This is a genomic window from Chromobacterium haemolyticum DSM 19808 (assembly GCF_000711885.1).
Lineage (GTDB): Bacteria > Pseudomonadota > Gammaproteobacteria > Burkholderiales > Chromobacteriaceae > Chromobacterium > Chromobacterium haemolyticum.
The window spans coordinates 54933-111843 of record NZ_JONK01000012.1 but is presented as its reverse complement, the minus strand read 5'-3'; the positions used below and the strand labels follow the sequence as shown (position 1 = coordinate 111843).

The following is a 56911-nucleotide window of genomic DNA, read 5'->3' as shown; positions in this document are numbered from 1 at the left end:
AAGGCCCGGGCCCGGGAAGGGGTGACGGTAGACCATGTCGTGCGGCAGGCCGAGCGCGACGCCCAACTGGCGAACTTCGTCCTTGAACAGCTCGCGCAGCGGCTCCAGCAGCTTGAGGTTCATGTCTTCCGGCAGGCCGCCCACATTGTGGTGGCTCTTGATGGTGTGGGCTTTCTTGGTCTTGGCGCCGGCGGATTCGATCACATCCGGGTAGATAGTGCCTTGAGCCAGCCATTTGGCGTTGGTCAGCTTGCCGGATTCGCGGTCGAACACCTCAATGAATTCCGCGCCGATGATCTTGCGCTTCTTCTCCGGATCGCTTTCGCCGGCGAGCTTGCTCATGAAGTCGGCTTCCGCCTGTACATGCACTACTTTCACGCCCAGGTTCTGCGCGAACATTTCCATCACCATCTTGCCTTCATTCAGGCGTAGCAGACCGTGATCCACGAAAACGCAGGTCAGCTGATTGCCGATGGCGCGGTGGATCAGCGCGGCGGCCACGGAGGAGTCCACGCCGCCGGACAGGCCGAGGATGACCTCTTCGTCGCCCACTTGTTCGCGGATTTTCTTCACCGCTTCGTCGATGTAGTTGGGCATGGTCCAACTGGGTTTGCAGCCCGCTACGTGCAGCACAAAGCGGTGGATCATCTCGGTGCCGCGTTTGGTATGTGTCACTTCCGGATGGAACTGCACGCCGTAGAAGCCGCGGGCTTCGTCCGCCATCGCCGCATACGGGCAGGACGGGGTTTCGGCGATCACCTGGAAGCCGGCCGGCAGCGCGGTCACCTTGTCGCCGTGGCTCATCCATACGTCGAGGAAGCCGTTGCCGGCGTCGTCGATCTGATCCTGCAGGCCTTCCAGCAGCTTGGAGTGGTGGCGCGCCTTGATCTGGGCGTAGCCGAACTCGCGTTTGTCGCCGCTTTCAACCTTGCCGCCCAGGGTCTGGGCCATGAACTGCATGCCGTAGCAGATGCCCAGCACGGGAACGCCGAGTTCGAATAGCGCCGGATCTGCCTGGTAGTCGGATTCGTACACCGAGTTCGGGCCGCCGGAGAGGATGATGGCTTTGGGCGCGAACGCGCGGATTTCTTCAAGCGGCATGTCAAACGAATGAAGCTCACAGTAAACGTGAGCTTCGCGTACGCGGCGGGCAATCAGCTGGGTGACCTGAGAGCCGAAATCGAGAATGAGGACTTTGTCCATGCCTATCCTTCAGGAAATGTTGTGGGCCGTGCGGCCATGATGATTGAGATTGTGTCGCAGGAGGTTGAGCGCGCGGCGGCGCGGGCCTGCTTTCATTGTTCGCCGTCCCTCGACGGCAGCCGGAATCTGCGGCTGCGTTCCGGTATATGCTCGCTGCGGGCCAGCAGCATCAGCAGGCCGGCGACGATCATGCCGAAGGACAGCAGATGGCTGGGGCGCAGGCCCAGGTTGTCGTAGAGATAGATCGCGCCGCCGGCGTAGACCAGCAGCGGGCTGGTGACCAGGGTGGATTTGTTGAAGCCGTCCACGATGAACAACAAGACTCCGGCGGCGGCCAGAAGCAAGGCGAGCAGGGTGGATGTGTTGGGCAGCAGCGAGGTGCTTTTCAGAAACCAGACCGATCCCAGGCAAATCAGCACGATGGGCAAGGCCGCGCTGCGGTTCATCAGGCGGCTCCACGCTGGTTTTTCATGAAGCGCTGCTTCTCGCGCTGCCATTCACGGTCTTTTTCAGTGTCGCGCTTGTCGTGCAGCTTTTTGCCTTTGGCCAGCCCCACTTCCGCCTTGATGTTGCCGCGGGTGTAGTGCAGGTCCAGCGCCATCATGGTGTAGCCGGCGCGTTCCACCTTGCCGATGAAGCGGTTGATCTGTTCTTGGGACAGTAACAGCTTGCGCGGACGAACCGGGTCGGCTTTGACGTGGGTGGACGCGGATTGCAGCGGCGTGATGTGGCAGCCGATCAGCCAGAACGCGCCGTTTTTCCAATCCACGTAGCTTTCCTTCAGTTGGACGCGGCCGGCGCGGATGGCCTTGACCTCCCAACCTTCCAGCACGAGCCCGGCTTCGAGCTTTTCCTCGATGAAGTAGTCGTGGAAGGCCTTGCGGTTCTGGATGATGCTCATGTCGCCTACGGGATGTTTTTTGAATGAATCCTCTATTGTATCAGAAGCAGCCGGCTTGCCAAAGCCATGAAAACACAGCGCTTTGACGCGAAGCCGGGATGAGGCTGGGTAGGGCGCGCCGGATTTTGTTAAACTTGCGGTTTTTACCGATGCTGACAATTTCCCGGCCAGGGATGGGGCAGCGGAGACGATAAGCGAGCGATGGATGCAGGTGGTTGAAAAAAGCGTGTTGGTGGCGCATACGCCGGCGCAGATGTTTGCGCTGGTGGATGATATCGAGCATTACAGCCGGTTCCTGCCCTGGTGCGGCAAGGCCGAGGTGTTGTCGCGCGAGGGCGATCAGGTGGTGGCCAGCTTGCACATCGATTATCTGAAAGTGAAGCAGCATTTCACCACTCGCAACACCAATCAAGCGGGCGAGGCCATTCTGATGGAGTTGGTGGATGGTCCGTTCGAGCATTTGGAGGGGCGCTGGCGTTTCCTGCCTTTGGGTGAGATCGGCTGCAAGGTGGAGTTCCGGCTCAGCTATCAGTTTTCCAGCAAGATACTGGAAATGATCATCGGCCCTGTGTTCGGACATATTTCCGGCACGCTGGTGGACGCCTTCATCAAGGAAGCGGACAAGGTGTACGGCGATGACTGAAGTTTTGCAGGTGGAAGTGGCGTTGGCGTTGCCCGAGCTTCAGGAGCTGGTGGTTTTGCGGGTGGCGCCGGGCACAACCGCGCGCCAGGCGGTGGAGCTGTCCGGCCTGCTGGCGCGCGTCCCTGAATGGGCGCCGGAGAGCTTGAAGCTGGGCGTATTCGGCAAGGCGGTCAAGGACGACGTGCCGCTGCGCGAGCATGACAGGGTGGAGATTTACCGCCCCTTGATCGCGGACCCCAAGACGGTGCGGCGTCAACGCGCCGAGGCTGGAAAACAGATGAAAAAAGGCGGCGGGAACTAGCCGCCGCCGAGAGGATGTCCGAGCGCTGTTTATAGCTGGGGCGACATCAGTGAGGGGGGCTGCTCCTCCGCCGAGTGCACGCGGTTCTTGCCGTTGAGTTTGGCTTGATACATTGCCTGGTCGGCGCGCTCCAGCACGTCGGCTTCTTGTTCGCCCAAATGCCATTTGGCGACGCCGGCGCTGAAGGTGATCAGCAGGCGGTCGTTGTTGGCCAAGAAAAACGTTTTGGTTAGTTCGCGCTGCAGCCGCTGCACGGTGGCGACGGCTTCTTCTTCCGGCGTGTCCGGCATCAGGATCACGAATTCCTCACCGCCGAAGCGGGCGACGATATCGGCCGGGCGCAGGCTGTGCTTGATCGTGTCCACCAGGTATTTCAAGGCATCGTCGCCGGCTAGGTGGCCGTATTTGTCGTTCAGTTGCTTGAAGTTGTCCACGTCGAGCAGGGCGACCGACAGTGGCGCGCCGGTGCGCTCCGCGCGGCTGATTTCGCGCTGGAAATGCTCTGCCAGGCCGCGGCGGTTGAAAGCGCCGGTCAATTGATCTTCGCGCACCTTGGCACTGGCAGCTTCCAGCGCGGTTTCCAGTTCGGCGATTCTTTGTTCGGCGGCTTCCACTTGCTCCTTGGCGGACAGCAGCTCATCGCGGGAGCGAGTCAGGTCCAGTTGCATCAGCGAGGTATCTTCCATCAAGGAGCCGATGATGCTGCCCAGCTCCTCGACGTTCTGCGACTGTTTGATGCGAGTGCTGTGGTCCTTGATCTTGTTCTGGAAGTCGTCGGTACTATCCGTCATCATCGCCAGCCGCGAGATGAAGCGGTCCAGCAAGGAGCGCAGCGAGCTTGCCGCCTCGTCCAGCGAGGTTTTCAGTTGGCCTTGCTTGCGGATTACGTCCTTGAGGCTGGACTCCATCTGGTAGACCTGCTGCATGGACAGCGGCTCATGGCTAAGGATGTCTTGCAGCGAATGAACCTGCCCCACCAGGTAGGTGTCCGTGTGGTTGAGCTCGGCGATGTTTTCCAGCAGCAGGCGCAGCAGATTGGTCATCGCGGACACCAAGCGGTCGTCTTGCTGCGATTGCAGCTCCAGCTTGATCATGAAGGCCCGCAGCTTGGGCATGTAGGCGTTGAGCGTGGCGTCGTCGGCCACCTGATTCAGTTCGCCCAGCAGCGCCTCCAGCGCATCCACCAATTCCGGGTAATTGATCAGGCGCGGCTCCAGGCCGTGCTTAAGGGCGAAGCTTAGCGTGCGCTGCCAGGCCAGCCAGCTGTTGCTGGGCGCGTCGGCCCCGTCTTCATCGAGGCCGGCTGCCGGAGCGGGGGTGTCGGAGCTTGCCGCGCCGTTGCCATTGGACGGGGGCATGGACTGGGTCCAGTTCTGAATCAGCGTGGCCAGTTTCTGGTTCAGTTCGTCCGGCTGGTTGCCGTAATTGATCAGCACCCGTTCCAGCGTGGACTGCTTGTGGTGCTGCGGCATATTGGGCAGCCGCAGGTCCCAGTTTCGGATCAGATTTTGGATCAGCATGCCCCAGCTGTGTTGTTGCTGGCTGGCGCTTAGAGAGGCGCGCAGAAAGTCGATGATCAGTTGCGGGGCTTGTTCCCAGCGATTTTCGTCGCAGACTTGCTTGAGGCGGGTAAGAGTGACTTTGGCCTGCACGCTTTCCTGGGGCAGGGTTTCCAGTGCGCGCAGCAGCAACACGGCAAGCTTGTTGTCGCGGTCGACCGGCGTTTGCGTCAACTCGTGATAGACCCGCTCAAAGTTTTCCGGCGTCGGCAACAGCTTGCGCACCGTCAGCTGTTTGAGCGTTTCTCGTGCGACTTCGATGGGGTTTTGTGTTGTCATTGCCCAAACCTTGGACTTTTTTAGACCGGACGTCATTCTTGTTGTCTGTTCAGCTCTACAGTGCGGTCCGGGCGGATATTTAGCGAGGCGTTGGCTTCACCGGATCCAGCAATTGGAAAAAAACTTCACCATTCCGAATCATGCCAAGTTCATTGCGGGCTCTCTCCTCAATGGCGTCCGTCCCCTGTTTTAAATCACGCACTTCCGCGTCCAGCGCGGCGTTGCGGGCCACCAGCTTTTGGGTGGTCGCCCGCTGTTCCTGTAGTTGCTTGTCCAGCTGCCAGACTCTGAGCCAGCTACCTTTTCCAAACCACAACGGCCATTGCAGGGCCAGTATTACTGTCACCAGAGTCAGGGTCAGCCAGCGCATACGATTACTTCAGGTGGTAAAAGGCAGCTTTGCCCGGGTAGTAGGCCGCATCGCCCAGTTCTTCTTCGATGCGCAGCAACTGATTGTATTTAGCCATGCGGTCGGAGCGGGACAGCGAGCCGGTTTTGATCTGCATGCAGTTGGTGGCAACGGCCAGATCCGCGATGGTGCTGTCTTCGGTTTCGCCGGAGCGATGGCTCATAACGCTGGTATAGCGGGAACGCTTCGCGAGATCAACCGCTTTCAGCGTTTCCGACAGCGTGCCGATCTGGTTGACCTTGACCAGCAGCGAGTTGGCGAGGCCGCCTTCGATGCCCTTGGCCAGAATCTTGGGGTTGGTGACGAACAAGTCGTCGCCGACGATCTGCACGCGGGAGCCCAGGCGCTCGGTCAGCAGCTTCCAGCCGTCCCAGTCGTGCTCGCTCATGCCGTCTTCGATCGACAGAATCGGGTAGTTGTTGACCAGGGTTTCCAGGTAGTCGGCGAACTGCTCGGAAGTGAGCTGCAGGCCTTCGGCGGTCAGGTGGTACTTGCCGTCCTTGTAGAACTCGGAGGAGGCGCAGTCCAGCGCCAGCATCACGTCCTGGCCGGCCACGTAGCCGGCGGCGTCGATGGCTTCCAGGATCAGTTTGATCGCGTCTTCATGGCTCTTCAGGTTGGGCGCGAAGCCGCCTTCGTCGCCCACGGTGGTGGCGTAGCCTTTTTGATCGCAAATCTTCTTCAGGCTGTGGAAGATTTCGGCGCCGCAGCGCAGCGCTTCGCGGAAGGTTTGCGCGCCCACCGGCATGATCATGAATTCCTGGATGTCCAGGGTGTTGTTGGCGTGAGCGCCGCCGTTGATGACGTTCATCATCGGAACCGGCAGGGCCATCGGACCGGCGCCGCCCAGGTAGCGGTACAGCGGCAGGCCTGCGTCTTCGGCTGCGGCGCGGGCCACCGCCATGGACACGGCCAGCAGCGCGTTGGCGCCGAGGCGGGATTTGGTTTCGGTGCCGTCCAGTTCGATCAGGGTCTTGTCGATGAAGGCCTGGTCGCTGGCGTCGAGGCCGATGATGGCTTCGCAGATTTCAGTGTTGATGTTTTCCACCGCCTTCAACACGCCCTTGCCCAGATAGCGGCTTTTATCGCCGTCGCGCAGTTCCAGCGCTTCTTTTTCGCCGGTGGAGGCGCCGCTGGGCACCGCCGCGCGGCCCATGACGCCGGACTCCAGCAATACGTCTGCTTCCACGGTCGGATTGCCGCGCGAATCCAGAATCTCACGAGCTACCACATCGATGATCGAACTCATTTACATTTCCTTCAAAGGCTGGTTGTGTTCGGGCGGAGGGCAAGCAACCGGCCGGAGCCGGTTGCGATCTGCGCCTGCCGGTTTACAGGGTGTGTTCCGGCCAGGGATTGTGCTTGACTAACTCGTCCAGCGCCTTGAGCGTAGTCAGTAGTTCCTTCATGCGCGGCAAGGGCCAGGCATTAGGGCCGTCGGACATTGCGCAGGCCGGGTCCGGATGGGTTTCCATGAAGATGCCGGCGATGCCGGACGCCACCGCGGCGCGCGCTAGCACCGGCACGAATTCGCGCTGGCCGCCGGAAGAAGTCCCTTGGCCGCCGGGCAGCTGCACCGAGTGGGTGGCGTCGTAAACCACCGGGCACTGGGTGTCGCGCATGATCATCAGCGAACGCATGTCGGATACGAGATTGTTGTAGCCGAAGGATACGCCGCGCTCGCAGGCCATGAAGCTGTCCGGTTCGAGGTTGGCCTCTTGCGCGGCGGCGCGGGCCTTGTCGATCACGTTCTTCATGTCGCCAGGAGCCAGGAACTGGCCCTTCTTGATGTTCACCGGCTTGCCGCACTGGGCGACGGCGCGGATGAAGTCGGTTTGGCGGCACAGGAAGGCGGGTGTTTGCAGCACATCGACCACGCTGGCGACTTGCACGATTTCATTTTCGCTGTGCACATCGGTCAGCACGGGCACGCCGATCTGACGTTTCACTTCCGAGAGGATGCGCAGGCCTTCATCGATGCCGAAGCCGCGGAAGGAAGAGCCGGAGGAACGGTTGGCCTTGTCGTAGCTCGATTTGTAGATGAAGTTGATGCCCAGCTCTGCGGTGATTTCCTTGAGCTGACCCGCGGTATCCAGCGCCATCTGTTCGCTCTCGATCACGCAGGGACCCGCGATCAGGAACAGCGGCTGGTTGAGGCCGACTTCGAATCCGCACAGTTTCATGCCTTGGGTCCTTGCTTGTCCGCTTGGTATTGCAGCGCCGCTTTCACGTAGGAGATGAACAGCGGGTGGCCGTCGCGCGGAGTCGAGGTGAATTCCGGGTGGAACTGGCAGGCGAAGAACCAGCGGTGGTTCGCCAGCTCGATGGTTTCGACCAGCTTCTCATGGCCGGCGGAGCGGCCGCTGATGGTCAGGCCGGCCTGTTCCAGGCGCGGAATATAGTAATTGTTGACTTCGTAGCGGTGGCGGTGACGCTCTACGATCTCACCGCAGCCGTAAATCTTGGCCGCCAGGGACTCCGGAAGCAGGTCGCATTGCTGGCCGCCCAGACGCATGGTGCCGCCCAGGTTGGAGTTTTCGTCGCGCTTTTCTACCTTGCCGTCGTGGTTGACCCATTCGTCGATCAGCGCCACCACGGGGAAGTTGGTGTCGAGGTCGAACTCCGTGGAGTTGGCGCCGGCCATGCCCGCCACGTCGCGGGCGTATTCGATCAGCGCGATCTGCATGCCCAGGCAGATGCCCATGTAGGGAATATCGTTTTCGCGGGCGAATTTCACCGCTTTGATCTTGCCTTCCACGCCGCGCTTGCCAAAGCCGCCCGGCACCAGAATGGCGTCCATGTCCTTCAGCGAATCGGCGCCGTCGCGCTCGATTTCCTCGGAGTCGACGTAGATGATGTTGACGTTGGTGCGGGTGTGGATGCCGGCGTGCTTCAGCGCTTCGGTCAGCGACTTGTAGGACTCGGTCAAGTCAACGTATTTGCCGACCATGGCGATGTTGATGCTGTGGTCCGGGTGCTCGATCGCGTCGATGATGCGGCCCCATACCGACAGATCCGCCTTGGGCAGGTCCAGCTGCAGCTGCTCGGCGATGATCTCGTCGATGCCCTGGTTGTGGAGCATGGCCGGCACTTTGTAGATGGAGTCGGAGTCGTAACAGCCGATAACGGCGTTTTCTTCCACGTTGCAGAACAGCGCGATCTTGCGCTTTTCGTCTTCCGGCAGTTCGCGGTCCATCCGGCAGAGCAGGATGTCCGGCTGAATGCCGATCTCGCGCAATTCTTTTACCGAGTGCTGGGTCGGTTTGGTCTTGATCTCGCCGGCGGTGGCGATGTAAGGCACATAGGACAGGTGCACGTACAGGGTGTTCTTGCGGCCCAAATTGGAGCGCATCTGGCGGATGGCCTCCAGGAACGGCAGCGATTCGATGTCGCCCACGGTGCCGCCGATCTCGACGATGGCGACGTCCGCGTCGGCCGCGCCTTCGTGCATCTTCAGCTTGATTTCGTCGGTGATGTGCGGGATCACTTGCACGGTGCCGCCCAGGTAGTCGCCGCGGCGCTCCTTGGTGATCACGGACTCGTATACCTGGCCGGTGGTGAAGTTGTTGCTTTTCTTCATCTTCGCGTGGATGAAGCGCTCGTAGTGGCCCAGATCAAGGTCGGTTTCCGCGCCGTCTTCGGTGACGAACACCTCGCCATGCTGGAAAGGGCTCATTGTGCCCGGATCGACGTTGATGTAGGGGTCGAGCTTCAGCATGGTGACTTTCAGCCCGCGAGACTCGAGGATGGCGGCGATGGACGCAGCGGCAATGCCCTTACCCAGGGAGGACACCACACCGCCGGTTACGAAGATGTACTTGGTCATGAGATTACGGCTCTATGGGAATCCGGGATTCTACCCTGAAATCGTTGCGATTTGAATCGCTTCGAACCATGTTGTTGCAAGTCGCGCCGACACCCCGAGCCGCCGCCGGTCGCGTCGCGCGGCTTGGCAAAGAAGTGCTCGCATCTCTGTGGCGAATACGGTACAATTGCCGCCGACTGTTTCATAACACGATCGCGCCCATGCAGTAACAAGGGTGCGTTTTCTGCTTGAGTGTCTGGCTTTATCTATGATATAAAGCCAGCTTTTACCGGTTTTGGGAGTGTTTAACATGGCGCGTGTTTGCAAAGTCACCGGCAAGCGTCCGATGACCGGGAACAATGTTTCCCACGCCAACAATAAGACTAAACGTCGTTTCCTGCCCAACCTGCAATATCGCAAGTTCTGGGTTGAGAGCGAAAACCGCTGGGTGCGTCTGCGCGTATCCAACGCGGCACTGCGTACCATCGACAAGGTTGGCATCGATGTAGTGCTGGCTGATCTGCGCGCTCGCGGCGAGATCTGATTGCGGTCAACCAGAAAGCTACTGAGGTAATAACATGCGCGATAAAATCAAGCTTGAGTCCACTGCTGGCACCGGCCATTTCTACACGACTACGAAGAACAAGCGTACGATGCCGGAAAAAATGGAGATCAAGAAATTTGATCCCGTTGCTCGCAAACACGTTCTGTACAAAGAAACCAAGCTGAAATAAGCCGGTTTCCGCGGGAACGCGAAAGTAAAGAGCCCTTCTCTGGTGCACGGAGAAGGGTTTTTTTCTTTATGGTTCGGGACTAAAAAACCCCGTCAAGCATGCTTGGCGGGGTTTTGCGTTTAATCGGCGCTTAGGCGGCTGAAAGTCTTTTTGGCGAATACCAAGTCTTGCCAGGCTTTTTGTTTGTCCGGCTGATTGCGCAACAGGTAGGCCGGGTGATAGCTGACGATCAAAGGGATGTCCTGGTAGCTGTGCAGCTTGCCGCGCAATTGACCAATGCCTTTTTCTGTTTGCAGCAGAGTTTGGGCGGCAAAACGGCCAAGCGCCAGAATCAATGTGGGCTGGATGTGCTGAATTTGCTGGATCAGATAGTTCTGACAGGAGGCAATTTCATCGCCGCTAGGATTGCGGTTGCCGGGCGGGCGGCATTTGAGCACGTTGGCGATATATACATCGCGGTCACGGTCCAGTCCGGTAGCGCTCAGCATATTGTCCAGCAACTGGCCGGCGCGGCCGACGAAGGGCTGGCCTTGTCTGTCCTCTTGTTCGCCCGGCGCTTCGCCGATCAACAGCCAGCGCGCCTGCTTGTTGCCGCGACCGAAAACGGTTTGAGTGCGCGTTTGGCAAAGGCGGCAGTCGCGGCAGTCGCGTACCGCGCGTTCGAGCGCGTCCCACTCTAGCAAAGGCGAGGTGTGGGCTTGAAGCGCGGGAGACGCGGCGGGCGGGACGATGTCGGCTGCAGGCGAGGGGGCAAGCAGTACGGCCGGCTGGGCCGGCGTGACGGCGTCCTCGCGCGGCGGTGCCAGGCACTCCTCCGGCACCATATCGGTTTCCAACAGTGTTTCCGGTGGACGGCTTAGCGCCGCAGGATGCTGCTCGAACCAACCGGGGCGAGCTTCCCAGGATGGGCCTAGTCCTATCACGCTTTGAATCAGCGCGGCGCGGTTCATAGCGTGGTCTCCATCAGGACCGCGTCTTCGCGGCCGTCGGCGCAGGGGTAGTAGTTCTTGCGTCTGCCGTTTTCAACGAAACCTTGGCTTGCGTACAGGCTGCGGGCAACGGCGTTGCCGGCCCGTACTTCCAGGAATAGGCGCCGTGCACCGCTTGCGGCCAGAGTGGCGCTTAGTTCTCGCAGTAGTTGTTTGCCCAAGCCCTGGCCTTGCCATTGTGGGTCTATCACGATGTTGAGCAGTTCCGCTTCGTCCAGCACGCTCTGGGTAACGGCGAAGCCTTGTAGCTGGTTCGAGGCGAACAGGCCGTGAAACTGGTGACCGCAGCGCACGGAGTCCTGGTATTGGGCGGCGGACCAGCCGTGCGCGCAGGCGCGGCTCTCTAGCTCGGCCAGCTGCCTCGCGTCGTCAGGCAGGAAGGTGCGGTAGTCCGGGGTCATTTCTGGCGCGCCTGCTGCTGTTCCTGTGCGGTCAGGGCGACTTTATTGCGCACGTACAGTAGTTCCGCTTCGCGCGGGTGAGTTTGGGGATAACGGCCGCTGCGCGCCATGGAGAAGTAGGCGACGGCGTTGGGCAGCAGATCCGCGCGGACAATAGCGGCGCCGGCATTGTCTTGCAGACCGGGATAGCGTTCAAAGCCGTCGCCTGCGGCAATATCGACTCGCTCCGGCCAAAGCACGGCTTCCGGCGCGCCGACGCTTATCGGGTCCAGCCGTTCCGGCGCGGCGCCTTCGGCGACTCGATAGCAGGCGCTGTAAACCTGCTGCATCCTGGCGTCGAGACAGACCAGCACCGTGCCAGCGCCGGCTTGTTGAGCGACGTTGTCCAGCGTGGGAATGCCGATGACGGGAATGCCGGCGGAGAAAGCCAGCCCTTGAGCCAGGCCGCAGGCGATGCGCAGGCCGGTGAAGGAGCCGGGGCCCTGGCCGAAGGCGATGGCGTCGAGTTGCTCCAGGCGCAGTTCCGCCTGTTCCAACAGGCGAGCCAATTCCGGCAGCGCGCGTTCCGCGTGCTTTTGCTCGACTTTCTCGTGGAAGGAGAAAATACGCGAGCCGTTGTCAATGGCTAGGGATAGAAACGAGGTGGAACAATCAATGGCAAGCAATTTCATCGGGGAATTCGGTCTCAAGCTTAAGCGCGTACTGCAAGACTGCGAATTATAAGCCGAGTTCTTCCACCCAGGCGAGCGCGGAGACATGGGCCTGGTTGAACTGTTCGCTGCTGAGGTTCAATTGGGCGCAGAGTTCTGGCACGCCGGTGAGTTGGCCGTCCTCGCAGGCTTTGACCAGTTTGAGGAAGCGGCTCATCGTGCCTTTTTCGTGCAACAGGGCTTCGGTGATGGTTTCCGGCAGTTGCAGGTGCTCGATGATGTTGGCCATCGGCATGTCGAACAGCACGTCCAACAGGCTGAACATGCCGATGATGAACAGATTGTCGCAGGTGTCGTGGCGCTCGCCGTGGGCTTTGCCCAGCAACTCCATGAAGCGGCCGCGTGTGACGGCGGTTTTTTGCAGCGCCGGGGGCGCGTGGCCCTCCTCGGAGGCGGTGACCAGCAGCAGAGTCAGCCAGCGGTAGAGCTTTTGGTATCCCAGTACGGTGACGGCGTGGGAGAAGGAGCTGATGCTGGTGTTCAGGCCGGCGGCGGCGGAGTTGACGTAGCGCAGCAGCTTGTAAGACAGGGCCAGGTCGCGTTTGAGAACCTGCTCGACGTCGCGGATGTCGGCGTCCAGCCGCAGCAGGTTGAGCAACTCCAGGGTGTTGCGAAAAGATGGGTGAATGACCTTGGCGGACAGCGTTTCCGGCTGGGCGAAGTAGAAGCCCTGAAAACCGTCCATGCCCAGTTCCTTGCATAGATGGAACTGAGCGTGGGTTTCCACGCGTTCGGCGATGCGGATCACCGGATAGCTGCGCAAGCGCGACGCCAGCATCTGGAAGCGGTTGGTGTCTTGGTGCTGGATGTCCAGCTTGACGTAGTTGGCCAGCTCCAGAAAGGCCGCAGCCGGCGATTCGAAGCTGAAGTCGTCCAGAGAAATGCCGAAACCCAGCGAGCGAAGGTGCCGCGCGCGCGACAGCAGTTCGTTGGAGGGCACGATGCGCGGCGAGATGTCGAGAATGACGCGGCGTGGCGGCAGCAGCTCAAGAAACTCGCTGCTGAGCATGGCTTCGCCGATGTTGATGAAGGCCAGCTTGCTGCCGATCAGCCAACTGGTGCCCATATTGTTGAGGGTGTTGACCAGCACCTGAGTGTCGGCTTGCAGTTCTGTATGCTTGCCTACGCCTGAGGCCTCGCCGCTGGGACGAAAAAGCAGCTCATAGCCAATGAGCTGCTGGTTGCGGTTGAGAACGGCCTGCCTGCCTATGAAGGCGCTCGTCGAGGTCATTGTCCCGGTATGCCTTCTCAGGTGGCGATCAGGTCCGTGGATCGGGTGACGCTGTTGTTGGCCTCGCTGGAGGAAAGCAGATCTTCCATGTCGAGAACCAGTACGACGGAGCCGTCGCCGGACAGGGTGGCGCCTGCCACGCCTTTCGGACGAATGTTCTGCAGCGGCTTGATCACTACGTCGTCGCGGCCGACGAAGGAGTCGATCGCCAGGATGAAGGACTTTTCCGCGGACTGCATCAATACGCCGAAGTAGGGCTTTTGCGTTGGCTCCCAGCCCAGCAGGCCGGCCAGGGTTTTCAGCGGAAGGATTTCGTCGCGCACCACGATGGTGGGTTTGCCGGACACTTCCTGGATCGCGTTCGGGTCGATGGTGATGATTTCGCGCACCATCGCCAGAGGCACGGCGAACGGTTGGTTGCAGGCGCGCACCACCAGTACCGGCAGGATGGCCAGCGTCAGCGGCAGCGAGATGCTGATGCGGGTGCCTTCGCCCGGCACCGAATTGATGTCGATGCGGCCGTTCAGCTTCTGGATGTTGGTGCGGACCACGTCCATGCCCACACCGCGGCCGGACACGCTGGAAATCTGGTCCTTGGTGGAGAAGCCAGGCAGGAAAATCAGCTGCAGGCACTGCTTCTCATCCAGGGAGTTGGCGCTTTCCTGGTCGATCAGGCCTTTTTCGATCGCCTTGCGGCGGAGGGCGTCGGCATTCATGCCTTTGCCGTCGTCGGTGATCTCGATCAGGATGTGATCGCCCACTTGCTCCGCGGTCAGTTGCACCAGAGCCTGCGGCTTCTTGCCGGCGGCGATACGGTCTTCAGGCTGTTCGATGCCGTGATCGACGGCGTTGCGCACCAAGTGGACCAGAGGATCGTTCAAGTCCTCGATCATGGTCTTGTCCAGCTCGGTTTCTTCGCCGGAAAGCACCAGTTCGACTTCCTTGCCCAACTGACGGGCGAGGTCGCGCGCCAAGCGCGGGTATTTCTGGAACAGGCGGCCAATCGGCTGCATGCGGGTTTTCATCACCGCGTTCTGCAGATCTCCCACCAGCAGGTCCAATTGGCTGATCGCTTCGTCCAGCGAGCGCAGCGTGTTGGTGTCGCGGTTGCCTTGCAGGATCTCGGTGCGCAGCGTGGTCAGGCGGTTCTTGGTCAGGCCGATTTCACCGGACAGGTTGAGCACCATGTCTAGACGCACGGTATCGATGCGGATGGTGTTTTCCTGGGGGCCGCTGCTGCTGGGCGCACTGGCGGCCGGTTTGTTCTGAGCCGGCTTGGCCGCGGGCTTAGCCGCCGGGGCGGCTGCTACCGGGGCGGCTGCTACCGGGGCCGGTGGCGCAGCGGGAGCCGCCGCCTGGGGGGCGGGCGCAGCCGTCGGGGCGGCGGGCGCGCCGCCGGGGGTGACGGCTTGATAGAGCTGATTCCAGTCCGGGCCTTGACCGTTGCCTGCGGGCTGCGGCGCGGCCGCAGCGGCCGGGGCTGGCGTTGCAACCGGGGCAGGGGCTGCCACTGGGGCGGGTTCGGCCGCCGCGGTATCTTCGGACAGCGCTTCGCCTGCCAGTGCCGCGTCCAAAGCCGCCAGGATGCGCGGATCGGCTTCGCTGGGCATCAGGCCCTGGCCCATGGTGCCGAACATGTCGCGCACGATGCCCGTGGCGTCAAGAATCACGTCCATGATGCCGGCGGTGATGTGCAGTTGGCCGTTGCGGAGTTTGTCGAACAAGTTTTCGGTGCGATGGCATAGGTTGATCATCGGGCCGACGTTGAGAAAGCCGGCGCCGCCCTTGATGGTGTGGAAGCCTCTGAAAATGTCGTTCAGCAGTGCCTTGTCTTCCGGACGCTTTTCCAGTTCGACCAGTTTATTGTCTACATCGGAAAGGAGATCCGTAGACTCCATCAAGAAGTCTTGCAGCAGCTCTTCCATGCCGGCGAATTCGCTCATTTTCCACTCCCGCCACGCCTTGCTCGCGTGCTCTGTTCTGCGTGTTGTTCGTTAGAAGCCCAGGCTTTCCAGCAGGTCGTCGACCTGTTGCTGGCTGCTGACCACATCGGTGCGCCCTTCCGGATTGATCACGGGGCCGTTCAGCAGATTGGTGCCCATGCCCAGCTCTTCTTTTTTCGCCTCTGGCGAGAACTCGATCAGGAAATTGACCAGCTCGCTTTCCAGCAGCTTGACCATGCCCATCATCTTTTTGATGACTTGGCCGGTCAGATCCTGAAAGTCCTGCGCCATGACGATTTCCAGCAACTGTGTGCTGGTGGCCTGGGTCTGGGCCGGCACTTCATTTAAGTAGGTGCGCGTGTCGGCTGCAAGTTGCTGGAACTCTTCCACGGTCAACAGGTTGGCGTACAGCCGTTCCCAGCGCGAGGACAATTCCAGCGCCTTGCTTTCCAGCTGGTCCTGATACGGTTTGGCCAGGTCAGTGGCGTTGAGCACGCGTTCGGCGGAATTTTCCGTCAGGGTGGCGATGTAAGTCAGCCTGTCCTTGGCATCCGGAATCGCGTCCGCCATTTTTTCCAGAGATTTGTCGTAGCCTAGATCGCGTAGCGCATCATGCATTTTGCGGGTTAACTGACCAATTTGTTCGTACATCGAGGTAGGACTGCCGGCAGTCCCGGCTGGCTGCGGAGAGGCCGCCGCGGCTTCCGACGCGGCGGGTTCCGGCTCCGGAGGGGCGCTCTGTTGCATCGAGATGCTGTCGAACAGGGCCTCAAGCTCCGGGTTATCCCCGCTTTCCATGATGTGATTGGACACGGTAAATCCTCCTCAATACTGACGCAGACCGTTTTTTTTCGGCACTCAGGCTGGTTTATTCATGTTCTGGAAGATCTTGCTCATTTTCTCTTCCATGGTGGCGGCAGTGAAAGGCTTCACGATGTAACCGCTGGCTCCGGCCATGGCCGCTTCAATGATGTTTTCGCGTTTGGCTTCCGCGGTAATCATCATGAAGGGCAGGTGTTTGAGCTGGGCGTCGGCACGAACCGCCTTGAGCAGTTCGATGCCGGTCATATTGGGCATGTTCCAGTCGGAAACGATGAAGTCGAAATGCTGAGTCTTCAACTTGTGCAGCGCAACCATGCCGTCTTCGGCTTCGTCGACATTGGTGAATCCTAGCTCTTTCAAAAGGTTGCGCACGATTCTCCGCATCGTGGAGAAGTCGTCTACGACTAGGAAGCGAATATTCTTGTCTGCCATTGAGGTGTGTCCTGATTTATCTGAAATTCATCGAGCCGCATATTGTAGCGACTACCTCTGCAGGAATGGAATCAAAGTTTCGGCCAGCACGCCGGGGTCGAACTTGGCGACATAGGCGTCCACGCCCACGCTGGAGCCCATCGCGCGGTTGGCGTTGGAGGACAGCGAGGAGTGCATCACGACCGGGATGCCGCGGAAGCGCTGATCGGATTTGATCAGCTTGGTCAGCACATAGCCGTCCATTTCCGGCATTTCGGCGTCCACGAGGATGATCTTCAGGTGGTCGTGCAGGCACTCGTCCTCGCCGAAGTTGCGGTTGGCCAGCGTTTGCAGCCGGTCCCATGCCTCGCGGCCGTTGGTGGCCTGCTGGAATTTGATGCCCATCTTTTCCAGCACGCCGGTGATTTCCTTGCGGGCCACGACAGAGTCGTCGACGAAGAAGATGTACTGATCGTTTTCCAGCTGGGCGGTGGGCACGTCGGGCAGGCGTGGCTCGCCGACCACGCTGGCCAGGATTTGCTCCACGTCCAGGATGGATACCAGCTTGCCGTTTTCCAGTTCGGTAATCGCGGTGATCAGATTCTGATTGGTGCCGCTGGCCGCCATCATGTTTTCCGGCGCGCGCACCTTGTCCCAGTCCACGCGGATGATGCGGTCCACCGAGTCAACCAGGAAGGCCTGGGTGCTCTTGTTGAATTCGGTGACGATCATGGTTTCGTAGCTGCGGGTCTGGTCGGCGCCGATGAATTTGCCAAGCGAAATGACCGGGATGATGTTGCCGCGCAGCGACAGCACGCCTTCCACGCCAAAAGGCATGTTCGGCGTTTTGGTGATGGCGGGCGTCTGCGACACCTCGCGCACTTTGAAAACGTTGATGCCGAAGGTTTCCCGCGTTCCAAGCGAAAACAGCAGGATTTCCATTTTGTTGGAACCCGCCAGTTTGGTCCTGGCGTCAACGCTTGCAAGCAAGGAGGCGTCTGTGGCTGCCATATCTGTCCCTCTCCCTTAATGCTTTTGCTTACTTGATCTTAGTCTTTGGGTTCCAGATTCAGCATCTGGCGCAGTTTCATCGACAGTTTCTGCGGTTCGAATTTGGCGACGTAGGAATCAACGCCTACTGATTCGCCCAGTTTCTGATTCGAGGAACCGGAAAGGGAGGAGTGCATCAACACCGGAATGCCGTTGAAACGCGGATCGCTCTTGATCATCTTGGTCAGCATATAGCCGTCCATTTCCGGCATTTCCACGTCGGTCAGCACCAGGTGCAGCGAATCCGACAGCTTCTTGCCGGCCAGGTCGGCCTGGTTGGCCATTTTCTGCAATTCTTCCCATCCGCGCATGCCGTTGATGGCGGAGGTGTACTGGATGTTCATCGCTTCCAGCGTGCGCTCGATCTGTTTGCGGGCCACGGCGGAGTCATCGGCGAAGAAGATCCGGCGCGGTTCCTTGACCGGCTCGATGCCGAGGAAGGTGTGGCCGTCGTCGATGATGGTGGTTTCCGCCAGCACTTTTTCCACGTCCATCATCATCACCAGCGTGCCGTTGTCCAGTTCGGTGACGGCGGTCACCAGGCCGGCCATGCGGTTGGTGATCATTTCCGGCGGCACGCGCATTGCGGACCAGTCCAGACGCAGGATGGTGTCCACCGCTTCCACCAGGAAGCCCTGGGTGTGGGCGTTGTACTCGGTGACGATCATGATTTCCGGCTTGTTGCTGGTCACGACGCCAGTGTATTTGGCCAAGTCGATGACCGGCACCAGCGCGCCGCGCAGGCTGACCATGCCTTCCACGGAGGAGGGCATTTCAGGGGCGGAGGTGATTTCCGGCGTGCGCATGACTTCGCGCACTTTGAACACGTTGATCCCGAAGATTTCCTTGCGCCCCGTGCGCTGATCCTGGCCCAACGAGAACAGCAGGATTTCCAGCTTGTTGGTGCCGGCCAGTTTCGTCCTGGCGTCGATTTTTTTGAGAAGCTCTGACACAGAAACCTCCGCTGCATTCTTTTGAAGTGGCGTACTACTACCCTTTATACGCCAGATATCGGTTTTGCCCGGTTTTTTTTGCTGAGCCTCATGCCAGATAACAGGTTGGCTCAGCGATACCCATTCATTATCATACTGTTTAAGTGGTTTTTACAAATAACTCGCAAGCGATTCGGCATATGGTTTCAAGCCTCAAAGATCAGCAGCAACTAGAAGCCGCGTTCGAGCAATTCAATGCGGTATCCGGCCAACTTATTGATGCATATAGACAACTTGAGAGCCAAGTGACAGTTCTCAATGCGCAATTGGACGAAGCCAATAATCAGCTGCGCAAACAGCGGGACGAGAACGCGATGCTGGCCGAGCGCTTGGGCTTGCTGCTGGAGGCGCTGCCCGCGGGCGTGGTCCAAGTCTCGGCCGAAGGCGTGGTCACGGCGGTGAATCCCGCGGCCAGCCGGATGCTAAACGGTTGTTCTGTAGGCGCTTTATGGCGGGACATGCTGGCGGGGCTGTCGCGTTCGGAACTGGACGACACCTATTGCCATCGGCATGGGGAGCCGGGTTTGGTGTTGACGATGCAATGCCAGGACCTGCCATCTGTCGGAGGGCAGATTGTGCTTATTCACGATGTATCTCGTTTGCATCAATTGACCGGAGAATTGGCCCGTCAGCAGAAGTTGGCGTCCATGGGGGGCATGGCGGCGGCATTGGCGCATCAGCTGCGCACGCCCTTGGCCACGGCGATGTTGTATACGGCGAATCTGAAGCAGGATATTCCGCGGGCCGAGGACCGCGCTCGTTTCGTCGACAAGAGCCTGGCGCGGATGCGGGCGCTGGAGAGTTTGATCCAGAACATGCTGAGTTTTGTCCGCGGTCAGGTAACGACGCTGGAGCCTTTGGATCTGGAAGGGCTGCTGGAGGATTTGCGCGCGGTCATGCAACCACAATGTCATGAAAAAGGCGTGCTTTTTGATTGCAATGTGGTGGTGTCATCTGCCATAAAGGTCTTGGTGGACCGCAAAGCCTTGCAGGGGGCCTTGGTGAATCTGTTGGAGAACGCCTGGCACTTCTCAGCAAGCGGGGATGTGGTGCGATTATCGGTGGAGGAAGGTGAGACCGCTTTACTGTTTCGGGTGGAGGACTCGGGCCCCGGGTTCAATCCGGAGGAGTTGGAGAAGATGTTCGAACCGTTCTTCACAACCCGCCCTGGCGGTACAGGCTTGGGCTTGGCCATCGTCAAGAAAGTGGTGGACGAGCTGGGCGGACAAGTGCGTTGTTTCAACAAGGGGGAGGGCGGAGCCTGTTTCGAGCTTAGCCTTCCGATGATGCAACCGTGATGGATGTGCCGTTTATTCAGAAGAAAGCCGAGGACGCCGGATGAGACCCATTGTCAAAGTAGAGGGCAGAGTTGGGAAGATGATCCTGATCGGACAGTTCGATTTCAACCTGCACCGGGAATTCCGTCAGGCCAGCCAGGAGCTGCTGGACAATCCGGAGGTGCAAGAGATTGAGATTGATTTCGATCAGGTGCCGTTTCTGGATAGTTCCGCGCTTGGAATGCTGCTGTTGCTGAAGGAGCGCGCGGCTGGGCAGAAAAAGAGCATGACCTTGATCAATTGTCGCGAGGCGGTGATGCAGGTGTTCGAAATCGCCTGCTTCAACAAGATGTTCACCATTAAGTAAGTTCAAGCATTGGAGCGTCTGTGCGCATCCGGGCCTGGTTGTCCGCTGATGCCGAGGCACGGGTTCGTGGCGATCCTTGGTTGTCAGCGCTGGATTGGTGGTTTTGCGGTGGCGCCGACTTTGCAGTGGGCGGCAGGCAGGACCTTTGGCTGACGAATCTGGCGGACGCTCCCGCCGAACTGTTCGAGCAGTGGGAGGGCGACAAGCCCTTGTGGGTGTTTTCGTCAGGGCGTCCTGCGCCCTGGCTGGCCACGCCCAATATTCACTTTCTGCGCGGGGACTTCGACGCGGACTTGCTGCGCAGCCGGCTGTTGGCCTGGCATTGGCAGCAACATGCGCTGTGCCCGTGTTTATTCGGAGCGGCGGCTTTCGACATCATCAACGGAGCCATGTCTCTGTATCGTCCGTCGAAACAGGCGACGGTCCGCTCGTTTCCCTTGGAGGTGTCCGTCAAGCCGGTAGAGGCGGTGGGCGGCGACGTTGTGCTGCGCGCGGATTTGCCGGAACGAACCTTGCTGATCCTTGGGGACGCGTCCGGTCACGGGCAAGGGTCGGCGCTGGACGCCGCGCTGCTGGCGCTGGGGGTGTCGCGGGTGCTGTTGGGGCAGCCTTTGTCCTTGTCGGCGTTGCGCGAACTCAATGCCTTCATGCATCGTCATGTGGCCGACGGGCGCTACGTTGGCAGCGCGTTGCTGGAGATTGACTGGGGCGCTCGAGAGGTGCGGCTGGTCAATGCCGGCATGCCGGATATCTTGCTGTTTCTATCCACCAGGCTTGAGCGTCGTTTTCCCTCCATGTGCAGCCCGCTGGGCTTGCGCGCCGACATCGAGTTGCAGCCGCCTCTGGCGCTGCCCTGGGCGGAGGGTCAGCACTTCCTGGCCCACAGCGATGGCATGGAGGAGTCGGATCTGCCATACCTGCTGTCGCGTCTGCTGCGCTTGTCCAGCGTTTCCCCGGCCGATGCGTACGGCTATGGCCCCTTGCCGTCAATTCCGCTAGGCTTCAGCAGCCCATACAATGACGACATGTCGTCACTGGCTTTCGCGGTGCCGTCGTCGGCGTCTCCGGGGCCGGTTTAACGACGTTTCTCGGCCGCATGCGTTGACGCCGTGCGGATTCAGGCTTGAATCGGCGGGCTTTTTAGTTGATCACTCATTCATATCTGCGCGAATTTCAGCGCTTGGGCGAATCGGTTGTCTCGCGGGTGCGGAACGAGACGGCGAGTGAGCAAGGTAAAGAATGGAAAATGGACCCGGCGCGGACGGTGTCGGACTGACGATGGGCGAAGAGCCGCGTCAGGCGAGCGAGCGCTGGGAGGTTTCCTGAAACGGGGATGTTATGCACAAAAAAATACTGACGGTTGACGATTCCGCTTCGATTCGACAGATGGTGTCGTTCACCTTGAAAAGCGCTGGTTACGAGGTGGTGGAGGCGGGGGACGGCAACGCTGGCCTGGCCAAGGCGCAGGGAGGCCAGTTCAATCTGGTGCTGACCGACCAAAACATGCCGGGCATGGATGGCCTGACCCTGATCCGCTCCTTGCGTAAACTGCCGGCGTATACGACGACGCCTATCCTGATGCTGACCACCGAATCCAGCGACCAAATGAAGGCGCTTGGCCGCGCGGCCGGGGCTACGGGCTGGCTGGTCAAGCCATTTGACCCGCAGAAGCTGCTGGATGTGGTCAAGCGCGTGATCGGCTGAATCTGCTGATCTTGGGCACGACGAGGAGCGAGCTTTTGGCCATCGATATGTCGCAGTTTCATCAGGTGTTTTTTGATGAAGCTGATGAGCATTTATCCAGCATGGAGAGCCTGCTGCTGGGCATGGATCAGTCCTGTCCGCAGCAGGAGGATTTGCATGCGGTGTTCCGCGCCGCGCATTCGATCAAGGGCGGTGCGGCCACATTCGGTTTCGCCGACATGGCGGATTTGACTCATGTGTTGGAAGGGTTGTTGGACGAGGTGAGGCGCGGCGCGCGCGTCTTGAGTTCGGATCTAGTGGACTTGGTGCTGCGAGCCAAAGATGTGTTGTACGGGATGCTGGCGGCGCACAAGGGCAAAGGCGATGTCGATACAGCGCAAGCCGATGAGCTAAAGGCGCAGTTGGAGGCGCTGGCGGCCGCTCCGGCGGAAACCGAGGCGCGCCGGGCGCCGGAGGAGGCGCGGCACTGGACGCTGTATCTGGAAATCGACGTGGTGGACGGCGTCAACATCGACGCCTTGTTGGAGTCGCTGGCCGAGCATGGCGACTTGAGCGTGGTGCAGCGCGGCGAGGAGCTTGACAAGCTGCCCTGGGTTGCCGTGTTCACCTCGCCGCTGGACGCGGCGGAGGTGGCGGAGTCGCTGGCGTTCGCCGTGCCGCAGGAGCATTTCCGCATCAACGTCGATCATGGCGTAGAGGAGGAGAGCAGTTTCGGCTTGTTCCTCGATGCGGCTCCGGAACCGGACGCCTCGGTATGGCTGGAAGGAGACGGATTCGGCCTGTTCGAGCCCCCGCCTGCCGAGGCGGCGGAGCGGGACGAAGTTCCGGCGCTGGCGCCGGAGTTCGACGCGGCCAAGCCTGCGGCGCGCGGAGGCGCGGCGAGCGAGAGTTCTATCCGGGTCAATATCGACAAGGTGGATTTGCTGCTCAACCTAGTGGGCGAGCTGGTGATCACCCAGTCCATGCTGACGCAATCCGGGGCGGGCCTGGATCCGGTGGCGCATGAGCGCCTGCTTGGCGGCATCGGCGCTTTGCAACGCAACGCGAGGGAGTTGCAGGAGGCGGTGATGTCGATCCGGATGACGCCCATCTCTTTTGTGTTCAACCGCTTTCCGCGAGTGGTGAGGGATTTGGCCGGTCGCTTGGGTAAAAGGGTGGAGCTCACGATGATGGGCGAAAGCACCGAGCTGGACAAAGGCTTCATCGAGAAATTGTCCGACCCGTTGACCCACCTGGTGCGCAACAGCCTGGATCATGGCATCGAATCCCCGGAAGCGAGGCAGGCGGGCGGGAAGGATCCGGTGGGGCGTCTTACGCTGCGGGCTTTCCACCAAGGCAGCAATATCGTCATCGAAGTCAGCGATGACGGCGCCGGGCTTAACCGGGAGCGGATACTGGCCAAGGCGAGACAGAACGGTTTGGCTGCGCCGGATTCGCTAAGCGACGTTGAGGTGTGGAACCTGATTTTCGAGGCCGGCTTCTCCACGGCGGCGGAGGTGACCGAGGTTTCCGGCCGCGGCGTGGGCATGGATGTGGTCAAGCGCAATATCCAGAGCATGGGCGGCCGTGTGGAGATAGACTCCATGGCCGAAATCGGCACCACCATCAGCATTCATTTGCCGTTGACGCTGGCGATCATGGACGGCATGTCGGTGCGCATCGGCGCGGAAACCTATGTGATGCCCTTGGGGGCGGTATTGGAGTCGCTACAGCCGGCGCCGAATGAAATCAAAACGGTGGCCGCGCGCGGCCAGGTGGTGGGCATTCGCGGCGAATACCTGCCGATTGTGCCGTTGGGACGGTTTTTTTCCATTCCCGAAGCGAAACAGACCCCGAGCGAGGCGATCCTGGTGATCGTGGAGGCCGGCAACAGCAGGCTGGCGCTGTTAGTGGACGATTTGATCGGCCAGCAGCAGTTTGTGGTGAAAAACCTTGAAACGAATTACCGCAAGGTGGATGGCATTTCCGGCGCCACTATTCTCGGAGACGGCCAGGTGGCCATGATCCTGGATATCGCCGCGATTGCGCGGCACAACCAGCGGATGGCGCTGGACGCATGAAACAACAAGGAAAAAAAATGGTGGCGGAACGGAACGACCCGGGGTTGGCGCACAGGCGTTCGGGCAATGAGCTGCTGGTGTTCACGCTGGGAGCGGAAGAGTACGGCATTGATATTCTGAAGGTGCAGGAAATCCGCGGCTACGACGCGGTGACCCGCATCGCCAACGCGCCGGACTTCATCAAGGGCGTGGTCAATTTGCGCGGCCATATCGTGCCTATCGTGGATTTGCGTTTGAAATTCGGCATCGGGGAGCCGGTGTACAACGAGTTCACCGTAGTGATCGTGTTGAATGTGTGCGGGCGCGTCATCGGCGCGGTAGTGGACGGGGTGTCGGATGTGATTCAACTGGAGCGGGAAGCGCTGCGAGCCGCGCCGGAGTTTGGCGCGGCGGTGGACACCGCCTATATCGAAGGACTGGGCACGCTGGACGAGCGCATGATCATCGTGATCGATATCGAGCGTTTGATGGGCAGCGAGGAAATGGCGTTGACTGACGCCGCTGGCCGCGTATAAACGCGGCCGCAAGCCTGTTTTGAGGGGGCGAAGCATGAATAATATGAAAGTGATCCATCGGCTGGTGTTGGGCTTTGGCCTGTTGATTCTGTTGCTGGCGGTGGCGATGACGCTGGCGGTCAGACAACTGCAGGGCCTGGCCGGCGATCTGGTCAATATCTCCAGCGTGCATATCCCGCAGGTTAGCGCCGCGCACAAGATTGCAGCCAATGTCGACCTGGCGTCGCGGGACGTGCGTAATCTGTTGTTGACCAAGGATGTCCAGCTTACCAAGGAGCTCAACCAGCAGATTGACGAGAGCCTGGTCAATCTGACGCAGCGAATGGCGGCCTTGGAGCCGAATGTCGGCAACGCCGGGCGGCCGCTGTTCGAGGCGATGCGCTCCGATGAAGCCAGTTTCCGCTCTGAACTGAATGTGTTCCGACGCATGCAAGCGCAGGGACGGGATGCGCAGGCTCGCGATTACTTGTTCGTCACCCTGCGCGATACCCAGCTTAAATACATGACCTCGATCGATCGCTACATCGCGTTTGAGGAGGGGCTGATGCGCAAGGCGGGACAGGATGCCAGCGACAATTCCCAACAGGCTTACAAGCTGCTGTTTGGCTTCACTTTGTTGGCGCTGGCGATCGGCATCGGCTTCGGCGTCTTCATTATCCGTTCGCTGATGCGCCAGTTGGGCGGCGAGCCTGCGGAGCTGGTCAAGGTGATGCGAGAGTTGACCGAGGGCCAGGTACGTTCCGAGATCAAGGTCAAGTCGGGCGACAAGCATAGTCTGTTCGCGTCGATGAGTTTGCTGGCCGAGAAAGCGGTTGAAAACATCCGAGTGCGCAATGCCCTGGACAACGCCTCCACCAATGTGATGATCGCCGACAATGATCGCAACATCATCTACACCAATCACAGCGTGCTGGAGATGATGCGCCGCGCCGAGGCCGATATGCGCAAAGCCTTGCCCAATTTCGACGCGCGCGCCTTGCTGGGCACCAATATGGATGTGTTCCACAGCAATCCGGCGCATCAGCGCGACCTGTTGGCCAATCTGCGCTCCACTTATCGCGCGCAGATCAATATTGGCGAGCGTATTTTCGGCTTGGTGGCCAATCCGGTGTTCGGCACCGACGGCTCGCGGTTGGGCACGGTGGTGGAGTGGAAGGATCGCACCGGCGAAGTTGAGATCGAGAAAGAGGTGGCCGGCATCATCTCCGCGGCCGCGGCCGGCAATTTCGACCGACGCATCAATCTGGAAGGCAAGGACGGCTTTTTCCGACAGTTGGGCGAAAGCGTCAATCAACTGCTGGCGGTGACCAGCCAGGGCCTGGGCGATATCGCCACGGTGCTGGCGGCCTTGGCCAAGGGCGATCTCACTCATGCGATCAAGGGCGACTACCAGGGCCTGTTCAGCCAGTTGCAGAACGACACCAACACCACGGTGGAGCGCTTGAAGGAAATTGTCTCCAACATCAAGGAGTCCACCGACGCGATCAACACTGCCGCGCGCGAGATCGCCTCCGGCAACGCCAACCTGTCCAGCCGCACCGAGCAACAAGCGGCCAGCCTGGAGGAAACGGCTTCCAGCATGGAGGAAATCACCAGCACAGTGCGGCAGAACGCGGAGAACGCCAAAAAGGCGAACACGCTGGCCACTGGCGCTTCCGACATCGCCGCGCGCGGCGGCAAAGTGGTGGGCGACGTGGTGGCCACCATGAACGAGATCAACGACAGTGCGCGCAAGATTGTCGACATCATCAGCGTGATCGACGGCATCGCCTTTCAGACCAATATCCTGGCGCTCAACGCCGCGGTGGAAGCCGCGCGGGCCGGCGAGCAGGGGAGAGGCTTCGCCGTGGTGGCCAGCGAGGTGCGCAACCTGGCGCAGCGTTCCGCCGCCGCCGCCAAGGAAATCAAGGGTTTGATTGGCAGCTCGGTGGCTAAAGTCGAGTCCGGTTCCAAGCTGGTGGACGAGGCCGGCAGCACCATGGATGAGATCGTGATTTCCATCCGCCGCGTCGCCGATATCATGAGCGATATCTCGGCCGCATCGATTGAGCAGAGCTCGGGCATCGAGCAGGTCAATCTGGCGGTGACGCAGATGGACGAAAACACGCAGAAGAACGCCGCGCTGGTGGAGCAGGCCGCCGCGGCTGCGGAGTCGCTGGAAGAGCAAGCGCGCTATTTGGACGACGCGGTGCAGGTATTCAAGCTGGGAGAGCCGGGACAGCGTTTGCGGCCTATGCAGGCGCACGTCGCGCAGACGGCGGAGCATGTCGTTGCACACGTTGCCGGAGCCAAGGCCGTGTCGCCCAAGTCCGCCGGCAAGATCGTGGTGCCTGAACGACTGCGCCCGCAAGTGGACCTGACGGACGGCGAGTGGGAGGAGTTTTGACGCTGGCTAGGCTGAGAGCGGAGCCGAGGGGATCGAGTTGATGGGGCTGGAACTGGACATCAAGTTCACGCCAGACGATTTTCGCCGCATCCGCGGCATGGTTTACCGGCGGGTGGGCATCGCTCTTAACGACAGCAAGACCCATATGGCCTACGCGCGGCTGGCCAAGCGAGTGCGGGCCTTGGGGCTGAAAAGCTTCGCCGAGTACTTGGACCGGCTGGACCAGGACGCTTTATCGGGGGAGTGGCAGAACTTTGTCAATGCGCTGACCACGAATCTGACTTCGTTTTTTCGGGAGCCGCATCATTTCAGCATGCTGCGCGCGCACGCCGAGCGCTGGCGGAAGCGCGGCCGGCCGTACCGGGTCTGGAGCGCGGCGTCTTCGACGGGCGAGGAGCCTTACTCCATCGCCATGACCATGGCGGAATTGGCGGAGTCTTTACGGCCATTCCCCTGCGAATTGCTGGCGTCCGATATTGATACTCATGTATTGGAGCAGGCGATGTACGGCGTCTATCTTCGCGAGCGCGTCAGCCAGTTGCCGGAGCCGCAATTGCGCCGTTTTTTCGATAAGGGCGTGGGCGCCAACGACGGCAAGGTGCGCTTGAAGAAACATCTGCGCGAAGCGGTGACCTTTTTCCAGATGAATCTGGTGGCGGAAGAGTGGCCTCCTCTGGGGGAGTTCGACGTCATTTTTTGCCGCAATGTGTTGATCTATTTTGATAAGCCGACACAGGCGGCCATACTCAATCATATGGCGCGGCATCTGGCCCCTGACGGTTTGCTATTGCTGGGGCATTCGGAAAACATCCTGCATCTGAGCGACGCCTTCCTGCCTTGCGGCAAAACCAGCTACCGGCTGGCCTAGCCGGCGTGTCCGCCCTTTTATCGATTCGGGAGCGTGGATGGGGTTCGACAAGAAAATTCGCGTGGTGGTGGTAGACGACTCCGCTTTGATCCGCAATCTGCTCACCTCCATCATTAACGAGGCGCAAGACATGGAGGTGGTGGCTACCGCCTCCGATCCATTCATCGCTCGCGAGCGCATCCGCGAGCTGGACCCCGACGTCATCACGCTGGATGTCGAAATGCCGCGCATGGACGGCTTGGAGTTTCTTCGGCGTTTGATGCGCTTGCGGCCGACGCCGGTGCTGATGATTTCCTCGCTGACGCAGCAAGGATCGGAGGCGACGCTGACGGCGCTGGAGCTGGGCGCGATCGACTTTATGTCCAAGCCGGCGCACGATATCGCCAGACGGATGGGCGATTACGCCCACGAGATCCGAGACAAAATCCGGACGGTGGCGGCAGCCAGGGTGCGTGCGCCGCACCGCTTTCATCGCGCGGCCGAGGCCTTGGCGCCGCAGACGCCTTTTCTGGGCGCCAGCGCCCAGCAAGCGATGATTTTTGTGGGCGCTTCCACCGGCGGCACGGAGGCGATCCGAACCCTATTGAGCGGCTTGCCGGCCGACGGGCCGCCCATCCTGATTGCTCAGCACATGCCAGAGTATTTTACCGGCAGTTTCGCCGCGCGGCTGAACAGTTACTGCCCGATGAGGGTGAAGGAAGCGGAAGCCGGCGAGCCGATCAAGACGGGCGTCGCCTATATCGCGCCAGGCAATTGGCATATGCGGGTGCAGGCCGCCGCAGGCGGTTTCCGCATTGAGTTGGACCAGAGCGAGAGGGTGAACCGGCACCGGCCGTCGGTGGATGTGCTGTTCGACTCCGCCGCGCGCGGCCTGGGCAAGCGTGCCATCGGCGTCATCCTGACAGGAATGGGGCGGGACGGAGCGGATGGCCTGCGCAAGATGCGCGACGCCGGCGCCGTCACATTCGGCCAGAACGAGGCCAGTTGCGTGGTGTACGGCATGCCGCGCGAGGCGATGAAGGCCGGCGGCGTGCAACAAGAGTGGCCACTGGAAGCGCTGGCCCCCAAAATCTTGGCCTGCCTGTACGGCAGGGCGGAAAAGGCGATGTTATGAACAGCGGCGCGGTGCATTTCAGCAGCCATTCCTATTTCGACAAGCATTTTCAAAGCCAGGCGGTGAAAGTGTTTCCCGGCGGCTTCTACGTCACCAGCCAGCCGCAGCTGTTGGTAACGCTGCTGGGGTCGTGCGTGGCGGTGTGCATGTTGGACCGTGCGGCCAATGTCGCGGGCATGAACCATTTCCTGCTGCCGGAAGGCAGCATCGAGGTGGGTGAGGGCGCATCCGCCGCGCGCTTCGGCGTTCACGCGATGGAGCTGATGATCACCGAGATGCAGAAGCTGGGCGCGATGCGACACCGCATGGAGGCCAAGGTGTTTGGCGGGGGCAACGTGCTGGACGGCATGTCGGTGATGAACGTGGGCGAGCGCAACCGCCGCTTCATCCACGCTTATCTGGATGCGGAAAGGATTCCCATCCTGGCCGAAGACCTGCTGGGCGACTGCGCGCGCAAAGTGTACTTCTTCACCGACAGCGGCAAGGTGCTGGTCAAGAAGCTCAAGCGCAGCCGCACCGTGATCACCGAGGAGAACCGCTATCGCCAGCAGGTGATGCAGCCGGAGGTGGCCGGCAAGTCCGGGGATATAGAACTGTTCATTTGAACCGGTTCTCAGACCCTGTTCAATGTCTGCTGCGCATCGGCGATACGGCGTTAAAAACCGCTTCGAAATGCTCATGTACCACGTGTACATTCCGCTTTCTCAGCGGTTTTCGCCTTGCCTCGCTCTTGCTCGCGAGACTTTGAACCGGTTCTCAGCGCTCCAGGTGTTGCAGCTTGCCTTCTACCGCCGCCCAGTCCTCGTGGTCCGGCAGCGGATCCTTCTTTTCGGTGATAGTGGGCCAGAGCTTGGAAAGCTCGGCGTTGAGCGCGACGAAGCCTTCTTGTCCGGGCGGCACGTCGTCCTCCGCGTAGATCGCGTTCACTGGGCATTCCGCCACGCATAGCGTGCAGTCTATGCATTCCTCCGGGTCAATCGCCAGGAAGTTGGGGCCTTCGTGAAAGCAGTCCACCGGGCAGACATCGACGCAATCGGTGTATTTGCATTTGATGCAGGCATCGGTTACAACGTAGGCCATATTGGCTCCTTGGTCGTCGAAAGCCGGCTGCGCCGTTTGGCGCGGCCTCTGGGCGATGATTTGAGCGTATCAGTCAACATTATTAGCCAGAAATTCCCTTCACAACGCATTGCCGCCGTAAATTTCCTATCCGTCATGAACGCTTCTCCCTATCGCGGGCGTTTTGCCCCCAGTCCCACCGGTTTGTTGCACGCCGGCTCCCTGTGCACCGCCGTCGGCAGTTATCTGGAGGCGCGCGCGCGCGGAGGCGAGTGGCTGCTGCGGATGGAGGACCTGGACCCGCCGCGCGAGGTGGCCGGCGCCGCGGACGCCATTCTGCGCACCTTGGAGGCCTATGGCTTCGAGTGGGATAGCGAAGTGGTGTACCAAAGCCGTCGCCACGACTTGTATCGGCAGGCGTTGGAGCAATTGGTCGCCTCCGGCCACGCTTATCCGTGCAATTGCACGCGCAAGAAGATCGCGGAGACCGCGAGGCGCGGGCTGGACGGTTACGTTTATCCCGGCCATTGCCGGCTGAGGCGTCCGGAGGAGGGGGGGCGAGCCTGGCGCCTGCGGGTGGAACCCGGCGAGACCGTGGTGGATGACCGCCTGCAAGGAGCGTACCGGCAGAACCTGGCGGCCGATATCGGCGATTTTGTCTTGCTGCGCGCGGACGGCTACTGGGCTTATCAATTGGCCGTGGTAGTGGACGATGCGGAGCAAGGGGTGAGCGATGTGGTGCGCGGCGCCGACCTGCTGGTGTCCACGCCGCGCCAGGTGGCGGTACAGCGCGCGCTGGGCGCGAATACGCCGGCTTATTGCCATTTGCCGGTGCTGGTTAACGCCGCGGGAGAGAAACTGTCCAAGCAGACGCTGGCGCCGGCGGTGGCGGCGGAGGACGCCGCCGCTTCACTGCGTTTGGCCTTGAGCCGTCTGGGGCATGCGCCGCCGGAGGAGTGCGGCGGTTTAGCCGAGTTGTGGCAGTGGGCGCGCGCTCACTGGTCGCTGGCGCGGGTGCCGGCAGGGCCTGTGGTGGTCGCCTGAATTGCGCCCTTTTATGCCAAAACTATGCATTTGACGTGTTTTTTTCCCTGCCTGCTGACCTATATTGGCATCTGCGCACGCGCTTGTTGCGCATCATTGGCCGCGACAAGCGGACTGCCATCGCCTTCTCGTTGACATACGGAAAATGCGACATGTTTTTATGTCGAATTTGTGTTCTAATGCCGCCTTTTTTTCATGCGCGCGCACTGGCGCAAAGTCCCGCTTCAGTTGACTCCGGTCAAGCGGCTTAAAGAAAGCATGCCTAGCTTGCGGGCGCGGCCCTCTATCATGGGCGCTTTTTCAGCCGTATCAGTCTGAATGCGAACGGAACGGGCAGAACCCGCTCCGCCGGCGCCATCGCATGATCGTAGAAACACGCGCGCGCGGCGCGCCCGTCAATCGGCAGGCCCGATGGAGACCAAGCCTTGAGCAATACCAATTTAGACAGCAAGACCAAGACCCGGGCGCTGGGGGTATGGATGTGCACCGCCCTGGTGGTGGGCAATATGATCGGTTCCGGCGTGTTCCTGTTGCCGGCGTCGCTGGCGCCGTTCGGCGGTGTGTCGATGATAGGCTGGCTGCTCACCGCCGCCGGCGCGATCTGCCTGGCCTTGGTGTTTGCGCGGCTGGCGGCCATTCTGCCCAAGGAAGGCGGGCCCTACGCGTATATTCATGAAGCCTTCGGCGGTTTTGCCGGCTTCTGGATCGCCTGGGGTTACTGGATTGCGCTGTGGGCCGGCAACGCGGCGCTGGCGGTGGCCGCCACCAGTTATATGCAGGTCTTCTTTCCGGTGTTGGGGCACGATAATCTGCTGGCCGGCGTATTCGCCATCAGCCTGATCTGGATTGTCACCTGGATCAACAGCCGCGGCGCGCGCAGTTCCGGTCTAGTGGCGGTGACGACCACCTTGCTCAAGCTGTTGCCGTTGGCCGCTGTCACTTTCTTCGGGTTTTTCCATTTGCAGCCGGACAACATCGTGTTCAACCCTCACGACAAGCCCCTGCTCAGTTCGGTGTCCGCCACCATGGCGCTGACCCTGTGGGCTTTTCTGGGGCTGGAGTCGGCGTCGGTGCCGGCGGGCGACGTGATCGCGCCGGAAAAAACCATTCCGCGCGCCACGGTGCTGGGCACTCTGATCGCTACGGTGCTCTACATCTTGTCCACGGTGGCCTTGATGGGCTTGATGCCGCCGGCGATGCTGGCGGCCTCGCAGGCGCCGTTCGCCGACGCAGCCAGGTTGATGTGGGGCGATTGGGGCTACTATCTGGTGGGTTTCGGTGCCATTGTCTCCTGCTTCGGCGCACTGAACGGCTGGAGCTTGATGCAGGCGCATGTGCCTGCCGCCGCCGCGCACGACGGCCTGTTTCCCCGCCGCTTTGCTCAGACGAACCCGCAAGGCGTGCCTATTTTCGGCCTGGTGTTGTCCAGCGGCTTGGTGACGGTGCTGATGGCGATGAAATACGCGGGGGGCGACGGCGGCGTCAAAATTTTCGAGTTCATTATTCTGCTGGCCACCGCCACCACCTTGCTGCCTTACGCGTTTTGCTCGATGGCGTTGCTGGCCATCATGCTGATGCGCCCCCAGCAGTTCCAGCGCAAAGACTACCTGGCGCCGCTGTGCTTCGCCGGCGTGGGCTTCGCCTATTCGGTGTGGGCTTTATACGGCTCCGGAGCCGACATCGTGATGTGGGGCATGATCCTGCTGCTGCTGGGCCTGCCGGTTTATGTCTGGCAAGTGAAGGAGCGTTACGCCGACCCTTCGTGAGTGAGGCGGCGCTGGATCCGACACGCGGCCTCGGCCGCGTTTTCTTTGTGATCAAGGCTATCGTCATGGCGAAATGGACTTGTCTATGCCGCTGGCTGGTGGCTTACTAGGGCGCTTTGGTTTCAGACTGGGAGTTGCCATGAGGATAGCCGCCGTCGATAGCCTGCTTGTCGCCATCGATTTCGCTTACCCGATGCCGGACGCGTTAACGCTGGCGCAGATGAGGGAGGAAAACGAGCCTTGCGCGCTGGAGCGCGCGGACGGTTTGTTTCCGGAAAACAGCTATTACCTCGCCGGCCGCAAAGGCTGCGCCGAGCGAATGTCGGCACGGGCCTTTGTTGCGCGCCGCTTGCGCGAGGCGGCGGCGCGGCTGGCCCCGGATTACGGCCTGTTGTTGTTCGACGCTTACCGCAGCCGCGAGACTCAGGCCGATCTATTTCATATGGTGTTGGACGAGGTGCGCGCCGCGCATCCGGATTGGGACGCGGCGGCGGTGGAGCGGCAGGCGCGCTTGTTTGCCGCCCATCCCGACGATACCGCCCGTTTCGCGGTGCTGCCGCACAATTCGGGCGGCGCGATTGATCTGGCGATCTGCCGGCGGGATACCGGGGAGATCTGCGATTTCGGCACCGCTTTCGACGCGGCCGAGCCGGCGTCGCGCACCGACTACTTCGAAGTGCCGCACGATCCCGCGCAGGGCTTTTCGTCCGAACGATGGTTGGCGGTGCGTCACAATCGTCGCGTCTTGTTCAATCTGATGAAACAGTCCGGTTTCAGCAATTATGCCGAGGAGTGGTGGCATTACGACTTGGGCGACTGCCTGTGGGGGCAGGCTTTGGGCGTGGACTGGGTTTACCCGTCCATGGAGCTGGAGCCGTCCTGATTTGACGCGGCCGCCGCGTGCTTGCGGCGGCCGCATCGTCAAGCGTAGCCGGCCAGCGCCTTCAACCAGACCAGCGCGGCGTTGGCTCCCGCGTCGGGCACGCCTAGCGCTCGTTCGCCCAGATAGCTGGCCCGTCCCAAGCGCGGCCGCATGGCGGCGGTGGCCGCGCAGCCGAGTTCCGCCGCCTCCAGCGCGGAACGCCACGCCGCGTTTGGACTTTGGCCGTCGTTCAGAGCGGCTTCGAAAGCGTTGGCGGCTGGCGTTAATGTATCCAGCATGGTGCGGTCGCCCACCTGCGCGCCGCCCAGTTCCGCGATGGCGGCGACGCCGTCCTTGAACGCCGCGGCCCAGTCGAGCGGGCTGGGCGCGTTCGATGAGTCCAGCCGCCGCGCCGCGCGCAGCAGGGCTGTTGAGTAGAACGGGCCGGAGCTACCGGCGATGGCTTGGCGCAAGGCCTGGCTGACGGTGCGCAGCGCCGTGGCCGGATCGCTCCAGGCGCTGTCCGGCAAGGCGCGGATTGCCGCCGCGCCGCGCTGCATGCTGACGCCCAGATCGCCGTCGCCTGCCGCTCCGTCCAGTTCGGTCAACAGCGGTTCGGCGGCGTCCAGCGCCTTGGCCGCGGCCCAAGCCGCGGCGCGCAGCTGGGGGTCGGCTTTGGCGGTGGAGAGGGCTTCTGCTGCCGCGCGCGGCGGCGCCGGTCGCAGCTGGCGTCGCGCCGGCAGAAGGCCGGAGCCGGGCCAGGCAGGGGCCTGGGTGGCTTGATCCAGCCAGCCGAGGCGCTGCTCATCCAGCGCCAGCAGCGACAGCGAGCAGCCCGGCATTTCCAGCGCGGTCATGAAATTACCGCTCCATAGCCGTTCCACATGCAAGCCGAGCCGTCGCGCCGAGGCCAGCGCGCTGCGCGCCACGATGGCGAGCTCCATCGGCGGAGTGCCGCCCAGGCCGTTGACCAGCATTGCCACCCGTTGGCCGGCCTGCCAACCGCGGTCCCTGACAATGGCGTCGAGCAGCGTCGCGCACAAGGCGTCGGCGGATTGGCGCGGCACTCGGCGTACCCCGGCTTCGCCGTGAATGCCCAGGCCCAACTCTACTTCGTCGTCGTCCAGTTGAAAGCCGGGGCGGCCGGTTGCCGGCACGGTGCAGGCGCCCAGCGCCACGCCCATGGTGGCTACCTGTTCCGCCGCCTGCCGCGCCGCGGCGGCGACCTCGGCCAGGCTGGCGCCGCTGGCGGCAACCGCGCCGGCAATCTTGTGCACCAGCACGGTGCCGGCGATGCCGCGACGGCGCGCCGGCTCCACGGTGTCCCGAAGCGCTACATCGTCGGCCACCACCACGCTGTCGACGGCAATGCCCTCGGCACGGGCCAGCTCCGCCGCCAGGCCAAAGTTCAGCCGGTCGCCGGTGTAGTTTTTGATGATGAGCAGTACGCCTTTAGGGCCGGCGACGGCGCGGATCGCCGCCAGCACGGTGTCTACGCTGGGCGAGGTGAATACGTCGCCCACTGCGGCGGCGTCCAGCATGCCGTGGCCGATGTAGCCGGCGTGGGCAGGCTCGTGGCCGCTGCCGCCGCCGGAGATCAGCGCCACTTTGTCGAGCTGACCGCCAGCCGGAAGATCCGCGCGCAGCAAGACGTTTTCCTCTTCGAGCAGGGCCAGGCCGGGCAGGGTGTCGGCCAGGCCTTCCAGCATTTCCCGCGCCACATGGCGCGGATCGTTGATTAGTTTTCGCATGGTGGTTTCCTTTCCATATCGGATAGAGCTCGTGCTGGGTAAAGATGGATGTCATCTTACGATCAGCTTTGCTTGGAGGGGGAATTTGTCGATTGCGTGATCGATAACGAAGTGAAATGTGTTCGTAATCGATCTTAAACGAAGCAATATCCGTTCAATGATTTGCGGTTTCGAATATTTTAAGTCATTGTTTAAGTTGAAGATAAACACGGCTTGCCAAGGCCCGGTCCAGCAACCATAATCTGGCACGTCATGCAGGAGAGAGTGGCCGTCCGCGCCACCGCCGAAGGCGCAAGCGCACCCGCAATCGCTCAGGCAAAAGGACTGCATTATCGGACTGGCCGCAGCCAGTTCGCCGAATCTGGAGAGCGGCGTCCACGGATGCCCACCGAAGGGGCTAACGGTCGCAAGGCCGGAAAATCTCAGGTGCAGGGACAGAGGGGTGTAGGGAATAGAGCAACACTACACGCTTTTGCTAAGGACGCACCAATGACGGCCCCGAAACGCACCCCCCTGTTTGAATCCCACATCGCCGCCGGCGCCAAGATGGTCGATTTCGCCGGCTGGGAAATGCCCATCCATTACGGCTCCCAACTAAAAGAACATGAAATCGTGCGCAGCGACGCCGGCATGTTCGACGTTTCCCATATGACGGTGCTGGACATCAGCGGGCCGGACGCCAAGGCCTGGCTCCAGCGGCTGATCGCCAACGACGTGGCCAAGCTGGGCTTCGAAGGCAAGGCGCTGTATTCCGGCATGCTCACGCCCGACGGCACCGTGGTGGACGATCTGATCGTCTACCTGACCTCCTACGGCTATCGCATGGTGGTCAACGCGGGCACCACCGACAAGGATCTGGCCTGGATGGAAGGGCACAAGGCGGACTTCAACGTCGACATCAAAGTAAGACGCGATCTGTCCATCTTGGCGGTGCAAGGCCCGCAAGCCATCGCCAAGGTCTGTTCGGTCAAGCCCGAGCTCGCCGCCGTCATCCAGAACTTGAAGCCGTTTCAAGGCCAGCCGGCAGGAGACTGGTTCTATGCCCGCACCGGCTATACCGGCGAAGACGGCCTGGAAGTGATGCTGCCCGGCGTTGAAGCCGCCGCTTTCTTCCAACAATTGCAGGCCGCCGGCGTGGCGCCCATTGGTCTGGGCGCGCGCGACACCCTGCGGCTGGAGGCCGGCATGAATCTGTACGGCCACGATATGGACGAAACCGTTTCCCCGCTGGAAGCCGGCATGGGTTGGACCATCGCCTGGGAACCGGCAGAGCGCGACTTCATCGGCCGCAAGGCGCTAGAGGTGCAGAAAGCCGCCGGCGTGAAGACCAAGCAAGTGGGCCTGGTACTGGAAGGGCGCGGCGTGCTGCGCGAAGGTCTGAAAGTGGTGGTGGAAGGGGTGGGCGAAGGGGTGATCACCAGCGGCACCTTCTCGCCCACGCTCAAGCATTCCATCGCGATCGCGCGCGTGCCGGCAGGCACAGGCGACAAGGCGCTGGTGGACCTGCGCGGCACCTTGACCGAAGTGCGCGTGGTCAAGATGCCTTTCGTGCGCAACGGCAAGAAAGTTTTCGCCTGAGCCGATCGCTCAGGCAGGCCGCGCGACGCGGCCGGGAATAATCGTTAAGACCTGGATTTGACTGGAGACACTCATGAGCAACATCCCCGCCGAACTCAAATACGTTGAAAGCCACGAATGGCTGCGTCTGGAAGCTGACGGTTCCGTGACCGTGGGCATTACCGAGCATGCGCAAGAATTGCTGGGCGACATCGTTTTCGTCGAGCTGCCGAAAGTGGGCGCCAAGCTGGCCAAGGAAGAGCAGGCCGGCGTGGTGGAATCGGTGAAGGCCGCTTCCGACATTTACTGTCCGGTTGCCGGCGAAGTGCTGGCCATCAACGAGGAACTGGAAGCCGAACCGGAACTGGCCAATAGTGAACCCTACGGGGCGGGCTGGTTCTTCAAGATCAAGCCGGCGAATCCGGCGGACCTGGACGCCCTGATGGACGCCGCCGCCTACGCCAAGGAAATTGGCGCCTGATGGTGAAAACCGCCTCGCAGTCCTGATTGGCCGCGAGGCGTTTTTTTCGCCCGGATATCCAGCAACACCCGATTGGCCGCGAAAGCCGCGGCGCGGACGGCAAGCACAGAAGGTCTCGTACTCATGTCTCTCTCCGAACTTTTCAACCGCAAAGAATTCATCTCCCGCCACATCGGCCCGTCCGACGCAGAGCGCGAGCAAATGCTGGCCGCCATCGGCGTGGCCTCCATTGACGAACTGGTGGCGCAGACGCTGCCGGCCGACATCCGCCTGAACCGCAAGCTGGAACTGCCGGATCCCATGCCGGAAGCCGAGGCGCTGGCCGCGCTGAAGGCTGTCGCCGCCAAGAACGTGGTCAACAAATCCTTCATCGGGCAGGGTTATTACCCGGTGCTGACCCCAACGGTGATCTTGCGCAACCTGCTGGAAAACCCGGGCTGGTATACCGCTTACACCCCGTACCAGGCTGAGATCGCCCAAGGCCGTCTCGAAGCCTTGCTGAATTTCCAGCAAATGGTGATCGACCTGACCGGCCTGGAACTGGCTAACGCGTCCTTGCTGGACGAGGCCACCGCCGCCGCCGAGGCGATGGCGATGGCGCGCCGGGTGTCCAAGGCCAAGTCCGGCCAGTTCTTCGTGGACAGCCGCGTGCTGCCGCAAACCCTGGACGTGATGCGGACCCGCGCCAAGTATTTCGGCTTTGAACTGGTGCTGGGCCACCCGGAAGAGGCGGGCAAGGGCGAATACTTCGGCGCCTTGTTCCAGTATCCGGGCGAGGCCGGCGACTTGATCGACCTGACCCCGCACATCGCCGCGGTCAAGGCCAAGGGCGCGGTGGCGGTGGTGGCCGCCGACATCATGGCCTTGGTGGCGTTGAAATCCCCGGGCGAGATGGGCGCGGACGTCGCCATCGGCAACACTCAGCGCTTTGGCGTGCCAATGGGCTTCGGCGGACCGCACGCCGCCTATTTCGCGTTCAAGGACGAAATGAAGCGCTCGGCCCCTGGCCGCATCATCGGCGTGTCGGTGGACGCCAAAGGCAAGACCGCGCTGCGCATGGCGCTGCAGACCCGCGAGCAGCACATCCGCCGCGAAAAAGCCAACTCCAATATCTGCACCAGCCAGGTGCTTCTGGCCAATATCGCCGGCATGTACGCGGTGTATCACGGTCCGGAGGGCGTCAAGCGCATCGCGGCCCGCATCCACCGTCTGGCCGCCATTTTCGCGCACGCGGTCAAGGCCGCTGGCAGCAAGCTGGTGTTCGATCGTTTCTTCGACACGGTGCAAGTTGACGTGCCCAAGGCCGACGCGGTGTATCAGGCGGCGTTGGCCGCCGGCTACAATCTGCGCCGCGCAGGCGGCAATGTGTTGGGAGTGGCTTTCCACGAGGCGGCCACTGAAACCGATCTGGCGCGTCTGATTGAAATCTTCACAGGCAAGAGCGCCGATATCGCCGCCTTGGACGCAGCGGCTGCCGATGCGATTCCGGCCGGGTTGAAGCGCGAATCCGCTTTCATGAGCCACCCGGTGTTCAACACCCATCATAGCGAGCACGAGATGCTGCGCTATATGAAGAAACTGGAAAGCCGCGACCTGGCGATGAATCATTCGATGATCTCGCTGGGCAGCTGCACGATGAAGCTGAACGCCACCAGCGAAATGATTCCGATCACCTGGCCGGAGTTCGCCAATATGCATCCGTTCGCGCCGCGCGAACAGACAGTGGGTTATCTGGAAATGATCGCCGGTCTGGAAACGCAGCTGCGCGCGATCACCGGCTTCGACATCATCTCGATGCAGCCCAACTCCGGCGCCCAGGGCGAGTACGCCGGCCTGTTGGCAATCAGCCGCTACCACGAGTCGCGCGGCGACGGCCAGCGCAATATCTGTCTGATTCCGCGTTCCGCTCACGGCACCAACCCGGCCACGGCGCAGATGATGAATATGCAGGTGGTGGTGGTGGACTGCGACGAGGCGGGCAACGTCGACGTTGCCGATCTGAAGGCGAAAGCCGAGCTGCATTCTGCGCAGCTGGCGGCCTTGATGATTACCTACCCGTCCACCCACGGCGTATTTGAGCAGCCCATTCGCGAAATCTGCGCGATCATCCATCAGCACGGCGGTCAAGTGTATATGGACGGAGCCAACCTCAACGCCCAGGTGGGCTTGTGCCGTCCGGCCGACATCGGCGCCGACGTGTCGCACATGAACCTGCACAAGACCTTCTGCATCCCGCACGGCGGCGGCGGCCCGGGCATGGGCCCGATTGGTTTGAAGGCGCATTTGGCCCCGTTCATCGCCAACCACGTGGTGGCGTCGGTGCCCACCGCCCAGCCGGGCCAGACCGCGGTGTCGGCTGCGCCCTTCGGCTCGGCCTCCATCTTGCCCATCTCCTATATGTACATCGCGATGATGGGCGCGGAGGGCATGAAACAGGCCACCGAGAACGCCTTGTTGTCCGCCAACTACGTGGCGACGCGATTGGCCGAGCACTTTCCGGTGCTGTACACCGGTGCCAACGGCCGGGTGGCTCATGAGTGCATCATCGACCTGCGCCCGCTCAAGGCCGCCAGCGGCGTGACCGAGGTGGACGTAGCCAAGCGGCTGATGGATTACGGCTTCCACGCGCCGACCATGAGCTTCCCGGTGCCGGGCACGCTGATGATTGAGCCGACCGAGTCCGAGCCCAAGGCGGAACTGGATCGTTTCATCGCGGCGATGGCGGCGATCCGCCAGGAAATCGACAAAGTGCAGAACGGCGTGTGGCCCGCGGACGACAATCCGCTGTGCAACGCGCCGCACAGCAAGGCGGACATCGCAGGCGAGTGGCAGCGTCCGTACAGCCGTGAAACCGGCTTGTTCCCGCTGCCCTATGTACTGGAAAACAAGTTCTGGCCCAGCGTCAACCGCATCGACGATGTTTACGGGGACCGCAATCTGGTGTGCAGTTGCCCGTCCACCGACAGCTACGCCTGATTCGCGCAGGCAAGCGTAAAGCAGCCCCGGCCTTGGCCGGGGCTTTTTTGCGTGTAGACGCGGCCATCTGACACTGGAGTTGAGTGAATATACGTATATCATATTTAATGGAGGATATGACGGCAGTCTGCTTGCCGTTGGTATGTAAACCCTATCAATAGGAGGCTGCGTTGGCGTTGAGCGTGCCGGCTGCGATTGCCGCGCCGGATTTTCAGCTGCTGTTCGAACGGTCGCCAGGGCTGTACTTGGTGCTGGACACCGATTTCAACGTCGTCGCCGCCAGCGATATTTATCTGCAGACGACGCTGACCCGGCGCGAGTCCATCCTGGGGCGCAATCTGTTCGATATCTTTCCGGTCAATCCCGACGAACCGGAAGGCGAAGGCTCGCGCAATCTGCGCATTTCTTTGCAGCGTGTGCTGTCCACCGGGGTTGAGGACAGCATGGCGATGCAGAAATACGATATTCCCCGACCGGACGGGAGCTTCGAGGAGCGCTACTGGAGCCCGACCAATTGGCCGGTGAAGCGCGCCGACGGCAGCGTCAGCTGCATCATCCACAGCGTTCAGGATGTCAGCGAGTTTGTGCGCTTGCGCGGCGAGAGCGCGGTGCGGGATTTTTCCGTCGAATGGTTGAAGAATAATGCGGCGGTCTTAGAAGCCGAAATGGTGAATCAGCACGCGCTGATCGCTCGCGCCAATACCGACTTGAAGGAATCGAATAGCGAACTGGCCCGCTTGAATCAGCAAATGCGGGAGCTGGACCAGATGAAGACGCGATTTTTCGCCAATGTCAGTCATGAGCTGCGCACCCCGCTGACGCTGATTCTGGGGCAGGTCGAACGCTTCCTGTCCGGGCAAGCCGAGCCGGGGGAGGCGCCCAATCTATCCCTGATCCAGAGGCAGGCGCGCATGTTGTTGCAGCAGGTGAACGATTTGCTGGACGTGGCCAAGCTGGACGCGGGGGAGCTGAAGCTGCGTTATGTGCAGCTGGATCTGGCCGAGTTGGTGCGCCATGTAGCCTCTTATTTTGCCTCTCTGGCCAGCGACAGACGCATCGATTACCAAGTGGCCGCGCCGACAACGGCGCCGGCTCAGGTCGATGCGATCAAGTTGCAGCGGGTTTTGTTGAACCTGCTGTCCAATGCCTTCAAATTTACGCCGGACGGCGGTCATATTCAGATCGCGCTGGAACTGCGAGGCCGGCAAGCCGACATTCGGGTGCGTGACAATGGGCCGGGGGTGCCGGCCGAGATGCGCGACAAGGTTTTTGAGCGCTTCGTGCAAGTGGAGGACGGCGATTACGGCCGCCATGGCGGTACCGGGCTGGGCCTGGCCATCGTCAAGGAGTTTATCGAACTGCACCATGGCGAAGTGCGTTTGTCCGCGGCGGAGGGCGGCGGCGCCTTGTTCCAACTGAGCCTGCCCTTGGAGGCGCCGGCGGGAACGCCGGTGGTGTCGGAATACTTGCGGCTGGACGATCTGCTGGCCGGCGGCGCGGTGCCTTTGCCCGCGCCGCAACTGGGCGAGACCACGGCCTTGCCGGACAAGAACGGCCAAGCGCTGGTGCTGTTGGTGGAAGACAATCCCGATATGAGCGCCTTCATCGCCGGTGCGCTGGGCAAACATTATCGAGTCATGACGGCGCCGGAGGGCGGCCGCGGTTTGCAATTGGCCTTGAGCGAGCAGCCGGACTTGATCATTAGCGATCTGATGATGCCGGGCATGGGCGGTGAAGAGCTGGTGTCGGCGCTGCGCGGCAATCGACAGACCGAGGACATTCCAGTGGTGATGCTGTCTGCGAGGGCCGACGACTCGCTGCGGCTGCGGATGCTGCAGAACAGCGTGCAGGAGTTTTTGTTCAAGCCGTTTTCCGTGGCGGAGTTGCTGGCGAGGGTGGGGCGATTGATTGGAGAGCGGCGCCGCTCGGCGATGCGTCTGAAGCAAGCGTTGTACGCGGCGGAGCAGATTGCCTGGGAGGTGGATCTGGTCGATGGCGTCTTGCATGAGGAGGGGCCGGTGGGGCGTATTTTCGGGCGGGCCGAGGACTATCGCCATGACGGCCTGGACGCTTTGCTGGGGCAAATCCATCCGGAGGATCTGGATGAGCTGCGCCGGCGGTGGCTGGCTTTGCCGGCGGAGGCCGGAGAGAGCCTGCACGAATGCCAGTTTCGCGTCGCCACGCCGGAGCAGGGGCAGGTTTGGATGCAGGTGAGCGCCAGCCTGTGGCGAGACGAGCAGGGACGGCCGCGGCGCGCGATGGGTTTTGCCCGCGACGTATCCACCTTGAAACGTTCGCAACTTGATATCGAGTTTCTCGCCAAGCATGACAGCCTGACCCAGCTGCCCAACCGCGTGCAGTTGAATGAGCGGTTGCAATGGAGCTTGAGGAATCATCAGCGTTCGGGGCGGCGCTTGTATCTGTTGTTGGTGGATTTGGACGATTTTCGCCTTATCAACGACAACTTGGGGCATGAGGTGGGGGACCGCCTATTGCGCATCGTGGCCGAACGGCTGCGCGCTTGCGTGCGCGGGCACGACCTTTTGTTCCGCATCGGAGGCGACGAGTTCGTGGCTTTGGCCGAAAACGCCGCGGACGGCGACGCCGAGCACTTGGCCGAACAGATGCTGGCGGCGCTGGCGACGCCGTGCCAGGACGGGGATCACCGTTATTTTTTGTCCGCCAGCATCGGGGTTAGCTGCTGCCCCTGCGACGCCGACACGCCGGAGGGTTTGATGCGCGACGCCGATATGGCGATGTACCGCGCCAAGTACGCGGGCAAGAACGGCTATTGTTTCTTCTCCGAGGATATGGCCGACGGCGTGCGTCAGCGCCTGCAGATTGAAACCGGCCTGCGCCAGGCTCTGCAGCGGCAGGAGCTGAGGCTGGAGTACCAGCCGCAACTGACGCTGCGCAGCCAGGATATGTTGGGGGTGGAGGCCTTGTTGCGCTGGGAGTTGGATGGGAGCAAGCAATCGCCGGCCGAGTTCATCGCCATCGCCGAAAAAACCGGCCTGATCATCGACATCGACGAATACGTGTTCCGTAATGTCTGCAAGCAGGTCATGGCCTGGCGAGAGCAGGGGCTGCCGCCCTGGCGCGTCAGCGTTAATCTTTCGGCGCGCTTCTTTGGTTTGCCGGACGCCGTGTCGCGCTTGCGTTTGATCGCCGAGGAAAGCGGGGCGCCGCCGGAGCAGCTGTGTCTTGAGATTACCGAGGGCACCTTGATGGACGCGGACAGCGCGATGAAGGCGCTGCCTACGCTCAAACGTATGGGCTTTCACGTCAGCGTGGATGACTTCGGCACCGGATTTTCTTCATTGTCCTACCTCAAGCGGCTGCCTATCGATGAATTGAAGATAGACCGCAGCTTCATCATTAGGCTGGATAGCGACGAGCGCGACCTGGCGATGGTGGCGGCCATCGTGTCGATGGCGGAAAGCCTGGGCCTGCAAGTGCTGGCCGAAGGGGTGGAAACCGAGTCCCAGCACGCCTTGCTGTTGGCGCGCGGCTGCCATAGCGGTCAGGGCTACCTCTATTCGCGATCCTTGCCGGCCGAGGAACTGGTGGCCTGGTGGCGCAGCCGCTTCGAGTGATCACGGGGCTGGCGGGTTAATGCCGGGCACCGCCTCGCCGGGCAGCCAGTGCCGGTACAGCGCGGCGAAGCTGCCGTCGCGCTTCATCTCGTCCAGCGCCTGCTGCCAGGCTTTGATCACCGCATCCGGCGTCTGGCGGGAAAAGGCGATATAGCCGTAGGTGTGGGAGAAGGTCAGCGCTTTGCGTACCTGAGAGGGGTCGAAGCCCTGTTGCCGCAGTTGGTGGGGCAGGGTGGTGTTTTCACTGACGATGACATCGGCGCGCTTGCGCATCAGCATGGTCAGTAGTTGATCCGGCGTGGCCACGGTGGCCAGATTGGAGAAGTTCTGCGCGCTCAGCAGCTGTTGCAGATACCAGTCCCGAACCACCATGATCTGCGGCAGTTTGCGGGCGTCGTCCAGCGTCTGCAGCTTGATCGGGCTGTCCCGCCGTACGAACAGGCAGCCCAGGGTTTCGGTAACCGGGCCCACCCACTTGAACATGCGTTCCCGTTCAGGGGTGCGGTTGGTGTTGAACAGCACGGTGTTCGGCTGCTGTTGAGCTTGGCGGTAGCCGCGCGCCCAAGGCACAACGGAGATGGGGTCATGGTTGCCGACGCGGCGCTGTATGCCTTGAACCACCTCCACCACCAGGCCGGAAGCCTTGCCGTCTTGCTCAAACGTCAGAGGCGGATCATCCTCGGTGAGGATATCCAGCGCGGGACCCGGCGCGGCCCGCGGTTGCGTGGCGGCAAGGCAGGTCAAAAGCAGAGCAAGCAGGCAGTGGCGGCGGGTCATGTCGATGGCGCTTTGTATTCTGGCTGTTCGCTTTGACTGTAGCGGCAATTTGCGCAGGGCTCAAATTTCGGTCTGGCCCGCGGTGCGAATATGGATATGCATAATCGATGGTTTGTTTTTTGCGCCTATTCGCTTAACCTTCGTTTCTGATACCGAAGATGCCATGCAGTTTGATAAGGAAATGCCGATGAACAAGCAATTGACGCTTTTGGCCTTGGCCCTGGCACCCACCCTGGCGCTGGCCGCTCGCCCGTTGACCGTGTGCACGGACGCTAATCCGGAGGGGTTCGACGTGGTGCAGTACAATTCCCTCGTCACCACCAATGCGTCGGCGGACGTGCTGATGAACCGCTTGGTCGAATACGATCCGGCTACTCGCAAAGTGACCCCGGGGCTGGCCGCAAGCTGGCAGATCAGCGAGGACGGCCTCAGCTATACCTTCAAGCTGCGTCCCAATGTCGCGTTTCACGCCACCGATTATTTCAAGCCTGGCCGCAAGCTGACGGCCGACGACGTAGTGTTCACCTTTGAACGGATGCTCAACCCCGCGCACCCTTGGTACAAGAGCGCGCCGAACGGTTATCCGCACGCGCAGTCGATGCAGTTTCCCAAGCTGATCAAGGCCGTGCAGAAGGTCGATGCCAATACCGTGCGTTTCGAGCTGAACTATCCGGAAGCCACCTTTCTGTCCAGCCTGACGATGGGTTTCGCGTCGATCTACTCGGCTGAATACGCCGGGCAGTTGCTGGCGGCCGGTCGTCAGGCGGACTTGAACGCCAAGCCCATCGGTACCGGCCCTTTTGTCTTCCGTAGCTTCCAGAAGGACGCGGTGGTGCGCTACGCGCCAAACCCCGCTTATTGGGGCGCCAAACCCAAGGTCGGAGCGTTGATCTACGCCATCACTCCTGATTCGGCGGTGCGGGCGCAGAAATTGAAGGCGGGAGAGTGCCAGCTGGCCTTGTCGCCCAAGCCGCAGGATGTGTTGGCGGCCAAGGCCGATTCCAAGCTGCAGGTGTTGCAGACTCCTGCTTTCATGACGGCTTTCATCGCCTTCAACAGCCAGAAAAAGCCGCTGAACAACCCCTTGGTGCGGCAAGCGCTCAACCTGGCTTTCGATAAGAGCAGCTACCTGAAAACGGTATTCGATAACACCGCCACCGCGGCGGACCTGCCTTATCCGCCCAATACGTGGAGTTATAACAAGGGCGTGAAACCCTATCCCTACGATACGGCGCGAGCCAAGAAGCTGTTGGCCCAGGCAGGCTATCCAGACGGTTTCGAAACCACGGTATGGGTGCGACCCAGCGGCAGCACGCTGAACCCCAATCCCAAGGCTGGCGCCGAGTTGTTGCAGTCGGATCTGGCCAAGATCGGCGTTAAGGTGCAGATCAAGGTGATCGAGTGGGGGGAGCTGATCAAGCGCGCCAAAGCCGGAGAGCATGAGCTATTGTTCATGGGTTGGGCTGGCGACAATGGCGACCCGGACAACTTCCTGACACCGCAATTCTCCTGCTCGGCTGTGCAGTCCGGCACCAATTTCGCGCGTTTTTGCGACGCCAAGCTGGACAAGCTCATCAGCGACGGCAAGAAGAGCAGCGACTTCGCGCAGCGCGCCAAACTGTATCTGGCGGCGCAAAAGTTGATCCAGGAACAGGCCCTGTGGCTGCCGTTGGCGCATCCCACCGCTTACGCATTGGCAAGCAAGAGTTTGAGCGGCTATGCGGTTAGCCCGTTTGGGCGGGTGGACTTTGGGCGGGCGCAGTTGAATTGAGCCCGGCGGACTGGCCGCTTGCGGCTGGTCCGTCAGGTTTTGTCAGCATCTGGCGCTAGACTCAGGGTAATGTTCGGATGCGAACTTATAAGTGAATATTTTCCCGTATCAACTAATTCAGCATCGTATTTTTGTTGAAATGTTGTTTTAGAGTATTTATTTTTTCGATTAGAAACTGTCTGCTTCCTAAGGATGACATTGCTTGAGTGTGTGCTTGTTATCTTGAGAAGAAGCGCAGTGCGCCGAGAGCGAGTGGGCTGAGGGCTGGGGAGTCAAAGGCCGGTGCAAGCGATTATCTTGGCGATGGCGCTGTTTTTCGCATATCAGCGGCGATCTTGCCGCTATTTTCCCACGTTGCGCGGATGCCACGCCGGCCGCTAGACCACGATGGACGCGGCTGCGAAGACAGCCTGTCATGCAAAATGTTCCAAATCATTAGAACTAAGCAATTTAATAATAATTATTTTAATTTTTGCGACCTCTTTTTAAGTGTTATTGGGAAATAATCTTAAAAAGGACAGCGTTTTTTGGGTTGTCCCTAGTTGAAACTACTCACTGGCCTATTTAGCGTGCGCTCACCCTCGCTTATGGCAAAAGTTTCGCGTATCATCAAAGCTTGGTTGGGATAAACATGACATAAGAATATAATGCAAACTAGACGAACACAACAAAGTCGTAGGGAGTCCACCATTGGGAAACTGGTGGAAGCGGCCATCGAGTGTCTGCTGGAGTTTGGCTATCACGGTACCAGCGTGCAGTTGATCTGCAGCCGGGCCGGCGTCTCTCAGGGGGCCTTGTTCCGCCATTTCGCTACTAAGAACGAACTGATGCTGCCGGTGGGGCGCAAGGTGGTCGACGATATTTTCGAGGCTGGGCTCAAGCTGGCGGCGGAAATGCCCGGCACGATGCCGGAAGAGGAGAGAATCGTCGCGCTGATGAAGGCCTTAGTGCTGTCGCCGCGCCACATCGTGTTGATGGAACTGCTGATGGCGGCCCGAACCACCGCCGACCTGCGGGAAATCTTCCTGGCCAGCTCCAGCAACTACTTCCGTGATCGCTTCGTCGCGATGATGGCATCGCTGTTTCCGCGTTACGCGATCTCTACCGGCTTCTTCGCTACTTTGCTGACCATGATGACCACCTTCCACGGCATGGCCTTGTACCGGATGCTGAACGAGCACCCGGAAGGGGACAAAATGCGCGAACAGTGGTTGCTGACCGCCTTGCGCACCGAACTGGAGCGCATCCGAGCGGAGGGCGCCGATAGCCGTAACCCTTTGTACCAGCTTCCGTTCTAAACCGCTTCGTTGCCGGCCGGGGGGAACTGCAGTTTGACGCGGAGCCCGCCCCCGGCGTTGCGGCTTAACTCCACCGCCGCTCCGTGCCGGTGGGCGATCTCCCTGACAATGGCCAAGCCAAGGCCGCTGCCGCTACTGGCTGCGCCGGCGATGCGATAAAAACGCAGCCATACCTTGTCTAGTTCCGTTTCTGCGATGCCGTGGCCGTTGTCGTCGACACGCAGCCACGGCGTCGGCAACGCGCCGGCCGCGATCGTGATTTGCGCATCCCTGTCCCTGGGGTGGTAGCGGATGGCGTTGTCCAGGAGGTTGGCCAGCAATTCCCGCAGCAGACCGGCGTTGCCGCGTATCCGCACCGTATCTTCTCCTTCGTAACCCAGATCCGCACCTTGGCCGTGCGCCCAGGGCGCTTGCTCCAGTGCCCAGTCCCTGACCCAGGCGGCCAGGTCCATGTCGTCCAGTTTGATGGATTGGCCGTTGTCCGGCTCTACCCGCGCCAGTTGCAATAGCTGATGAACGCCATGGCTGGCGCTGTCCAGCGAGGCGAGCAGTTTGTCCAGTTGCTGGCGCAATGAGGGTTCGAGCGCCTGGCGACGCGCCAGCTCCGCTTGAGTCCGCATCACCGCCAGCGGCGTTTTCAGCTGATGGGCGGCGTCGTCGATGAAGCGGCGGCGCGCCGCCTGCAATTTGTGCCAGCGCACGCTTTGCTGGTTCAGGGCATCCACCAAGGGCGTCAACTCGGTGGGTAGCTCGCGGCTGGGCAGGGGACTGAGATCGGTTTCCTTGCGGGCCACCACATTACGGGACAGACGACGCAAAGGGCGCAGGCTGTGGCCGACCGCCAGCAGCACGATGGCGAGCATGAGGATGCCGAGCAGTGTTTCCTGCGCCAGGGATCCGATGAGCAAGGTGCGCGCCAGTTGCTCCCGGGATTCCGGCGTTTCCGCCACTTGTATCCACACGTCCTGGCTGCGCAGCGTGCTCATGTCGCGCACCGATACCCGCAAGGTCAGCAGGCGCAGCGTCTCGCCGTGGTAGGTGATGTCCATGTAATCGGGCTGGTAGCGGATGGACTCGCGCCGGCTCGGTGGCGGCAGCGGCAAGTCGTCGTAACCTGTGAGCAACGCGCCGTCCGCGCGGCTGACGCGGTAGAAGACCTTGCCGGAAGCGTTGGACTCGAACATTTGCAAAGCGAAATAGGGGATGTCCACGCTGACGGCGCCGTCATGGGCGGCGACGCCGTCGGCGATGGCGCGGCCGGAACTGAGCAGCATGCGGTCGAAGGCGGTATTGGCCGCCTGCAAGGCGCGGTTGTAAGTCATCCAGCCGTCCAGCGCCAGCATCAGCAGCAGCGGAACGGACAGCCCGAGCAGCAATTGCTTGCGCAAGCTGGCGGGTTTGAGACGGGAGAGGGCGGTTCGCATTTACGGAGTGGTCAACAGATAGCCCAGCCCGCGCAGGGTCACGATGGAAACCGGCTGGCCGGCCAGTTTCTTGCGCAGGCGGTGCACATAGATTTCTATGGCTTCGGCGCTGCCGGTTTCATCCAGGCCGAAAATCTTTTCCGACAGCTGGCTCTTGCCGATGGCCTTGCCGCCTTGCAACATCAACACTTCCAGCACCGCGTGTTCGCGCGGCGTCAGATGCAGCGCGTCGCCGTTCAGCTGAAACTGGCGTCCGACGCTGTCGTAGCTAAGGGGGCCTAATTCCAGCAGAGGGCTCTCTCTGCCGTGGCTACGGCGGATCAGCGCGCGCACCCGCGCCTCCAGTTCGTTGAGATCGAAGGGCTTGGCCAGATAGTCGTCGGCCCCCAGGTCCAGCCCGCGCACCCGCTCCTCCACCGAGCCGTGCGCGGTCAGTATCAGCACCGGCAGCGTTTGCTTGCGGCCGCGCAGCCGGCGCAGCACTTCCCAACCGTTGAGTTTGGGCAGGTCCAAGTCAAGGATGGCCAGCGCGTAGTCCTGGGTGCGGAGCACATGATCGGCGTCGCTGCCGTTGAGCATGCAGTCCACGGCGAAGCCGGCCTGGCGCAAGGCCTGGGCCAGCGATTCGGACAAGGCTGGATTGTCTTCGACTAAGAGCAAGCGCATGGTGTGGGTCACTGAAAGCGGATTGAAAGCTTTACTCTAATATCATGGCTGGGGAAGCGAAGCCAATAGAGCTGCGCGATTCGAAAGATGTCGCGAACATCTTCATCTACCTAGGAGCAACACCATGAATAGAGTCAGAAGCCTGTCCGCGCTGTGCTGTGCGCTGGGTTCCGCCGCCGCTTGGGCGGCGCTGCCAGCCGGCTATCCCGCCGCTTACCAGAATTTGGTGGACGCCGCCGTCAAGGAGGGCAAGGTGGTGGTGTACTCAGCCACGGACAGTGCCGCGGCGAGGCCCTTGATCAAGGATTTCCAAGCCTTGTATCCCGGCGTCAAAGTGGAATATCACGATATGAACAGCACCGAGATCTACAACCGCTTCATCAGCGAGAACGCGGCCAATAGCGCCAGCGCCGATGTGGTGTGGAGCTCGGCGATGGATTTGCAGGTGAAGTTCGTCAATGATGGCTACGCCGCCAGCTACGCCTCGCCGGAGGCGGCCAATATACCGACCTGGGCGCATTATCAACAGCAAGCCTACGGCACCACCTACGAGCCGGTGGCCATTGTCTACAACAAGCGTTTGCTGAAGCCGGAGGAAATCCCGCAGACCCGCGCCGACCTGGTGCGCATCCTCAAGGCGAATCCGGCCCGTTTCAAAGGCAAGGTCACGACTTACGATGTGGAAAAGTCCGGCGTCGGCTTCAATTTTCTGACTCAGGACGTGCGCCATAACGCCAACGGGGCCTGGGAGTTGGCGCGTACGCTGGGCACCACGGGGGTCAAGCTGCAAACCTCCACCGGCGCGATGATGGAGCGGATCTCCTCGGGCGAGAACCTGATCGGCTACAACATCCTCGGCTCCTATGCTTACGCCAAGGCGAAAAAAGACCCGGCCATCGGCTACGTTTATCCCAAGGATTACACCCAAGTGGTCAGCCGCTTGGCCATCATTTCCAAGAAGGCGCGCAATCCCGGAGCAGCGCGGCTGTGGCTGGATTATTTGCTGTCCAAGCGCGGCCAAAGCGTGTTGGCCAATCAGTCCGAGCTGTTCTCGCTGCGCAGCGACGTGAGCGGCGCGGCTTCCATCGCTGCCTTGAACCAGCAATTGGGCGGCAGCGCCAAACCTATCCAGGTGGGTACCGGCCTGCTGGTCTATCTGGACCAGGCCAAGCGGCTGGACTTCATGCGTAGCTGGCAGCAAGCGCTGAAGAAGTAGCGTGTCCTCGGCCGCAGCGGCCGACATTTCCAATGACAGAATCAGCCGTCCGCCGTGCGCGGACGGCGCAGAGGCCTGCGCGCAGGTCTGGGAGCAAGCATGAACTCTTCCATTAATCCGGCAGTCCCCGTTGAGACGGCCAAGGCCGCCGTCCACGGCGGCTGGCCACGCGGGAGCGCCGCCGGCCGTTGGCTGGTCTTGGGCGTGCTGGGCCTGCTGGTATTGGCCCCGCTATCGTTGGTGGTCTACCAAAGCCTGCTGGATCAGCCCTTTTTCATGGCGGACAAGAACGTGGGGCTGGTCGCCTATCGCTTTGTGTTCTCCGATCCCGATTTCTGGTCCGCGCTCGGCAATTCGCTGGTGATCGCCGCCGGCATGGCGCTGATCGCTATTCCGCTGGGCGGGGTGCTGGCGTTTTTGATGGCGCGCACCGACTTGCCCGGGCGCCGCTGGCTGGAGCCCTTGCTGCTGACGCCGGTGTTCGTGTCGCCCATGGTGCTGGCCTTCGGTTATGTGGTGGCGGCCGGGCCGGTGGGTTTTTATTCTTTATGGTTCAAGCAGTGGTTCGGCGTGGAAGAGGTGCCGTGGAACATCTATTCCCTGCTGAGTATCGCGGTAGTGGCGGGGCTGACTCATGTGCCGCATGTCTATCTGTACGCGTCGGCGGCCTTGCGCAATCTGGGCTCGGACGTGGAAGAGGCAGCGCGCGTGGCCGGCGCCAGTCCCTTCCGCGTGGCGCGGGACGTCAGCCTGCCGATGGTGATGCCCTCCATGCTGTTTGCCGGCGTGCTGGTGGTGTTTCTCGGTTTCGAGGTATTTGGCCTGCCGCTGGTTCTGGGCGATCCGGAAGGGCATCTGGTGCTGGCCACTTATCTGTACAAGCTGACCAATAAACTCGGCGTGCCGTCCTATCACCTGATGGCCGCGGTGGCGGTGTGCCTGATCGCCATCACTTTCCCGTTGGTCCTGTTGCAGCGCCGGCTGTTGCGCAGCGCTCAGCGTTTCGTCGCACTCAAAGGCAAGGCCGGCCGCCAGCATCCGCTATCGCTGGGGCCGTGGCGATATCTGGCGTTGATCATCGTGCTGTTGTGGCTGTTCCTCACCGTGGTGGTGCCGATTTCCGGCATTGCGCTGCGCTCCGTGGTCAGTCACTGGGGCGAGGGCGTGTCCTTGCTGGAGACCTTGACGCTGGATCATTACGCGCTGGTGTTCGAGGAAGACAACATCGTCCGCGCCATCGTCAACACGCTGGGCGTCGGCGTGATTGGCGGCGCGCTGGCGGTGGGCTTCTACACCCTGGTCGGTTTCGCGGGTCATCGTCGCCACGATTGGGGGGCGCGCTTGCTGGATTACCTGGTGCTGTTGCCTCGCGCGGTGCCGGGCATCCTGGCCGGCTTGGCCTTTCTGTGGGTGTTCTTGTTTGTGCCCGGCCTACAAGGCGCGAAGAACAGCATGCTGTCGATCTGGTTGGCCTACACCGTGGTCTGGCTGGCCTATGGCATGCGCTTGGTGCAGAGCGCCTTGCTGCAAGTAGGGCCGGAGCTGGAAGAAGCCGCTCGCACCGCCGGGGCCAGTCAGCGGCGGACCAGTCTGGACGTGACCTTGCCTTTGATCCGTTTTGGTCTGCTGTCCAGTTGGCTGCTGATCTTCATGATTTTCGAGCGTGAGTACTCGACTGCGGTGTATCTGTTGTCGCCGGGCACCGAGGTGATCGGTTCCCTGCTGGTGTCCCTGTGGGCCACCGGCGCGGTGGACCAAGTGGCGGCTCTGTCTGTGATCAATATTTTGATGGTGGGCGCCGGCTTGGCGCTGGCCTTGCGTCTGGGAGTGAAACTGCATGACTAAGCTGAGCGTGCGCGATCTGCATCTGAATTACGATCAGAATCCAATCTTGAAGGGTGTCTCCTTTGATCTGGCCGCCGGCCAGGTGGTGTCCTTGCTTGGCGCTTCCGGCAGCGGCAAGACCACTTTGCTGCGCGCTATCGCCGGACTGGAGCAGCCGTCGGCCGGTCAAATCCTGCTGGACGGCGGGCCTTTGTATGACGCGTCCGCCGGTTGTAATCTGGCGGTGGAGCAGCGTTCCCTCGGCCTGGTGTTCCAGTCTTACGCCTTGTGGCCGCATCGCACCGTGGCGCAGAACGTCGGCTATGGTTTGAAATTGCGCCAGACTTCGACGGCGGAGATCGCCGCAAGGGTGAGGCAGATTCTGGACAAGCTGGGGCTAGGGCATTTGGCGGAGCGCTATCCGCATCAATTGTCCGGCGGCCAGCAGCAGCGCGTGGCTATCGCCCGGGCGCTGATTTACAACCCGCCGGTGATCCTGCTGGACGAGCCGCTGTCCAATCTGGATGCCAAGCTGCGCGAAGAGGCGCGCGCGTGGTTGCGCGAACTGATCGTGTCGATGAACTTGTCCGCCTTGTGCGTCACCCACGATCAGGGTGAGGCGATGGCGATGTCGGACCAGATTTTGTTGTTGAAGAACGGCCGCATCGAGCAGGCAGGCAGTCCTACCGAGTTGTATTCCGCGCCGGTTTCCCTTTATACCGCGCAATTCATGGGCGCCAACAATACGCTGCAGGCCAAGGTGGCTGCTCGGGACGGCGCCAGCGTCACCTTGCAGGGCGAGGGCTGGCAACTTCGCGCCACTGCGAGGCAGGCATTGCAGGTGGGGCAGCAGGCCGAGGCGGTGATCCGCTTGGAACGGTTGCGCGTGCAGGATGAGCCGGGCGGCAACAGCCTGCCGGCCCACTTGATCGCGTCGATGTATTTGGGCGACCGCTGGGAATACCTGTTGCAACATGGAGATCTGCGCTTGCGCGCCTTTGGTCAGCAAGCCAAGCCCAAGGGCGAGTGCTGGGTGGAATTCGGGCTGGAGGATACTTGGGCGTTCGAGGCGGCGCCGGCCTGATTCGCGGCTAAGCAGGGCCATCACAGGGCGAGCGTGCAGCTTGCCCTTTTTTCATGGGGGTGTGGCGGAGACTGACTGCTGCTAGAGACTATCGTCTATGGCTATCGCAGGAATGGCTGTGAGCCGGAAAGAAGGCTCCGGCAATGAAAAAGGCCCGCTTGCGCGGGCCTTTTTCTCATTCATGTTCGTAGGTTCTTGCGTCGAACCGACAAATTAGAATGCGTGGATCATGTTCACGCCGAAGGCCTTCAGGTCTTTATTGGCGTTGTCCAGGCCGCCTTTAACGTCGATCTGACCGTATTGCGCGCCGAAGGTGGTGCGCTTGGAGATCGCGTAGTCAACGCCCAGTACGTACTGGCTGTATTGCGAGTCGTTCAGTTTTACGCCGCTAACTTCAATCTTGTCGCCGTGAGCGTAAGTGAATTTCGGGGTGAATGCGCCGATGGTATAGGCAGCGGTCAAAGCGTATTCACGGGTTTTCACTTTACCGTTGGCATCGATAACGCTAGAAGCCGGGTAGTTGGCGCCGTTGATGATTTGGTTAGCCCAAGTGCTGCCTACGATATCCAAACCACCTTTTTGCTGTTGGTAGCCGAAGGCAACCAGCAGGTTGTTGGCGTTGTAGCCAACTTCCAGGCGATGCTTATCGTTGGAGGTCGGATTAACGAAGGAACCCAGAGAGACCTGACCAGCGCCAGCCTTGTCGGATACGATGGCTTTGCCGGTCGTCGTGTCAACAATTACATTGGCGGCCGATTGAGCTTTGCTCTCGTGGATGTAAGCATACTTACCGAAGAAGCCGCTGTTTTCGTAGCCCAGGCCAACGATAGTGGTTTCACGAGCTTGGGTGTTCTTGCTCTTGTCTTCCTTGGTGCCGTATTGCAGAGCGGCGCTGAAGCCAGCGATGCTCGGCAGGTCGTAGCGCACGGAGTTCTTCAGACGGCTGCCATCGCGGGTGAAAATACCCAGGCCCAGCGCGTCGCTGCCGTATTCCCAGCTGTCAACGATGCCCATGTCGCTGTCCAGGAAGTTGGACACGTTACCCAGACGCAGGGTGCCCAGATCGCTCTGCAGACCTACGAAAGAGTTACGGCTAGCGAAAGTGCCGCTGCTGGAACCAGTACGGGATTGGCCATCAATGCCAAAACCGGTTTCAACTTGCCAGATAGCCTTCAGACCGTTGCCCAGGTCTTCTTTGCCTTTGAAGCCGATACGGGAACCCAGGTCGTCGATGTTGGTTTGCTTGGTGGAACCATTGTCAACGTATTCAACGCCGCCTTTGATTTTGCCGTAGATGGTCACGTCAGCGAAAGCTGCAGCCGGCAGAGTAGCTACCAGCAGGGCGATCAGACTCTTTTTCATGGTCAAGTCATCCTTTTATATGGGTTTAGGAATGTGAGCAAATGCTATTGGCTAAGTTGTGTAAATGCAACTTTTAGGTAAATGTGGTGTTGCAAATCAACAACCAATTGTTGCTTTGTATGTGTGGTTTTACATGGAAATGTCTTGCTAAGCCAATGAAGTAAATGGGTAAATCATGAAAATAGCTCATTGCGTGCAAGTGTTGTAAAAACGCACTTTCCGGCGGAAAGCCTTATGCTAAAGGGGTATCGGCGGTGAGGGGAAGAATAGAATGATTCGGGGAGGTGAAAAAAAATAAGCCCGCGAGGAGCGGGCTCAAAAATCAACGTGACTTGAAGAGAATTCACGATGCCGCAAGACGCACATCGGAACGAATTCACAATCGAATCATAATAGAAAGCGATGTCTATGTAAATAGCTTGAAAAGAGATGGCGCACTTGAATATATGCTATTGGACGTGAGTGCTAACTTGTTGTTTGTAAAATATGTTTTGTTTTATTTTGTCTGTTTTGAAGTTGTACGAGGTTTGCAGTCTGTTCTTGCGTCCGCATAGATTGTTTGGTTTGGCGGTGTTAGGTTTCGCTTCTTTTGTTGGTCTTGGTTCCCGGTTAAGGTAGGTGGGTGGCATGGGCGAACGGTATGCCACTTACCCTGATAGAAGGAAGGACCGACAAGATGAAGCTGGAAACCCTGGCAGTACATGCCGGCTATGCGCCGGATCCGACAACCAAGGCGGTGGCGGTGCCCTTGTACCAAACCACCAGCTACGCATTCGACAGCACTCAGCACGGTGCGGATCTGTTTGATCTCAAGGTGCAGGGCAATATCTATACCCGCATCATGAACCCGACCACCGATGTGCTGGAAAAGCGGGTGGCGGCGCTGGAGGGTGGGATTGGCGCGCTGGCGGTGGCTTCCGGCATGGCGGCGATCACGTACGCGATACAAACTGTTGCCGAGGCCGGCGACAACATCATCGCGACCAGCACCCTGTATGGCGGCACTTACAATTTATTCGCCCACACGCTGCCGCAGCTGGGCATCGAGGTGCGCTTTGTCAGTCACCGTCATCCGGAGCAAATAGGAGAAAAGGCGGATGCGCGCACCAAGGCGGTGTTTTGCGAATCCATTGGTAACCCGCTGGGCAATGTGGTCGACTTCGCCGCTTTCGCCGAGCAAGCGCATCGCCATGGTCTGCCCTTGATCGTCGACAACACGGTGCCGTCGCCTTATCTATGCCGACCGTTCGAGCACGGCGCCGATATCGTGGTGCACAGCCTGACCAAATATCTGGGTGGACACGGCAACAGCATAGGCGGCGCTATTGTCGATAGCGGCCGTTTCCCCTGGGCCGAGCATGCCGAGCGCTTCGCGCGCTTGAACACGCCGGACGTCAGCTATCACGGCGTCAACTATGTGGAAGCGCTGGGGGCGGCGGCCTATATCGCGCGGGCGCGAGTGGTGCCCTTGCGCAATATGGGAGCGGCGCTGGCGCCGTTCAACGCCTTTCTGATTTTGCAAGGCATAGAGACACTGGCGTTGCGCATGGACCGAATCTGCGCCAACGCGCAGCAAGTGGCCGAGCATCTGCGAGCTCATCCTGTGGTGGAGTGGGTTGAATACGCCGGGCTGGAAGATCACCCGGACCACCACCTTGCCCAGCGTTACTTCGGCGGCCGGGCTTCCGGTGTTCTGTCCTTCGGCATCCGAGGCGGCGCGGCG

50 protein-coding genes and 2 riboswitches (2 of these 52 only partly in view) are annotated in these 56911 nt (G+C 60.9%); of the genes, 27 read left to right on the top strand and 23 right to left on the bottom strand.

The features are described 5' to 3' along the window. From guaA to smpB, 3 genes are all read right to left on the bottom strand, one after another. A protein-coding gene (guaA, locus tag BR71_RS09165; protein ID WP_114153825.1) for a glutamine-hydrolyzing GMP synthase crosses the window boundary here: on the bottom strand, positions 1–1209 show its 5' portion. It extends 375 nt beyond the left edge of the window; only the first 1209 of its 1584 coding nucleotides appear in the window; its start codon is at positions 1207–1209; the stop codon falls past the left edge of the window. 86 nt (positions 1210–1295) lie between these two features. Next, positions 1296–1649, bottom strand: coding sequence for a hypothetical protein (locus BR71_RS09160; protein ID WP_019103541.1), 354 nt, complete (start codon positions 1647–1649; stop codon positions 1296–1298). Continuing rightward, complete coding sequence (smpB, locus tag BR71_RS09155; RefSeq protein WP_019103542.1) at positions 1649–2104, bottom strand: SsrA-binding protein SmpB; 456 nt, start codon at positions 2102–2104, stop codon at positions 1649–1651. The genes BR71_RS09160 and smpB overlap by 1 nt, the downstream gene beginning before the upstream one ends. Positions 2105–2309: 205 nt before the next feature. Between smpB and BR71_RS09150 the strand changes: the two genes are divergently transcribed. Together BR71_RS09150 and BR71_RS09145 are read left to right on the top strand one after the other, a co-directional pair. After that, a complete protein-coding gene (locus BR71_RS09150; protein ID WP_019103543.1) occupies positions 2310–2747 on the top strand; it encodes a type II toxin-antitoxin system RatA family toxin in 438 nt (145 codons plus the stop codon). Further along, positions 2740–3048: an RnfH family protein gene (locus BR71_RS09145; RefSeq protein ID WP_043635981.1), complete on the top strand. Its 309-nt coding sequence runs from the start codon at positions 2740–2742 to the stop codon at positions 3046–3048. The genes BR71_RS09150 and BR71_RS09145 overlap by 8 nt, the downstream gene beginning before the upstream one ends. Before the next feature lie 29 nt (positions 3049–3077). Here BR71_RS09145 and BR71_RS09140 read toward each other — a convergent pair whose 3' ends face one another. The 5 genes from BR71_RS09140 to BR71_RS09120 all read right to left on the bottom strand — a co-directional run bounded on the left by BR71_RS09140 (position 3078) and on the right by BR71_RS09120 (position 9121). Continuing rightward, positions 3078–4886 carry a GGDEF domain-containing protein gene (locus tag BR71_RS09140; protein ID WP_043635977.1) on the bottom strand — a complete coding sequence of 603 codons (1809 nt, stop codon included), beginning with the start codon at positions 4884–4886 and terminating at the stop codon, positions 3078–3080. Positions 4887–4965: 79 nt separating this feature from the next. Continuing rightward, positions 4966–5256, bottom strand: a complete 291-nt coding sequence (gene ftsB / locus BR71_RS09135) for a cell division protein FtsB (RefSeq protein WP_019103546.1) — start codon at positions 5254–5256, stop codon at positions 4966–4968. Positions 5257–5260: 4 nt separating this feature from the next. Next, positions 5261–6544, bottom strand: coding sequence for a phosphopyruvate hydratase (eno, locus tag BR71_RS09130; protein WP_043635974.1), 1284 nt, complete (start codon positions 6542–6544; stop codon positions 5261–5263). An 82-nt stretch (positions 6545–6626) separates the two neighbouring features. Beyond that, positions 6627–7478 (bottom strand): 3-deoxy-8-phosphooctulonate synthase, encoded by an 852-nt coding sequence (kdsA, locus tag BR71_RS09125; protein ID WP_043635969.1) that lies wholly within the window; start codon positions 7476–7478, stop codon positions 6627–6629. Beyond that, positions 7475–9121 carry a CTP synthase gene (locus tag BR71_RS09120; protein WP_043635965.1) on the bottom strand — a complete coding sequence of 549 codons (1647 nt, stop codon included), beginning with the start codon at positions 9119–9121 and terminating at the stop codon, positions 7475–7477. Before BR71_RS09120 ends, kdsA begins: the two co-directional genes overlap by 4 nt. A 289-nt stretch (positions 9122–9410) precedes the next feature. Here BR71_RS09120 and rpmB point away from each other — a divergent pair, with 289 nt between their 5' ends. Continuing rightward, the gene (rpmB, locus tag BR71_RS09115; protein WP_011137003.1) at positions 9411–9644 is read left to right on the top strand and encodes a 50S ribosomal protein L28; all 234 of its coding nucleotides are present in this window, start codon (positions 9411–9413) and stop codon (positions 9642–9644) included. Positions 9645–9678: 34 nt separating this feature from the next. Further along, positions 9679–9834 (top strand): 50S ribosomal protein L33, encoded by a 156-nt coding sequence (rpmG, locus tag BR71_RS09110; RefSeq protein WP_017506994.1) that lies wholly within the window; start codon positions 9679–9681, stop codon positions 9832–9834. 119 nt (positions 9835–9953) lie between these two features. On the opposite strand, the gene BR71_RS09105 is transcribed toward rpmG, so the two are convergent. Genes BR71_RS09105 through BR71_RS09065 form a run of 9 tightly spaced genes read right to left on the bottom strand, consistent with a single transcriptional unit; the run spans position 9954 to position 18344 of the window. Further along, positions 9954–10784 (bottom strand): uracil-DNA glycosylase, encoded by an 831-nt coding sequence (locus BR71_RS09105; protein ID WP_043635955.1) that lies wholly within the window; start codon positions 10782–10784, stop codon positions 9954–9956. Beyond that, positions 10781–11224, bottom strand: coding sequence for a ribosomal protein S18-alanine N-acetyltransferase (rimI, locus tag BR71_RS09100; protein WP_052370449.1), 444 nt, complete (start codon positions 11222–11224; stop codon positions 10781–10783). Before rimI ends, BR71_RS09105 begins: the two co-directional genes overlap by 4 nt. Next, positions 11221–11895 (bottom strand): tRNA (adenosine(37)-N6)-threonylcarbamoyltransferase complex dimerization subunit type 1 TsaB, encoded by a 675-nt coding sequence (gene tsaB, locus BR71_RS09095; protein ID WP_043635951.1) that lies wholly within the window; start codon positions 11893–11895, stop codon positions 11221–11223. Before tsaB ends, rimI begins: the two co-directional genes overlap by 4 nt. 46 nt (positions 11896–11941) lie before the next feature. Then, positions 11942–13165 (bottom strand): EAL and HDOD domain-containing protein, encoded by a 1224-nt coding sequence (locus tag BR71_RS09090; RefSeq protein ID WP_043635948.1) that lies wholly within the window; start codon positions 13163–13165, stop codon positions 11942–11944. A gap of 17 nt (positions 13166–13182) precedes the next feature. Continuing rightward, positions 13183–15108, bottom strand: coding sequence for a chemotaxis protein CheA (locus BR71_RS09085; protein ID WP_081862607.1), 1926 nt, complete (start codon positions 15106–15108; stop codon positions 13183–13185). A 51-nt stretch (positions 15109–15159) separates the two neighbouring features. Next, positions 15160–15921: a protein phosphatase CheZ gene (gene cheZ / locus BR71_RS09080; RefSeq protein ID WP_043635944.1), complete on the bottom strand. Its 762-nt coding sequence runs from the start codon at positions 15919–15921 to the stop codon at positions 15160–15162. Between the two features lie 45 nt (positions 15922–15966). Continuing rightward, positions 15967–16362 carry a chemotaxis response regulator CheY gene (gene cheY / locus BR71_RS09075; RefSeq protein WP_019103157.1) on the bottom strand — a complete coding sequence of 132 codons (396 nt, stop codon included), beginning with the start codon at positions 16360–16362 and terminating at the stop codon, positions 15967–15969. Positions 16363–16413: 51 nt separating this feature from the next. Further along, positions 16414–17352 (bottom strand): chemotaxis protein, encoded by a 939-nt coding sequence (locus tag BR71_RS09070; RefSeq protein ID WP_043635942.1) that lies wholly within the window; start codon positions 17350–17352, stop codon positions 16414–16416. A 38-nt stretch (positions 17353–17390) separates the two neighbouring features. Continuing rightward, positions 17391–18344: a chemotaxis protein gene (locus BR71_RS09065; protein WP_019103159.1), complete on the bottom strand. Its 954-nt coding sequence runs from the start codon at positions 18342–18344 to the stop codon at positions 17391–17393. Positions 18345–18487: 143 nt separating this feature from the next. On the opposite strand from BR71_RS09065, the gene BR71_RS09060 reads away from it, so the two are divergent. From BR71_RS09060 to cheD, 10 genes are all read left to right on the top strand, one after another. After that, positions 18488–19681: a sensor histidine kinase gene (locus BR71_RS09060; RefSeq protein ID WP_244269606.1), complete on the top strand. Its 1194-nt coding sequence runs from the start codon at positions 18488–18490 to the stop codon at positions 19679–19681. A 40-nt stretch (positions 19682–19721) separates the two neighbouring features. Further along, positions 19722–20027 carry an STAS domain-containing protein gene (locus BR71_RS09055; protein ID WP_039754785.1) on the top strand — a complete coding sequence of 102 codons (306 nt, stop codon included), beginning with the start codon at positions 19722–19724 and terminating at the stop codon, positions 20025–20027. Between the two features lie 20 nt (positions 20028–20047). Beyond that, positions 20048–21106, top strand: coding sequence for a SpoIIE family protein phosphatase (locus tag BR71_RS09050; RefSeq protein WP_156038915.1), 1059 nt, complete (start codon positions 20048–20050; stop codon positions 21104–21106). Between the two features lie 259 nt (positions 21107–21365). Beyond that, complete coding sequence (locus BR71_RS09045) at positions 21366–21731, top strand: response regulator (RefSeq protein WP_043635932.1); 366 nt, start codon at positions 21366–21368, stop codon at positions 21729–21731. Positions 21732–21766: 35 nt separating this feature from the next. Next, positions 21767–23791, top strand: coding sequence for a chemotaxis protein CheW (locus tag BR71_RS09040; RefSeq protein ID WP_043635929.1), 2025 nt, complete (start codon positions 21767–21769; stop codon positions 23789–23791). After that, positions 23788–24306 (top strand): chemotaxis protein CheW, encoded by a 519-nt coding sequence (locus BR71_RS09035; protein WP_231138234.1) that lies wholly within the window; start codon positions 23788–23790, stop codon positions 24304–24306. Before BR71_RS09040 ends, BR71_RS09035 begins: the two co-directional genes overlap by 4 nt. Positions 24307–24340: 34 nt before the next feature. Further along, positions 24341–26692 carry a methyl-accepting chemotaxis protein gene (locus tag BR71_RS25075; protein ID WP_205208404.1) on the top strand — a complete coding sequence of 784 codons (2352 nt, stop codon included), beginning with the start codon at positions 24341–24343 and terminating at the stop codon, positions 26690–26692. A 40-nt stretch (positions 26693–26732) separates the two neighbouring features. Continuing rightward, on the top strand, positions 26733–27560 hold the full coding sequence (locus tag BR71_RS09025) for a CheR family methyltransferase (RefSeq protein WP_043635912.1): 828 nt from the start codon (positions 26733–26735) through the stop codon (positions 27558–27560). A gap of 37 nt (positions 27561–27597) precedes the next feature. After that, positions 27598–28674 carry a protein-glutamate methylesterase/protein-glutamine glutaminase gene (locus tag BR71_RS09020; RefSeq protein ID WP_043635910.1) on the top strand — a complete coding sequence of 359 codons (1077 nt, stop codon included), beginning with the start codon at positions 27598–27600 and terminating at the stop codon, positions 28672–28674. Next, positions 28671–29279, top strand: a complete 609-nt coding sequence (cheD, locus tag BR71_RS09015; RefSeq protein ID WP_019101361.1) for a chemoreceptor glutamine deamidase CheD — start codon at positions 28671–28673, stop codon at positions 29277–29279. Before BR71_RS09020 ends, cheD begins: the two co-directional genes overlap by 4 nt. A gap of 151 nt (positions 29280–29430) precedes the next feature. Here cheD and fdxA read toward each other — a convergent pair whose 3' ends face one another. After that, a complete protein-coding gene (gene fdxA, locus BR71_RS09010; protein WP_019103290.1) occupies positions 29431–29754 on the bottom strand; it encodes a ferredoxin FdxA in 324 nt (107 codons plus the stop codon). 135 nt (positions 29755–29889) lie between these two features. On the opposite strand from fdxA, the gene gluQRS reads away from it, so the two are divergent. The 3 genes from gluQRS (at position 29890) to BR71_RS08995 (ending at position 33426) form a co-directional block, all read left to right on the top strand. Next, positions 29890–30777 (top strand): tRNA glutamyl-Q(34) synthetase GluQRS, encoded by an 888-nt coding sequence (gluQRS, locus tag BR71_RS09005; protein ID WP_043636086.1) that lies wholly within the window; start codon positions 29890–29892, stop codon positions 30775–30777. Between the two features lie 425 nt (positions 30778–31202). Then, entirely contained in the window at positions 31203–32543 is a 1341-nt protein-coding gene (locus BR71_RS09000; RefSeq protein WP_244269605.1) for an amino acid permease, read from the top strand. Positions 32544–32682: 139 nt separating this feature from the next. Continuing rightward, positions 32683–33426, top strand: a complete 744-nt coding sequence (locus tag BR71_RS08995) for a M15 family metallopeptidase (protein ID WP_052370448.1) — start codon at positions 32683–32685, stop codon at positions 33424–33426. Between the two features lie 38 nt (positions 33427–33464). On the opposite strand, the gene BR71_RS08990 is transcribed toward BR71_RS08995, so the two are convergent. Next, positions 33465–35156 (bottom strand): dihydroxyacetone kinase family protein, encoded by a 1692-nt coding sequence (locus tag BR71_RS08990; RefSeq protein WP_043635907.1) that lies wholly within the window; start codon positions 35154–35156, stop codon positions 33465–33467. A gap of 245 nt (positions 35157–35401) precedes the next feature. Continuing rightward, positions 35402–35493, top strand: a riboswitch (glycine riboswitch). Positions 35494–35507: 14 nt separating this feature from the next. After that, positions 35508–35604: riboswitch (glycine riboswitch) on the top strand. Positions 35605–35645: 41 nt separating this feature from the next. Between BR71_RS08990 and gcvT the strand changes: the two genes are divergently transcribed. The 4 genes from gcvT to BR71_RS22855 all read left to right on the top strand — a co-directional run bounded on the left by gcvT (position 35646) and on the right by BR71_RS22855 (position 43766). Further along, on the top strand, positions 35646–36734 hold the full coding sequence (gene gcvT, locus BR71_RS08985) for a glycine cleavage system aminomethyltransferase GcvT (protein ID WP_043635904.1): 1089 nt from the start codon (positions 35646–35648) through the stop codon (positions 36732–36734). Positions 36735–36807: 73 nt separating this feature from the next. Beyond that, the gene (gene gcvH / locus BR71_RS08980; protein WP_019103296.1) at positions 36808–37194 is read left to right on the top strand and encodes a glycine cleavage system protein GcvH; all 387 of its coding nucleotides are present in this window, start codon (positions 36808–36810) and stop codon (positions 37192–37194) included. Between the two features lie 123 nt (positions 37195–37317). Further along, positions 37318–40170 carry an aminomethyl-transferring glycine dehydrogenase gene (gcvP, locus tag BR71_RS08975; protein WP_043635895.1) on the top strand — a complete coding sequence of 951 codons (2853 nt, stop codon included), beginning with the start codon at positions 37318–37320 and terminating at the stop codon, positions 40168–40170. A 170-nt stretch (positions 40171–40340) separates the two neighbouring features. Then, positions 40341–43766: an EAL domain-containing protein gene (locus BR71_RS22855; protein ID WP_052370447.1), complete on the top strand. Its 3426-nt coding sequence runs from the start codon at positions 40341–40343 to the stop codon at positions 43764–43766. Here the strand turns inward: BR71_RS22855 and BR71_RS08960 are convergent, their stop codons facing one another. Then, on the bottom strand, positions 43767–44543 hold the full coding sequence (locus tag BR71_RS08960; protein WP_043635892.1) for a substrate-binding periplasmic protein: 777 nt from the start codon (positions 44541–44543) through the stop codon (positions 43767–43769). A 187-nt stretch (positions 44544–44730) separates the two neighbouring features. On the opposite strand from BR71_RS08960, the gene BR71_RS08955 reads away from it, so the two are divergent. Both BR71_RS08955 and BR71_RS22850 read left to right on the top strand, forming a co-directional pair. After that, a complete protein-coding gene (locus BR71_RS08955) occupies positions 44731–46314 on the top strand; it encodes an ABC transporter substrate-binding protein (protein ID WP_043635889.1) in 1584 nt (527 codons plus the stop codon). 647 nt (positions 46315–46961) lie between these two features. Next, positions 46962–47612, top strand: a complete 651-nt coding sequence (locus BR71_RS22850; RefSeq protein WP_081546138.1) for a TetR/AcrR family transcriptional regulator — start codon at positions 46962–46964, stop codon at positions 47610–47612. Here BR71_RS22850 and BR71_RS08945 read toward each other — a convergent pair. Together BR71_RS08945 and BR71_RS08940 are read right to left on the bottom strand one after the other, a co-directional pair. Continuing rightward, the gene (locus tag BR71_RS08945; RefSeq protein ID WP_043635886.1) at positions 47609–49036 is read right to left on the bottom strand and encodes a sensor histidine kinase; all 1428 of its coding nucleotides are present in this window, start codon (positions 49034–49036) and stop codon (positions 47609–47611) included. The genes BR71_RS22850 and BR71_RS08945 overlap by 4 nt on opposite strands. After that, a complete protein-coding gene (locus tag BR71_RS08940) occupies positions 49037–49702 on the bottom strand; it encodes a response regulator (RefSeq protein WP_043635883.1) in 666 nt (221 codons plus the stop codon). A 124-nt stretch (positions 49703–49826) separates the two neighbouring features. Here BR71_RS08940 and BR71_RS08935 point away from each other — a divergent pair, with 124 nt between their 5' ends. From BR71_RS08935 to BR71_RS08925, 3 genes are all read left to right on the top strand, one after another. Next, a complete protein-coding gene (locus BR71_RS08935) occupies positions 49827–50918 on the top strand; it encodes an ABC transporter substrate-binding protein (RefSeq protein WP_043635880.1) in 1092 nt (363 codons plus the stop codon). Positions 50919–51017: 99 nt separating this feature from the next. Next, entirely contained in the window at positions 51018–52763 is a 1746-nt protein-coding gene (locus BR71_RS08930; RefSeq protein WP_081862605.1) for an ABC transporter permease, read from the top strand. Next, on the top strand, positions 52756–53826 hold the full coding sequence (locus BR71_RS08925) for an ABC transporter ATP-binding protein (protein ID WP_043635877.1): 1071 nt from the start codon (positions 52756–52758) through the stop codon (positions 53824–53826). The genes BR71_RS08930 and BR71_RS08925 overlap by 8 nt, the downstream gene beginning before the upstream one ends. Before the next feature lie 213 nt (positions 53827–54039). Here the strand turns inward: BR71_RS08925 and BR71_RS08920 are convergent, their stop codons facing one another. Next, positions 54040–55188 (bottom strand): porin, encoded by a 1149-nt coding sequence (locus BR71_RS08920; RefSeq protein WP_052370446.1) that lies wholly within the window; start codon positions 55186–55188, stop codon positions 54040–54042. Positions 55189–55864: 676 nt separating this feature from the next. Between BR71_RS08920 and BR71_RS08915 the strand changes: the two genes are divergently transcribed. Beyond that, a protein-coding gene (locus tag BR71_RS08915) for an O-acetylhomoserine aminocarboxypropyltransferase/cysteine synthase family protein (protein ID WP_043635874.1) crosses the window boundary here: on the top strand, positions 55865–56911 show its 5' portion. Its footprint extends 231 nt past the window's final position; only the first 1047 of its 1278 coding nucleotides appear in the window; its start codon is at positions 55865–55867; its stop codon lies off the right edge, out of view.

Excerpts from the sequence above, each read along its gene's own strand:
- BR71_RS09160 (WP_019103541.1), bottom strand. The coding sequence starts at position 1,649 with ATGAACCGCAGCGCGGCCTTGCCCATCGTGCTGATTTGCCTGGGATCG.
- smpB (WP_019103542.1), bottom strand. The coding sequence starts at position 2,104 with ATGAGCATCATCCAGAACCGCAAGGCCTTCCACGACTACTTCATCGAG.
- BR71_RS09150 (WP_019103543.1), top strand. The coding sequence starts at position 2,310 with ATGCAGGTGGTTGAAAAAAGCGTGTTGGTGGCGCATACGCCGGCGCAG.
- BR71_RS09145 (WP_043635981.1), top strand. The coding sequence starts at position 2,740 with ATGACTGAAGTTTTGCAGGTGGAAGTGGCGTTGGCGTTGCCCGAGCTT.
- BR71_RS09140 (WP_043635977.1), bottom strand. The coding sequence starts at position 4,886 with ATGACAACACAAAACCCCATCGAAGTCGCACGAGAAACGCTCAAACAG.
- ftsB (WP_019103546.1), bottom strand. The coding sequence starts at position 5,256 with ATGCGCTGGCTGACCCTGACTCTGGTGACAGTAATACTGGCCCTGCAA.
- eno (WP_043635974.1), bottom strand. The coding sequence starts at position 6,544 with ATGAGTTCGATCATCGATGTGGTAGCTCGTGAGATTCTGGATTCGCGC.
- kdsA (WP_043635969.1), bottom strand. The coding sequence starts at position 7,478 with ATGAAACTGTGCGGATTCGAAGTCGGCCTCAACCAGCCGCTGTTCCTG.
- BR71_RS09120 (WP_043635965.1), bottom strand. The coding sequence starts at position 9,121 with ATGACCAAGTACATCTTCGTAACCGGCGGTGTGGTGTCCTCCCTGGGT.
- rpmB (WP_011137003.1), top strand. The coding sequence starts at position 9,411 with ATGGCGCGTGTTTGCAAAGTCACCGGCAAGCGTCCGATGACCGGGAAC.
- rpmG (WP_017506994.1), top strand. The coding sequence starts at position 9,679 with ATGCGCGATAAAATCAAGCTTGAGTCCACTGCTGGCACCGGCCATTTC.
- BR71_RS09105 (WP_043635955.1), bottom strand. The coding sequence starts at position 10,784 with ATGAACCGCGCCGCGCTGATTCAAAGCGTGATAGGACTAGGCCCATCC.
- rimI (WP_052370449.1), bottom strand. The coding sequence starts at position 11,224 with ATGACCCCGGACTACCGCACCTTCCTGCCTGACGACGCGAGGCAGCTG.
- tsaB (WP_043635951.1), bottom strand. The coding sequence starts at position 11,895 with ATGAAATTGCTTGCCATTGATTGTTCCACCTCGTTTCTATCCCTAGCC.
- BR71_RS09090 (WP_043635948.1), bottom strand. The coding sequence starts at position 13,165 with ATGACCTCGACGAGCGCCTTCATAGGCAGGCAGGCCGTTCTCAACCGC.
- BR71_RS09085 (WP_081862607.1), bottom strand. The coding sequence starts at position 15,108 with ATGAGCGAATTCGCCGGCATGGAAGAGCTGCTGCAAGACTTCTTGATG.
- cheY (WP_019103157.1), bottom strand. The coding sequence starts at position 16,362 with ATGGCAGACAAGAATATTCGCTTCCTAGTCGTAGACGACTTCTCCACG.
- BR71_RS09070 (WP_043635942.1), bottom strand. The coding sequence starts at position 17,352 with ATGGCAGCCACAGACGCCTCCTTGCTTGCAAGCGTTGACGCCAGGACC.
- BR71_RS09055 (WP_039754785.1), top strand. The coding sequence starts at position 19,722 with ATGAGACCCATTGTCAAAGTAGAGGGCAGAGTTGGGAAGATGATCCTG.
- BR71_RS09045 (WP_043635932.1), top strand. The coding sequence starts at position 21,366 with ATGCACAAAAAAATACTGACGGTTGACGATTCCGCTTCGATTCGACAG.
- BR71_RS09035 (WP_231138234.1), top strand. The coding sequence starts at position 23,788 with ATGAAACAACAAGGAAAAAAAATGGTGGCGGAACGGAACGACCCGGGG.
- BR71_RS25075 (WP_205208404.1), top strand. The coding sequence starts at position 24,341 with ATGAATAATATGAAAGTGATCCATCGGCTGGTGTTGGGCTTTGGCCTG.
- BR71_RS09025 (WP_043635912.1), top strand. The coding sequence starts at position 26,733 with ATGGGGCTGGAACTGGACATCAAGTTCACGCCAGACGATTTTCGCCGC.
- BR71_RS09020 (WP_043635910.1), top strand. The coding sequence starts at position 27,598 with ATGGGGTTCGACAAGAAAATTCGCGTGGTGGTGGTAGACGACTCCGCT.
- cheD (WP_019101361.1), top strand. The coding sequence starts at position 28,671 with ATGAACAGCGGCGCGGTGCATTTCAGCAGCCATTCCTATTTCGACAAG.
- fdxA (WP_019103290.1), bottom strand. The coding sequence starts at position 29,754 with ATGGCCTACGTTGTAACCGATGCCTGCATCAAATGCAAATACACCGAT.
- gluQRS (WP_043636086.1), top strand. The coding sequence starts at position 29,890 with ATGAACGCTTCTCCCTATCGCGGGCGTTTTGCCCCCAGTCCCACCGGT.
- BR71_RS08995 (WP_052370448.1), top strand. The coding sequence starts at position 32,683 with ATGAGGATAGCCGCCGTCGATAGCCTGCTTGTCGCCATCGATTTCGCT.
- BR71_RS08990 (WP_043635907.1), bottom strand. The coding sequence starts at position 35,156 with ATGCGAAAACTAATCAACGATCCGCGCCATGTGGCGCGGGAAATGCTG.
- gcvT (WP_043635904.1), top strand. The coding sequence starts at position 35,646 with ATGACGGCCCCGAAACGCACCCCCCTGTTTGAATCCCACATCGCCGCC.
- gcvH (WP_019103296.1), top strand. The coding sequence starts at position 36,808 with ATGAGCAACATCCCCGCCGAACTCAAATACGTTGAAAGCCACGAATGG.
- gcvP (WP_043635895.1), top strand. The coding sequence starts at position 37,318 with ATGTCTCTCTCCGAACTTTTCAACCGCAAAGAATTCATCTCCCGCCAC.
- BR71_RS08960 (WP_043635892.1), bottom strand. The coding sequence starts at position 44,543 with ATGACCCGCCGCCACTGCCTGCTTGCTCTGCTTTTGACCTGCCTTGCC.
- BR71_RS08955 (WP_043635889.1), top strand. The coding sequence starts at position 44,731 with ATGAACAAGCAATTGACGCTTTTGGCCTTGGCCCTGGCACCCACCCTG.
- BR71_RS22850 (WP_081546138.1), top strand. The coding sequence starts at position 46,962 with ATGCAAACTAGACGAACACAACAAAGTCGTAGGGAGTCCACCATTGGG.
- BR71_RS08945 (WP_043635886.1), bottom strand. The coding sequence starts at position 49,036 with ATGCGAACCGCCCTCTCCCGTCTCAAACCCGCCAGCTTGCGCAAGCAA.
- BR71_RS08940 (WP_043635883.1), bottom strand. The coding sequence starts at position 49,702 with ATGCGCTTGCTCTTAGTCGAAGACAATCCAGCCTTGTCCGAATCGCTG.
- BR71_RS08935 (WP_043635880.1), top strand. The coding sequence starts at position 49,827 with ATGAATAGAGTCAGAAGCCTGTCCGCGCTGTGCTGTGCGCTGGGTTCC.
- BR71_RS08930 (WP_081862605.1), top strand. The coding sequence starts at position 51,018 with ATGAACTCTTCCATTAATCCGGCAGTCCCCGTTGAGACGGCCAAGGCC.
- BR71_RS08925 (WP_043635877.1), top strand. The coding sequence starts at position 52,756 with ATGACTAAGCTGAGCGTGCGCGATCTGCATCTGAATTACGATCAGAAT.
- BR71_RS08920 (WP_052370446.1), bottom strand. The coding sequence starts at position 55,188 with ATGAAAAAGAGTCTGATCGCCCTGCTGGTAGCTACTCTGCCGGCTGCA.